Annotated in this window: 47 protein-coding genes and 1 tRNA gene; 35 read left to right on the top strand and 13 right to left on the bottom strand. The window is 71.9% G+C overall.

Features of this window, described 5'->3' with window-relative positions; genetic code table 11:
* Window positions 1–81: 81 nt before the first annotated feature.
* Window positions 82–921 (top strand): SDR family NAD(P)-dependent oxidoreductase, encoded by an 840-nt coding sequence (locus NS354_RS02385; protein WP_058593011.1) that lies wholly within the window; start codon window positions 82–84, stop codon window positions 919–921.
* Between the two features lie 197 nt (window positions 922–1,118).
* Here the strand turns inward: NS354_RS02385 and NS354_RS02380 are convergent, their stop codons facing one another.
* The gene (locus tag NS354_RS02380) at window positions 1,119–2,204 is read right to left on the bottom strand and encodes an NADH:flavin oxidoreductase/NADH oxidase (protein WP_058593010.1); all 1,086 of its coding nucleotides are present in this window, start codon (window positions 2,202–2,204) and stop codon (window positions 1,119–1,121) included.
* 257 nt (window positions 2,205–2,461) lie between these two features.
* On the opposite strand from NS354_RS02380, the gene NS354_RS02375 reads away from it, so the two are divergent.
* The 3 genes from NS354_RS02375 to NS354_RS02365 all read left to right on the top strand — a co-directional run bounded on the left by NS354_RS02375 (window position 2,462) and on the right by NS354_RS02365 (window position 8,551).
* The gene (locus NS354_RS02375; RefSeq protein WP_058593009.1) at window positions 2,462–4,369 is read left to right on the top strand and encodes an ABC transporter ATP-binding protein; all 1,908 of its coding nucleotides are present in this window, start codon (window positions 2,462–2,464) and stop codon (window positions 4,367–4,369) included.
* Between the two features lie 148 nt (window positions 4,370–4,517).
* Complete coding sequence (locus NS354_RS02370) at window positions 4,518–5,963, top strand: DUF2130 domain-containing protein (RefSeq protein ID WP_058593019.1); 1,446 nt, start codon at window positions 4,518–4,520, stop codon at window positions 5,961–5,963.
* Window positions 5,960–8,551, top strand: coding sequence for a DEAD/DEAH box helicase (locus NS354_RS02365; RefSeq protein WP_058593008.1), 2,592 nt, complete (start codon window positions 5,960–5,962; stop codon window positions 8,549–8,551). The genes NS354_RS02370 and NS354_RS02365 overlap by 4 nt, the downstream gene beginning before the upstream one ends.
* A 122-nt stretch (window positions 8,552–8,673) precedes the next feature.
* Here NS354_RS02365 and NS354_RS02360 read toward each other — a convergent pair whose 3' ends face one another.
* Window positions 8,674–10,350 carry a chitinase gene (locus NS354_RS02360; RefSeq protein WP_058593007.1) on the bottom strand — a complete coding sequence of 559 codons (1,677 nt, stop codon included), beginning with the start codon at window positions 10,348–10,350 and terminating at the stop codon, window positions 8,674–8,676.
* Window positions 10,351–10,645: 295 nt separating this feature from the next.
* On the opposite strand from NS354_RS02360, the gene NS354_RS02355 reads away from it, so the two are divergent.
* Entirely contained in the window at window positions 10,646–13,015 is a 2,370-nt protein-coding gene (locus tag NS354_RS02355) for a glycosyltransferase family 2 protein (RefSeq protein WP_345994171.1), read from the top strand.
* Window positions 13,016–13,111: 96 nt separating this feature from the next.
* Here the strand turns inward: NS354_RS02355 and NS354_RS13775 are convergent, their stop codons facing one another.
* On the bottom strand, window positions 13,112–13,495 hold the full coding sequence (locus NS354_RS13775; RefSeq protein ID WP_058593005.1) for a GntR family transcriptional regulator: 384 nt from the start codon (window positions 13,493–13,495) through the stop codon (window positions 13,112–13,114).
* A 127-nt stretch (window positions 13,496–13,622) separates the two neighbouring features.
* Between NS354_RS13775 and NS354_RS02345 the strand changes: the two genes are divergently transcribed.
* The 7 genes from NS354_RS02345 to NS354_RS02315 all read left to right on the top strand — a co-directional run bounded on the left by NS354_RS02345 (window position 13,623) and on the right by NS354_RS02315 (window position 21,918).
* The gene (locus NS354_RS02345) at window positions 13,623–15,110 is read left to right on the top strand and encodes a glycosyltransferase family 2 protein (RefSeq protein WP_241490306.1); all 1,488 of its coding nucleotides are present in this window, start codon (window positions 13,623–13,625) and stop codon (window positions 15,108–15,110) included.
* Entirely contained in the window at window positions 15,110–15,316 is a 207-nt protein-coding gene (locus NS354_RS02340; protein ID WP_082677855.1) for a hypothetical protein, read from the top strand. The genes NS354_RS02345 and NS354_RS02340 overlap by 1 nt, the downstream gene beginning before the upstream one ends.
* 22 nt (window positions 15,317–15,338) lie before the next feature.
* A complete protein-coding gene (locus NS354_RS02335) occupies window positions 15,339–16,310 on the top strand; it encodes a Ppx/GppA phosphatase family protein (protein ID WP_058593004.1) in 972 nt (323 codons plus the stop codon).
* Between the two features lie 59 nt (window positions 16,311–16,369).
* Window positions 16,370–17,005, top strand: coding sequence for an ABC transporter ATP-binding protein (locus NS354_RS02330; protein ID WP_058593003.1), 636 nt, complete (start codon window positions 16,370–16,372; stop codon window positions 17,003–17,005).
* Window positions 17,002–18,624, top strand: coding sequence for a hypothetical protein (locus NS354_RS02325; RefSeq protein ID WP_153002087.1), 1,623 nt, complete (start codon window positions 17,002–17,004; stop codon window positions 18,622–18,624). The genes NS354_RS02330 and NS354_RS02325 overlap by 4 nt, the downstream gene beginning before the upstream one ends.
* A 236-nt stretch (window positions 18,625–18,860) precedes the next feature.
* A complete protein-coding gene (locus NS354_RS02320; protein ID WP_058593001.1) occupies window positions 18,861–19,943 on the top strand; it encodes a TerC family protein in 1,083 nt (360 codons plus the stop codon).
* A 244-nt stretch (window positions 19,944–20,187) separates the two neighbouring features.
* A complete protein-coding gene (locus NS354_RS02315) occupies window positions 20,188–21,918 on the top strand; it encodes an alkaline phosphatase (protein ID WP_058593000.1) in 1,731 nt (576 codons plus the stop codon).
* 41 nt (window positions 21,919–21,959) lie between these two features.
* Here the strand turns inward: NS354_RS02315 and NS354_RS02310 are convergent, their stop codons facing one another.
* On the bottom strand, window positions 21,960–22,892 hold the full coding sequence (locus NS354_RS02310) for a LysR family transcriptional regulator (RefSeq protein WP_058592999.1): 933 nt from the start codon (window positions 22,890–22,892) through the stop codon (window positions 21,960–21,962).
* A gap of 121 nt (window positions 22,893–23,013) precedes the next feature.
* Between NS354_RS02310 and NS354_RS02305 the strand changes: the two genes are divergently transcribed.
* From NS354_RS02305 to NS354_RS02285, 6 genes are all read left to right on the top strand, one after another.
* Window positions 23,014–24,564 carry an aminotransferase class I/II-fold pyridoxal phosphate-dependent enzyme gene (locus NS354_RS02305; RefSeq protein WP_058592998.1) on the top strand — a complete coding sequence of 517 codons (1,551 nt, stop codon included), beginning with the start codon at window positions 23,014–23,016 and terminating at the stop codon, window positions 24,562–24,564.
* A 165-nt stretch (window positions 24,565–24,729) separates the two neighbouring features.
* On the top strand, window positions 24,730–26,250 hold the full coding sequence (locus NS354_RS02300; protein WP_058592997.1) for an APC family permease: 1,521 nt from the start codon (window positions 24,730–24,732) through the stop codon (window positions 26,248–26,250).
* Between the two features lie 98 nt (window positions 26,251–26,348).
* A complete protein-coding gene (locus NS354_RS02295; RefSeq protein WP_153002086.1) occupies window positions 26,349–26,828 on the top strand; it encodes a hypothetical protein in 480 nt (159 codons plus the stop codon).
* Window positions 26,825–27,004 (top strand): hypothetical protein, encoded by a 180-nt coding sequence (locus tag NS354_RS13290; protein ID WP_153002085.1) that lies wholly within the window; start codon window positions 26,825–26,827, stop codon window positions 27,002–27,004. Before NS354_RS02295 ends, NS354_RS13290 begins: the two co-directional genes overlap by 4 nt.
* A gap of 84 nt (window positions 27,005–27,088) precedes the next feature.
* Entirely contained in the window at window positions 27,089–28,456 is a 1,368-nt protein-coding gene (gene lysA, locus NS354_RS02290; RefSeq protein WP_082677854.1) for a diaminopimelate decarboxylase, read from the top strand.
* Window positions 28,457–28,595: 139 nt separating this feature from the next.
* Window positions 28,596–28,670: transfer RNA gene (locus tag NS354_RS02285), tRNA-Gln, on the top strand.
* Between the two features lie 111 nt (window positions 28,671–28,781).
* Here the strand turns inward: NS354_RS02285 and NS354_RS02280 are convergent.
* Window positions 28,782–29,768, bottom strand: coding sequence for a DUF4031 domain-containing protein (locus NS354_RS02280; RefSeq protein ID WP_058592995.1), 987 nt, complete (start codon window positions 29,766–29,768; stop codon window positions 28,782–28,784).
* 80 nt (window positions 29,769–29,848) lie between these two features.
* A complete protein-coding gene (locus NS354_RS02275; protein WP_058592994.1) occupies window positions 29,849–30,718 on the bottom strand; it encodes a M23 family metallopeptidase in 870 nt (289 codons plus the stop codon).
* 127 nt (window positions 30,719–30,845) lie between these two features.
* Between NS354_RS02275 and NS354_RS02270 the strand changes: the two genes are divergently transcribed.
* The 8 genes from NS354_RS02270 to NS354_RS02235 all read left to right on the top strand — a co-directional run bounded on the left by NS354_RS02270 (window position 30,846) and on the right by NS354_RS02235 (window position 38,230).
* On the top strand, window positions 30,846–32,216 hold the full coding sequence (locus NS354_RS02270; RefSeq protein ID WP_058592993.1) for a cytochrome P450: 1,371 nt from the start codon (window positions 30,846–30,848) through the stop codon (window positions 32,214–32,216).
* A gap of 51 nt (window positions 32,217–32,267) precedes the next feature.
* Complete coding sequence (locus NS354_RS02265; RefSeq protein WP_058592992.1) at window positions 32,268–33,065, top strand: glycerophosphodiester phosphodiesterase family protein; 798 nt, start codon at window positions 32,268–32,270, stop codon at window positions 33,063–33,065.
* A gap of 43 nt (window positions 33,066–33,108) precedes the next feature.
* Window positions 33,109–33,783: a hypothetical protein gene (locus NS354_RS02260; RefSeq protein WP_058592991.1), complete on the top strand. Its 675-nt coding sequence runs from the start codon at window positions 33,109–33,111 to the stop codon at window positions 33,781–33,783.
* Window positions 33,784–33,866: 83 nt separating this feature from the next.
* Entirely contained in the window at window positions 33,867–34,574 is a 708-nt protein-coding gene (locus NS354_RS02255; RefSeq protein WP_153002084.1) for an HAD family hydrolase, read from the top strand.
* 8 nt (window positions 34,575–34,582) lie between these two features.
* Entirely contained in the window at window positions 34,583–35,596 is a 1,014-nt protein-coding gene (phnD, locus tag NS354_RS02250; RefSeq protein WP_058592989.1) for a phosphate/phosphite/phosphonate ABC transporter substrate-binding protein, read from the top strand.
* A 14-nt stretch (window positions 35,597–35,610) separates the two neighbouring features.
* Window positions 35,611–36,447: a phosphonate ABC transporter ATP-binding protein gene (gene phnC, locus NS354_RS02245; RefSeq protein ID WP_058592988.1), complete on the top strand. Its 837-nt coding sequence runs from the start codon at window positions 35,611–35,613 to the stop codon at window positions 36,445–36,447.
* The gene (phnE, locus tag NS354_RS02240; RefSeq protein ID WP_058592987.1) at window positions 36,444–37,268 is read left to right on the top strand and encodes a phosphonate ABC transporter, permease protein PhnE; all 825 of its coding nucleotides are present in this window, start codon (window positions 36,444–36,446) and stop codon (window positions 37,266–37,268) included. Before phnC ends, phnE begins: the two co-directional genes overlap by 4 nt.
* Complete coding sequence (locus NS354_RS02235; protein ID WP_058592986.1) at window positions 37,265–38,230, top strand: MurR/RpiR family transcriptional regulator; 966 nt, start codon at window positions 37,265–37,267, stop codon at window positions 38,228–38,230. The genes phnE and NS354_RS02235 overlap by 4 nt, the downstream gene beginning before the upstream one ends.
* A 256-nt stretch (window positions 38,231–38,486) precedes the next feature.
* On the opposite strand, the gene NS354_RS02230 is transcribed toward NS354_RS02235, so the two are convergent.
* Together NS354_RS02230 and NS354_RS02225 are read right to left on the bottom strand one after the other, a co-directional pair.
* Window positions 38,487–39,803 (bottom strand): NtaA/DmoA family FMN-dependent monooxygenase, encoded by a 1,317-nt coding sequence (locus NS354_RS02230; protein WP_153002083.1) that lies wholly within the window; start codon window positions 39,801–39,803, stop codon window positions 38,487–38,489.
* Complete coding sequence (locus tag NS354_RS02225) at window positions 39,800–40,600, bottom strand: Ykof family thiamine-binding protein (RefSeq protein WP_241490304.1); 801 nt, start codon at window positions 40,598–40,600, stop codon at window positions 39,800–39,802. The genes NS354_RS02230 and NS354_RS02225 overlap by 4 nt, the downstream gene beginning before the upstream one ends.
* A gap of 199 nt (window positions 40,601–40,799) precedes the next feature.
* Between NS354_RS02225 and NS354_RS02220 the strand changes: the two genes are divergently transcribed.
* Genes NS354_RS02220 through NS354_RS02210 form a run of 3 tightly spaced genes read left to right on the top strand, consistent with a single transcriptional unit; the run spans window position 40,800 to window position 43,446 of the window.
* Complete coding sequence (locus tag NS354_RS02220; protein ID WP_058592985.1) at window positions 40,800–41,849, top strand: ABC transporter substrate-binding protein; 1,050 nt, start codon at window positions 40,800–40,802, stop codon at window positions 41,847–41,849.
* Window positions 41,846–42,694 carry an ABC transporter permease gene (locus NS354_RS02215; RefSeq protein WP_058592984.1) on the top strand — a complete coding sequence of 283 codons (849 nt, stop codon included), beginning with the start codon at window positions 41,846–41,848 and terminating at the stop codon, window positions 42,692–42,694. The genes NS354_RS02220 and NS354_RS02215 overlap by 4 nt, the downstream gene beginning before the upstream one ends.
* Window positions 42,691–43,446, top strand: a complete 756-nt coding sequence (locus NS354_RS02210) for an ABC transporter ATP-binding protein (protein WP_058592983.1) — start codon at window positions 42,691–42,693, stop codon at window positions 43,444–43,446. Before NS354_RS02215 ends, NS354_RS02210 begins: the two co-directional genes overlap by 4 nt.
* A 30-nt stretch (window positions 43,447–43,476) precedes the next feature.
* Here the strand turns inward: NS354_RS02210 and NS354_RS02205 are convergent, their stop codons facing one another.
* The 3 genes from NS354_RS02205 to NS354_RS02195 are packed head-to-tail and all read right to left on the bottom strand — an operon-like array spanning window position 43,477 to window position 46,704.
* Entirely contained in the window at window positions 43,477–44,697 is a 1,221-nt protein-coding gene (locus NS354_RS02205; RefSeq protein WP_058592982.1) for an FAD-dependent oxidoreductase, read from the bottom strand.
* Window positions 44,694–45,479: a methyltransferase domain-containing protein gene (locus NS354_RS02200; RefSeq protein WP_082677853.1), complete on the bottom strand. Its 786-nt coding sequence runs from the start codon at window positions 45,477–45,479 to the stop codon at window positions 44,694–44,696. The genes NS354_RS02205 and NS354_RS02200 overlap by 4 nt, the downstream gene beginning before the upstream one ends.
* Entirely contained in the window at window positions 45,469–46,704 is a 1,236-nt protein-coding gene (locus NS354_RS02195) for a type III polyketide synthase (RefSeq protein ID WP_058592981.1), read from the bottom strand. The genes NS354_RS02200 and NS354_RS02195 overlap by 11 nt, the downstream gene beginning before the upstream one ends.
* 213 nt (window positions 46,705–46,917) lie before the next feature.
* Between NS354_RS02195 and NS354_RS02190 the strand changes: the two genes are divergently transcribed.
* From NS354_RS02190 to NS354_RS02165, 6 genes are all read left to right on the top strand, one after another.
* The gene (locus NS354_RS02190; RefSeq protein WP_058592980.1) at window positions 46,918–47,334 is read left to right on the top strand and encodes a DUF4383 domain-containing protein; all 417 of its coding nucleotides are present in this window, start codon (window positions 46,918–46,920) and stop codon (window positions 47,332–47,334) included.
* Window positions 47,335–47,349: 15 nt separating this feature from the next.
* Window positions 47,350–47,889 (top strand): hypothetical protein, encoded by a 540-nt coding sequence (locus NS354_RS02185; RefSeq protein WP_153002082.1) that lies wholly within the window; start codon window positions 47,350–47,352, stop codon window positions 47,887–47,889.
* Window positions 47,890–48,022: 133 nt separating this feature from the next.
* Window positions 48,023–48,370, top strand: a complete 348-nt coding sequence (locus NS354_RS02180) for a hypothetical protein (protein ID WP_058592978.1) — start codon at window positions 48,023–48,025, stop codon at window positions 48,368–48,370.
* Between the two features lie 4 nt (window positions 48,371–48,374).
* Complete coding sequence (locus NS354_RS02175; RefSeq protein ID WP_058592977.1) at window positions 48,375–48,887, top strand: mycothiol transferase; 513 nt, start codon at window positions 48,375–48,377, stop codon at window positions 48,885–48,887.
* 76 nt (window positions 48,888–48,963) lie between these two features.
* Window positions 48,964–50,052 (top strand): YihY/virulence factor BrkB family protein, encoded by a 1,089-nt coding sequence (locus tag NS354_RS02170; RefSeq protein WP_193750687.1) that lies wholly within the window; start codon window positions 48,964–48,966, stop codon window positions 50,050–50,052.
* Between the two features lie 64 nt (window positions 50,053–50,116).
* Window positions 50,117–51,523 (top strand): dipeptidase, encoded by a 1,407-nt coding sequence (locus NS354_RS02165; RefSeq protein WP_058593012.1) that lies wholly within the window; start codon window positions 50,117–50,119, stop codon window positions 51,521–51,523.
* Window positions 51,524–51,592: 69 nt separating this feature from the next.
* Here the strand turns inward: NS354_RS02165 and mscL are convergent, their stop codons facing one another.
* Together mscL and NS354_RS02155 are read right to left on the bottom strand one after the other, a co-directional pair.
* Entirely contained in the window at window positions 51,593–52,090 is a 498-nt protein-coding gene (gene mscL / locus NS354_RS02160; RefSeq protein ID WP_058592976.1) for a large conductance mechanosensitive channel protein MscL, read from the bottom strand.
* A gap of 107 nt (window positions 52,091–52,197) precedes the next feature.
* On the bottom strand, window positions 52,198–52,878 hold a 681-nt coding region (locus tag NS354_RS02155), incomplete at its 5' end, for a DUF4190 domain-containing protein (RefSeq protein WP_206542589.1).

Raw genomic sequence — 52,878 nt, 5'->3', positions numbered from 1 at the left:
GCCCCGCCCGGCTCCGCTCCGCCCCGCCCGGCCGACGAATCGCGGCCGGGCGGGGCGGGCGCGCATCGCTACCCTGGACCCATGCACGCGAACGGCAGAACCATCGTCATCACCGGAGCCAGCGACGGCATCGGAGCCGCAGCCGCGCGGCGACTGCACCGCGACGGGCACCGAGTCGTGCTCGTCGGACGCTCGCCTGACAAGACGCGCGCCATCGCCGCGGAACTCGGAGCGCCGTTCCACCTCGCCGACTTCGCCGACCTCTCGCAGGTGCGCGCGCTCGCCGCAGCGCTCCTCGCCGAGCACGACCGCATCGACGTGCTCGCGAACAACGCCGGCGGCATCATGGGAGACCGCACCGTCACCGTCGACGGGCACGAACTCACCTTCCAGGTCAACCACCTCGCCCCGTTCCTCCTCACCCGTCTGCTGATGCCCGCGCTCGTCGCGGGCCGGGCGACGGTCGTGCAGACGGCGAGCCTCGCCGCGCGCGCGTTCAGCCGGTTCGACATCGCCGACCTGCAGAATGCGCGGCGGTACGCGCCGCAGCGCGCCTACGGCAACGCCAAGCTCGCCAACATCCTCTTCACCGCCGAGCTGCAGCGCCGGCACGGCGCGGAGGGCATCTCGGCCGTCGCCTTCCATCCGGGGGTCGTTGCGAGCAGCTTCGCGAGCGACACGACCCACCTCATGCGGCTCGTCTACCACACCCCGCTCAAGCGCCTCTTCACAATCAGCGCCGACGCCGGAGCCGATCAGCTGGTCTGGCTCGCCGAGGGCACGCCGGGGTCGACGTTCACGCCGGGCGCCTACTACGAATCGCGGGCCATCGCCGTGAAGGTGAGCCCCGAGGTGCACGATCCCGAACTCGCGCGCGAGCTCTGGGAGCAGTCGCTCGCCCTCGTGGGCGAGACTCCCTGAGACGCTCGAGCACCGCATCCCTGCGCTCCCGGGCCGAAGCTTCGGTGAGCGTTTCGGCTCCGGTGAGACCGCAGGCGCGGGTTCCTGCTCACCGACGCCGAATGGCTCACCGAGCAGCGCGTCGGGCGCGGTCTCGGCGCGACCCGACCGCCGGAGGCCGTCTCTGCCCGACCTCCGGGCCGTGGCAGCGCGACCTGCTAGAACCGCGCGCGGGCGTACTGCGGCGGCACGAGCGCTTCGGCCGCCGGTGCGCGCAGTTCGTGCGCCCAGCTGATCGGCAGGTGCGGGTTCGCGAGCAGCGGGCGGCCGAGCGACACGACGTCGGCCTGCCCCGTGGCGAGGATGCCCTCGGCCTGCTGCGCGCTCGTGATGAGTCCGACCGCGCCCACGGGGAGCGCCCCCGTGCGGCGCAGCTCGTCGGCCAGCGGCACCTGGTAGGAGGGGCCCACCGGAATCGGCGCGCCCGGGGTGTTGCCCGCCGTCGACGCGTCGACGAGGTCGGCGCCGTCCTCCGCCAGCCACTCCGTGACGCGGGCCGCCTCGGCGCCGTCGAAGCCGCCGTCGATCCACTCGGTGGCCGAGAGGCGCACCACGATCGGCAGGCTCGGGTGCTCGGCTCGCACCGCGCGCACGATCTCGCGCAGCAGTCGGGCCCGCCCGGCGAGGTCGCCGCCGTACTCGTCCGTGCGCTCGTTCGAGAACGGCGAGAGGAACTCGTGGACGAGGTAGCCGTGGGCGGCATGGATCTCGACGGCGTCGAATCCGACGCTCACGGCGCGGCTCGCAGCGTCGACGAAGGCCTGCACCAGATCGGCGATCTCGGCGGTCTCCAGGGCGCGGGGCGTCGCGTAGTCGCCGAACGGGACGGCCGACGGCGCGACGGTCTCCCAGCCGCCCTCCGCCGCGGGCACCGATCCCTCGGGGAAGCCGGGCAGCGACGGGTGGGTCGATCCCTTGCGCCCGGCGTGCGCGAGCTGCACGCCGATCTTCGCGCCGTGCGCGTGCGCCGCCTCCACGATGCGCCGGAGCGGGGGCAGCTGAGCATCGTCCCAGATGCCGGGGCAGCGCGGGCTGATGCGGCCCTCGGGGGTCACCGCGGTCGCCTCCATGAAGACGAGCCCGGCGCCCCCGCGGGCGAAGCCGCCGAGGTGCTGCAGGTGCCAGTCGCCGACGACCCCGTCCTCGGTGTCGACCGAGTACTGGCACATCGGCGCCACCCACAGTCGGTTGCGGATCTCGAGATCGCGGAGCGTGAAGGGACGGAAGAGGAGCGGATCAGCCATAGCCAGTGAGCCTACTCCCGCCGCCTGGGATCACCGCGTCCGACCCCCTCGCTCCCTCTCCCTCTCTCGCTCCCGCTCCCGGGAGCGGGAGCGGGGTCACTTCGCGTGCGTGTCGGATGCCCGACACGCACGGAAACCGACCCCGCTCGTGGAACGCGGCAGCGGCGGCGGCGCGGACCGCCGAGGAGCCGTGCGGGAAGAAGTGCGGGAAGTGGTACGTTGCACCTTCCGACACCATCGATGGAGGCCCGCCCGACGTGACCGTGCTGATCCGCATCCTGAAATTCACGCGCACGCTCGCGCCGTACTACGCGGGCATCATGCTCGCCGCGGTCGTCGTGACGGCGGCCGGCCTCGCCGTGCCGTTCATCACGGGTCGGGCGACCGACGTCATCTCGTCCGCGGTGGGTGCGGCGAGCGCGGCGGGCGGCGCAGCGAGTGGTGCCGACTCCGCTTCGGGCGGAGTGCAGACGACGATCGCATCGGTGATCCTGCTCGCCGTCGCGCTGCTCGCGGTCAGCCTGATCGAGGCCGGCGTGGGCAACATCGGCGGGTACTGGGGCGACGTGATGAGTGCCAAGATGCGCACCATCCTGTCGACCCGCTACTTCGAGCAGCTGCTCGCGCTGCCGCAGCGCTACTACGACAACGAGCTCACCGGCACCATCGTGGCGCGGCTCAACCGATCGATCTCCGAGATCACGAACTTCATGAAGTCGTTCTCGAACATGTTCGTGACCCTGATCCTCACCACCATCGCCGTGCTCGCGATCAGCGCGTGGTACTACTGGCCGCTCGCCGTGCTGCTCGCGATCGCCTACCCCGTGTACCTCTGGCTGACGGCGCTGACGAGCCGCAGGTGGCAGCGCCTCGAGGGCGACAAGAACGTGCACGTCGACGTCGCCTCCGGCCGCTTCGCCGAGGTGGTGGGGCAGATGCGGGTGGTGAAGTCGTTCGTGAGCGAGCGGCGCGAGCTCGACGCCTTCGACAGCCGCTTCCGGGCGACTGAGTCGCTCACCGCCGAGCAGTCGAGGCACTGGCACCGCATGGACGCGCTGCGGCAGGGCGTGCTCCACGCGATCTTCTTCGGGCTGTACGCGATCATCTTCGTGCGCACCGTGCTCGGGTTCTTCTCGCTGGGCGAGATGGTGATGCTCGTGCAGCTCATGGCGATGGCGCGCCAGCCGGTGACGAGCCTGAGCTGGGTCGTCGACACCGCGCAGCGGGCCATCGCCGGCTCGAAGTCGTACTTCGAGGTGATGGACCTCGACCCGGCTGCAGTCGACGGGGGCGGATCGCGGCCGACGGAAGCGGACGCGCCCTCCGGCGCACCCGGCGCACCCCGCGCACCCCGCGCCTCTGCTGCTGCCGCCTCCGCCGCCGCCGATGCCGGTGCGGCGCCGCCCGCGATCTCGTTCCAGGGCGTGCACTTCGGGTACGACGACGACGCCGATGTGCTCTCCGACGTCTCGTTCGACATCGCGCCGGGGGAGCGGGTCGCGTTCGTGGGGGAGTCGGGCGGCGGCAAGACGACGCTCACGAATCTGCTGATGGGGCTCTACGGCGTGCGATCGGGAGCCATCCGGGTCGCCGGGGCGGGGGCGGATCTCGACGCGCTGCGCCACAGGATCGGCGTCGTCTTCCAGGAGCCCGCGCTGTTCTCGGGCACCGTGGCGGAGAACATCGCGTACGGGAGGCCGGATGCGACGCGGGAGGAGATCGAGGAAGCGGCCCGGCGTGCGGCGGTCGACGGGTTCGTGCAGAAGTTCGAACGCGGCTACGACACGCTGATCGGCGAACGCGGGGTCAAGCTCTCGGGCGGGCAGAAGCAGCGCATCGCGGTGGCGCGCGCCATGCTGAAGGACGCCCCGATCCTCGTGCTCGACGAGGCGACGTCGGCGCTCGACACGAAGTCGGAGCGCCTGGTGCAGGCCGGCCTCGAGGCGCTGATGGCCGGGCGCACGACGCTCATCATCGCGCACCGCCTGTCGACGATCGCGGAGGTCGACCGCATCGTCACGCTGCGCGACGGCCGCATCGATGAGATCGGCACGCCGGCCGAGCTCGCGGTGTCGGGCGGCATCTACGCGGAGCTGCTCGCGCTGCAGGCGTCGCCGGCGGCGTCCCGGCGCAAGCTGATGCGGGAGTTCGACGTCATCGGGTGAGGGCTCCCCGCTCCCGCCGCCGTCGATGTCGGCGGTCTGTGCCAGTCTTGACGTGTGCCGCCGTCGCCGATCGAACGCTCGACGGCCGCCCGGCAGCGCTCCCGGTGCTCGCCAGGAGACCGCTCGTGAGTTCGTGAAGGAGGCTCCCGTGCACGAGATCATGTGCCCGCACTGCCAGAGGGCGTTCACCGTCGACGAGGCGGGCTACGCCGACATCGTGAAACAGGTGCGCGACAGCGAGTTCGAGGCGCAGCTGCACGAGCGCCTGGTGCTCGCGGAGCAGGACAAGCGCCAAGCACTGCAGCTCGCCGAGGCCGACTCCGCCGCACGTCTGCAGCGGGCCGCAGCGGAGAAGGACGCCGAGATTCAGCAGCTGCAGGCGCGCGTGGAGGCGAGCGCGACCGCGCAGAAGCTCGCGGTCGCCGAAGCGCTGAGCGCGGTCGAGAAGGATCGCGATGCGCTCGCGGGGCAGCTCGAGCAGGCCCGTCGCGAGCAGGAGGCGGCGATCGCGCTCGCCGAGGCGAAGCTCGAGGCTGCAGCACGGCAGGAGGCGGTCGCTCGGGAGACCGAGCTGCAGGAGCTCCGCGCGAGGATCGCCTCGATGGAGCTCGCCCAGAAGCTCGAGCTCTCAGAAGCCGTGAGCGCCGTCGCGCGGGAGCGCGACGAGCTCAAGAACGAACTGGAGCGCGCCGCCCTCGAGAAGCAGCTCGCGGAGCGCTCGCTCAAGGAGCACCACGCGCTGCAGCTGAAGGACCGCGACGGGGAGATCGAGCGGCTCAAAGACTTCAAGGCGCGCCTGTCGACGAAGATGGTCGGCGAGACGCTCGAGCAGCACTGCGAGGTGACCTTCAACCAGATCCGGGCCACCGCGTTCCCGAACGCCTACTTCGAGAAGGACAATGACGCCCGCACGGGGAGCAAGGGCGACTTCATCTTCAGAGATCGCGACGTCAGCGGCATCGAGATCGTGTCGATCATGTTCGAGATGAAGAACGAGGCCGACGGCACGGCGTCGAAGCACCGCAATGAGGACTTCCTGAAAGAGCTCGACAAGGACCGCCGTGAGAAGGGCTGCGAGTACGCCGTGCTCGTGTCGCTGCTCGAGCCCGAGAGCGAGCTCTACAACGGCGGCATCGTGGATGTCTCGCACCGGTACCCGAAGATGTACGTGATCCGGCCGCAGTTCTTCATCCCGCTCATCACGCTCCTGCGCAATGCGGCCCTCAACTCGGCGCAGGTCAAGGCCGAGCTCGAGCAGGTGAAGTCGCAGAACATCGACATCACGCACTTCGAGAGCGAGCTCGACGGCTTCAAAGACGCATTCGGCCGAAACTACGATCTCGCCTCCCGCCAGTTCCAGGAGGCGATCAAGCGCATCGACACGTCCATCGCCGAGATGCAGAAGGTCAAGGACAACCTGCTGAAATCGGAGAACAACCTGCGACTCGCGAACGACAAGGCGCAGGGCGTCACCATCAAGAAGCTGACGCGCGGCAACCCGACGATGCAGCGCAAGTTCGCCGAACTCGCACGCGGAGACGCGGACGCGGACGCGGCTGCGGGCGCCGAGCAGAGCGGGAGCGCACGCGCATGAGCCTGGGAACCGTACTCGACGGCACGCACTTCGACGAATCGGACGAGGCGTTCGCGGCCTTCGAGGAGTGGGCGTGGGAGCAGCGCGCGCTCCGCCTCTACCCCGCGCAGGAGGAGGCGGTGCTCGGCATCGCGCTCGGCAGCAACGTGATCCTCGCGACTCCGACCGGAACCGGGAAGTCGCTCGTCGCCATCGGAGCGCACTTCATCGCCCTCGCCGAAGGGCGGCGCACCGTATACACGGCACCCATCAAGGCGCTCGTGAGCGAGAAGTTCTTCGATCTCGTCGACGTGTTCGGCGCGGACCGGGTCGGCATGGTCACGGGCGACACATCGATCAACCCCGACGCGCCGATCCTCTGCTGCACCGCCGAGATCCTCGCCAATCTCGCCATTCGCGACCGCTCGGCCGGCGGCATCACGCAGGTGGTGATGGACGAGTTCCACTTCTACGCCGAGCCCGATCGCGGGTGGGCGTGGCAGGTGCCGCTGCTGCTCATGCACGACGCCCAGTTCCTGCTGATGTCGGCCACGCTCGGCGACGTCTCCGAGCTCGCCGACGACCTCTCCCGGCGCACCGGTCGCGACACCGCGCTCGTCACCGGCGTCGAACGACCGGTGCCGTTGACGTTCTCGTACGAGGTCGCCCCGGCCCACGAGGTGGTGGAGCAGCTCATCGAAGACCGGCAGACGCCCGCCTACCTCGTGCACTTCAACCAGTCGCACGCCGTCGAGCAGGCGCAGGCGCTCTCGAGCATCCGCATCGTCGATCGCGCCGGACGCGACGAGATCGCGTCGGCCATCGGCGACTTCCGCTTCTCCACCGGCTTCGGCTCGACCCTGTCGCGCCTCGTGCGCTCCGGCATCGGCGTGCACCACGCGGGCATGCTCCCGCGCTACCGGCGCCTCGTGGAGCAGCTCGCGCAGCGCGGTCTGCTCCGCGTGATCTGCGGCACCGACACGCTCGGCGTGGGCATCAACGTCCCGATCCGCACCGTCGTCATCACCGCGCTCACCAAGTTCGACGGCGAGAAGATGCGGCGGCTCTCCGCCCGCGAGTTCCATCAGATCGCGGGCCGAGCCGGGCGGGCCGGGTTCGACACGGAGGGCGACGTCGTCGCGCTCGCGCCCGAGCACGAGGTCGAGAACGCGAAGGCAGCCGCGAAAGCCGCCGCGAAGGCGACCGGGGGCAAGAAGGCGAAGCCGGCGAAGAAGAAGTCGCCGCCCCAGGGATTCGTCGCGTGGAGCGAGGGCACGCTGGAGAAGCTCGTCGGCTCGCAGCCCGAACCCCTCGTCAGCCGCATGCGCGTCACCCACGCGATGGTGCTGGGCGTCATCGGGCGCGGTGAGACGCGCGAGGGGGAGGCGCTGGAGACGATGCGCACCCTGGTGTTCGACAGCCACGAGCCGCGGCCCGCGCAGTTCGCGCACGCTCGCACGGCGCTCGCCATCTTCCGCACCCTGCGGCAGGGCGGCATCGTCGAGGTGCACGTCGACGAGCGCGGCCAGCGCCTGCTGCGCCTCACCGTCGAACTGCAGGCGAACTTCGCCCTGAATCAGCCGCTGTCGCCGTTCGCGCTCGCGGCGATCGAGCTGCTCGACCCCGATGCGGAGACGTACGCGCTCGACGTGATCTCGATCATCGAGGCCACTCTCGAGAACCCGCGCGCGATCCTCCGCGCCCAGGAGCACCGGGCACGCGGCGAAGCCGTCGCGGCGATGAAGGCCGAGGGCATCGAGTACGACGAGCGCATGGAGCTGCTCGAAGCGGTCACCTACCCGCAGCCGCTCAAGGAGTTGCTGGACGAGGCGTTCGCGGCGTACGTCGCCGAAGTGCCGTGGGCCCGCGATTTCGCACTCCAGCCGAAGTCGGTGGTGCGCGACATGGTGGAGCGCGCGTTCGGCTTCCGCGACCTCGTCTCGTTCTATCAGCTCGGCCGCTCGGAGGGCGGCGTGCTGCGATATCTCAGCGACGCGTTCCGGGCGATCGAGCGCACGGTGCCCGAGCGTGCGAAGAGCCCCGAGCTCGAGGAGCTCATCGACTGGCTCGGAGAGCTCGTGCGGCAGGTGGATTCCAGTCTGATCGACGAGTGGGAGGAGCTGTCGAACCCCGATCCCGAGGCGCTCAGGCGAGCGCGCGCCCTGCTCGGCCTCGAAGCCGACGGTGCCGAGACCGCTGCAGCGCTCGCACCGCCCACGCGCTCCGTACTCACGAATCAGCGCGCCTTCCTCGTGATGCTGCGCAACACGCTCTTCCGGCGCGTGCAGGCCGCCGCATTCGAGCGCTACGGCGAGCTCGCGGAACTCGACGCGGCACGCGGCTTCGGCGAGCAGAAGTGGCGCGACGCCCTGGCCCGCTACTTCGACGAGTACGACGACATCCGCATCGACGCCGACGCGCGCGCCGCGTCCCTGCTCGAACTCGACCGCAGCAGTGCGCCCGAGGGGTTCTGGCGCTTCCGGCAGGTGCTGCTCGACCCGCGCGGCGACCACGACTGGGCGATCGAGGGGTCCGTCGACCTCGCGGAATCCGAAGCCGAGGGCGAACCCGTCGTGCGCGTGGAGCGCGTCGGTCCGTTCGCGGAGTGAACGACGCAGCGGGCCCGGAGCCGCGAGCCCCGGACCCGCTGCGCGATCCTCACCGGCCCGGATGCGCCGGAACCGCCGCCCGGCGCCTCCGACCCGTCGGCGACCGACCCCCGGCCCGGCGCCTACGACCCGTCGGCGCCCGAGCCGCCGTCGGCGTCCGACCCGTCGGCGCCCGAGCCGCCGTCGTTCGCTCCGCCGCCGGCACTGTCGCTCGACGCGTCGGCCCGCACCGCGGCGCCCGATCCGTTCGCTCCCGTCGACGCCTCGTTCGACGACCCGATCACCTCGGCGATCTCGGCATCGGTGAGTGCGCGCCACGGCGAATCCTGCGGTTGCACGAGCGCCGCGTCGGGGCTGTCGCCGCGCGAGTACCACTTCGCCTCGAACCCGTCGCCGTCGAACAGCACCCGCTCACCCCGGCGGTACTCCTGCGACGCATCCCAGGCGGGGTAGGCGCCGGCGGGCAGCTCGGGCCGTTCGATCGGCTTCTCGCCGGGCAGCACGGGGCCGAGCAGGCGCCAGGGCTGCGATCCGTTCTCCGCGGCGAGGTCGGGCTGATCGCCCTCCGTCCACCACTTCGCCTCGTACACGTTGCGGTGCCAGACCACCTTCGTCTCGGCGGGATACGCGGTGGTCTCGGTCCAGATGGGGTACGGGCTCGTCTCAGGGTCGTCCTCGACGAGCTCGACCGGCCCGTCGCTCTCCACGGCTTCCGCAACCTGCGAGATCGCTCCGGAGCGGTGCTCGCGCAGGATCTTCGAGAAGTCGCCCCGCTCCTGCACGACGCCGCTGCACGAATCGGAGACCTGCTTCGGGTCGGGCCAGTTCGCCGAGCACTGCTGATCGCGGTTGAGCGACCACATCGACATGCGCGCCATGCCCTGCTCGTCGGCGAACGCCGAGAGCCGCTCCGCGTCGGCCAGGGTGAAGACGTCCTTGCGGGTGTCGTTCTGCCCGATCATGGGCGTCGCCGCGACCCGGCTCCACGCGGTCGCGTCGCCGATGGGGGCGTCGATCTCCTGGTACAGCGAGCGCAGCTGCGACTGCGTCGCGCGCAGACTGCTCTCCACGGCGGGGGAGAAGTCCCGCTCCGACTCCGAGTTGAAGTTCATCGTCATGACGTTCACGCCCGCCAGGTCGACGCCCGCCTTGAGGTAGGCGCGAATGGCCTGCAGCCCCTCGAACGTCAGGCCGTCGGGGGCGACCGGCAGCGTCAGCCACACGTCGAGCCCGTCCTCGCGGGCGTCCTGCACCGTGCGGATCGCCTCGGCCTGCCGCGCGATGCCGTCCTCGTCGGCCAGGAACGCGCCCTCGATGTCCATGTCGATGCTCGCCAGGTCGTAGCGATCGACCACGCTGGTGTAGCCCTCCACGAGCCGGTCCGCGTCCTCGCACTCGTACGCGATGTCGTGGTTGGCCTGCCCGCCGAACGAGACCATCGCCGAGCCGCCCAGGTTGCGCAGCCGCTGCAGCTTGCGGTCGAGGTCGAGCGCGCTCTCCGCCGCGTCGAGACCGTAGTACCCGCCCCAGGAGGGCGTGCACGCGTCGTCGGGATCGGCGACGATGAACGACAGCACCACGTTCTTCTGCCCGTCCTCGCCCGGCGACTCGAAGGGGAAGGCGGGGGTGGCGGTGACGTCCACGTAGGCGTCGAACCAGGGGGTGCGCTCGGACGCGACCTGCACGTCCTGCACCCGCGACCAGGCGTACACGCCTCCGCCGATGAGACCCCCGATCACGACCAGCACGATGCTGAGCCGCGTCAGAGACAGCTTCCTGCCCGGATACCACTTCGCCATGACAGCCCCTCGCCCGCGCCCACGCCCTCGCCCGACGGGTCTGGGATACCACCTGTAGCGGATTCCGCCATCAGTTATGCTATACGAGCGCCAACGCGCTGTCCCATGGCGAACTCGATTCGACTCGTCTGGGAGGATTCACCCGCGAAGCGACCCCCGAGTGCAGCACACGTCCGTGGGTGGATCGGGCTGCGGGCACAGGTGGCAAACGGGGGTACGGGTGGCTGAAGCAGCAGTGGCGTCGTCGCGGCGCCGGCAATGGGGAGCGGAGCGCCGCTCCGAACCGCTCGCGATCATGCATTCGCGACCGAGCGGCGGCGCTGTCGTCTGGGCGCGCGCCGCCATCGTCATCACGGTGCTCGCCTGGTTCTTCTACATGATCACGACGATCGTGCGCATGGTCATCGAGGGGCCGACCGAGTCGTTCGTCTTCCACGTGCAGACGTGGATCTACGGTCTCACCGTCACCGCGCTGACCTTCTCGGCGCTCATGTACCTCACCGCCCGCTACGGAGCCCTCGTGCGCTTCCGCGAGCACCGGCGCGTCGAGCGCGCGCTGATCGACGAGCACTTCGCCGAGTCCGACTCGGATGTCACCGTGCTGATCCCGAGCTACGACGAGGAGCCGGAGGTGGTGCGCTACACGCTCTGGTCGGCGGCGCTCCAGGAGTTCCCCTCGGTGCGCGTCGTGCTGCTCATCGACGACCGCGAGGCCGGGCTGACGGGAGAGGCGCTCGACCGACTCAACCGCACCCGCGGGCTGCTCGGAGAGATCGCGGTGGCGCTGGAGGCGCCCCTGCAGCAGGCGCGCGAGGCGATGCGCGTCTTCGCGGAGACGGCACCCGAGGTGCCGGGACCGGACGACGCGAAGCGGGCTGCCGACGCGTACGCCGCAGCCGCGCAGTGGCTCGACGAGTTCGCCGCGTCGGAGCGGATCGAAGACCACATGGCCGAGTTCTTCGCCGAGCAGGTGCTGCTCGGGCTGTCGAACGATCTGCGCCTCACCCGGCTCGCGCTGAACGCCGCGTACGAGCAGGGCGGATCCCCGGATCGGGAGCGGCTCGAGCAGCTGTACCGCCGCCTCGTGTGGATCTTCAGCGCCGACATGAGCTTCTTCGAGCGCAAGAAGTACGCGTCGCTCTCGCAGGAGCCGAACAAGGCGATGAACCTGAACTCGTACATCTCGCTCATGGGGGGCCGCTACCGGGTCTCCGACGAGACCGGTGTGCGACTGCTGGAAGCGCTGCGCGACCGCGACGGGGCGGAGCCGGATCTGGTCATCCCCGACAGCCGGTATCTGCTCACGCTCGACGCCGACTCCCAGCTGCTGCGCGACTACTGCGTGCGCCTCGTGTACCTGCTCGAGCAGCCCGAGAACGAGCGCGTCGCTGTGACGCAGACGCCGTACTCCTCGTTCCGCGGCGCGCCCACGCGCATCGAGCGCATCGCCGGTGCGACCACGGACCTGCAGCACATCCAGCACCAGGGCCTCACGTACTTCAACGCCACCTTCTGGGTGGGGGCCAACGCGGTGATCCGGAAGGCTGCGCTCGCCGACATCGCGGTCACCGAGACGGTCGGCGGGTTCGAGATCACCACCTACGTGCAGGACCGCACCGTGATCGAGGACACGGAGTCGAGCATCGACCTCGGAGCGCACGGATGGTCGCTCGAGAACTACCCGGAGCGGCTCAGCTACAGTGCGACGCCGCCCGACTTCGGCTCCCTCATCGTGCAGCGCCGGCGGTGGGCGAACGGCGGCCTGCTCATCATGCCGAAGATGTTCGAGATGATCCGCATCCGCAAGGGCACCCCGGCTCGCGTGCGCCTCACTGAGAAGCTGCTCCGCACGAACTACATGTCGTCGCTCGCCTGGGCGAGCTTCGGGCTGCTCTTCCTGCTCTTCTTCCCGTTCGACTCGCGCCTGCTGAGCCCGCTCGTCGTGGCCGCCGCGCTGCCCTACTTCATCTCGCAGGCGCTCGACCTGCGGGCGAGCGGGCACCGCCTCAGCGACATCTTCCGCATCTACGGGTTCAACCTGGTGCTGCTCCCCGTGAACCTCGCCGGCGTGCTGAAGTCGATGCAGCAGGGCGTCACGGGGGAGAAGATCCCCTTCGCCCGGACCCCGAAGGTGACCGGCCGCACGGCGTCGCCCGCGATCTACGTGATCCTCCCGTTCGTCATCATCGCCTTCTCGGTGCTCACCGCCTACCGCGATTTCACGCTCGGCAACTGGGGCAACTTCGTATTCGCGGCGTTCAACGCGATCATGGCGACCTGGGCGGCGGTCTCCTACATCGGTCTGCGGGCCGCGATCGTGGACGCCGTGCTCGGCATCGTCGGGTGGTTGTACGTCGTGCCGAAGCCGCCGAAGGCGCAGCGGAAGAGCCCGGTCGACCCCGACGCCGAGGTGAACTGGCAGGCGATCCTGTACCACGGCGACCGGCGCCTGCGCCGCGATCTCGCCCGATCCAGCGATCGCCGCCGACGTCTGGGCGGGGTGCGCAAGGAGGTGACCGCGGTCGCCGAGCTGAGCAGCGGCGGCGGATCGCGGGCGGCGGTCGACGAGGTCACGCTCGCCGCGCCGAGCACGACGACCGACGTCACCGCCGTGATCGCTCCGGCAGCCGAGGAGGGCACGCCGCCGAAGCGCGCCCGCACGTAGGCGCCCCCGGGGCTCGTGCGCCGGGGGCCGCGGGTGCCCGGGAGCGCAAGGATCCGCGAGCGCACGGAGCGCTCGGAGCGCGCGAGCCCGGGAGAATCACCCCGCGTCGGCGCCCCGCACGGCCTCGGTGAGCAGCCGCTCGGCGCGGGCGCCCGTCACGCCGAGCGATCGCAGCCGTTCGGCCGCCTCGAGGGCGATGCCCCGGGCGGCCGCGTCGAGGGGATCCTCGCCGAGCGACACGAAGGTGCCCGAGCGCCCGCGCCCCTCGATCACGCCGTCCGCCTCGAGCGCGCGATACGCCGAAGCGACCGTGTTCGCCGCGATTCCGAGGTGCGCTGCGAGCCCCCGCACGGTCGGCAGCTTCGCGCCCGGGGAGAGGCGCCCGTCCGCGACGGCCCGCACGGCGGCATCGTGCAGTTGACGATACGGCGGCTCCGACGAGGCGGCATCGATCGTGAAGAGTTCGGTTGCGTCGCTCACACCCTCAGGGTAACCGTGCCGCGGCGCGGTACGGCTGATCCGACATCCCCTGAGCCCGGGGCCACGCGCGCCGCCCCTGCGCTCTGCCCTAGACTGGTGCGACAACTGGAGACGCGATGCGGCGGCTGTGGGGTACGGCCGCCGCGCAGAGGCGGAGGGGGTCGTCGTGCGGGAGTTCTTCCAGCGGTTCGTGGGATTGCTCGTGATTCTGGTCGTGTTGGCCGCGGTGGCAGTGCTCGTGTGGGGGGTCGATCTGTCCCACCCCGAGTCCATCTGGCAGCCCGAGCGGCTGACGCTGGCGGGTGCCTGGACGGTGATGTACAACGCCGAGCTGCCGCCCCCGAGAGTGCTGGGGATCGCGCTCGCGACGGCGATCGCCTTCGTGCTGATCGTCGTGATCACCGAGCGCACCGTGTCGCGGCGCTATCGGCGCACCCCGCTCGAGGTGGTGAAGCGCTCGCTCGCGCCGAAGGCGATCATGGCGCGTTCGCGCGGCGTCTTCGCGGGAGAGATCACGGTGACCGTGCTGATCCCCGCCCACAACGAGGAGGCGTCGCTCCCGGCGACACTCGCCTCGCTGCGTCTGCAGGAGCGGGTGCCGGATCGGGTGATCGTCGTGGCAGACAACTGCACCGACGACACGGTCGGCGTCGCGCGGCGCTCCGGTGCGGAGGTGTTCGAGACGCAGGGGAACACCCACAAGAAGGGCGGCGCGCTCAACCAGGTGCTCGCGCGGGAGCTGCCGCACATGGGCGACAACGACACGGTCCTGGTCATGGACGCGGACACGCAGCTGAGCCCCGGGTTCCTCGCGACGGCGGTGCAGCGCTTCACCGCCGACCGGGCGCTCATGGCGGTGGGCGGCCTCTTCCGGGGCGAGGCCGGGCACGGGGTGCTCGGTCAGTTCCAGCGCAACGAGTACTTCCGCTATCAGCGGGAGATCGAGCGGCGCGAGGGGCGAGTGTTCGTGCTCACCGGCACGGGCACGGTGTTCCGGTCGGTCGCGCTGCGGGAGGTCGCGAACGCTCGCGGGTCGTCGATCCCCGGCAATCTGGGCGAGGTGTACGACACGTTCGCGCTCACCGAGGACAACGAGCTGACGATCGCCATCAAGTCGCTCGGCGGCCTCATGGTGTCGCCGCGGGAGTGCCAGGTGACGACGGAGCTCATGCCGACCTGGCGCATGCTCTGGGCGCAGCGTCTGCGGTGGCAGCGCGGCGCGCTCGAGAACCTCGGCGCGTACGGGGTGACGCCGCAGACCGTCCGGTACTGGGCGCAGCAGATCGCGATCGGGTACGGAGTGTTCGCGCTGTTCGCGTACTTCGCCCTGATGTTCCTGATGATCGCCGCGATGGACACCTGGGTGTGGTTCCCGTTCTGGTTGGGAATCGGACTGGTCTTCGCCGTGGAGCGCGTCGTCACGGTGTGGCGGGGCGGGTGGCGGGCGCGAGCGCTCGCGGTGCTCGTCTTCCCCGAGCTCGTGTACGACTGCTTCCTGAACCTCGCGTTCCTGAAGGGCGTCTTCGAGATCTCGCTCGGGCGCGTGCCGACCTGGAAGCACGTGGAGCATCGTTCGGAGCGCTCGACGAGCGCCATTGAGCAGGAGGCGCGCTGATGCATCGCACGGGGCTGTTGTTTCCGGAGGAGATCCTCTCGTCGGAGTGGTTCGGCGTCTTCGCGACGGTGGTCGCGATCAATACGCTCATCTACGTGGTGCTCGGCGTCTCGAAGCTCGTTCCGGTCATCAGGTTCGGCCGCAAGGGCAGCGGGCGCAATCGGAGAACGGAGACGCGCAGCATCTACCCCGAGGCGAGCGACTGAGGATCCCCAGTAGACTCGGCCCATGCGTCTTGGAGTGATCGACGTCGGATCAAACACCGTTCACCTGCTCGTCGTCGATGCGCACCCGGGCGCGAGCCCGGTGCCGTTCCACTCGCAGCGGTCGGTGCTGCGGCTCATGCGGTATCTCGACGACGACGGCGCGATCGTCGAGGAGGGCGTGGCCCGCATCGTGGAGGCGATCCGGGAGTGCGCGGAGACCGCCCGCGAGATCGGCGTCGACGACCTGATCTCGACGGCGACGAGCGCGATCCGCGAAGCGGCGAACGGCGAGGCGGTGCTGGAGCGCGTGACGCGCGAGACGGGCATCGTGCTGCAGGTGCTGTCGGGTGAGGACGAGGCGAGGATCACGATGCTCGCCGTGCGGCGCTGGCTGGGCTGGTCGGCGGGGGAGATCCTGCTCTTCGACATCGGGGGCGGCTCGTTCGAGATCGCTCAGGGCGCTGATGAGTACCCCGATGTGCAGGTGTCGCTGCCCCTGGGGGCCGGGAGGTCGACGATCAACTACCTGGCTGAGGATCCGCCGTCGCGCGAAGCGGTATCGCGCCTGCGCGCTCACGCTCGCGCCGAGTTCTCGCGTGTGCGCTCGGAGCTGTTCGCCGACCGGCCCCGCCCGAAGCGCGTGGTGGGAACGTCGAAGACGATCCGCTCGCTGGCGCGCCTCGTGGGCGGACCGTCGGATCCCGTGACGGGCGACCTCGCGCAGCTCCACTACGTGGGCCTGCGCGAGTGGGAGCCGTCGCTGCGCGAGATGCCCGGCGCGGTGCGCGAGTACCTGCCCGGCATCACGCCGGAGCGCGGGTACCAGATTATGGCGGGCGCGGTCGTGCTGCGCACCGCGATGAAGGTGTTCGAGGTCGACACGCTGACGATCTCCCCGTGGGCGCTCCGCGAAGGGATCGTGCTGCGCTACATCGACGCGCTCGATGGCCGCGGTGCGGAGCCGGTGCGCGACTTCTCCGCAGCGGGGGCGTAGCGGCGGGCTCGCGCGCCCGCCGGGCGCCGCGCGGCGGGCGACTCTGCGAGGATGGGAGCATGATCGTCGTTGCGGATGCCGAGGTGCGCGAGCACGACGCGACACTGCTCCCGACCACCTCGTTCGAGGTGCGCGCCGGCGAAGCGGTGGTGGTGCGCGGCGCGAACGGAGCGGGCAAGTCGACGCTGCTGCGCGTGCTCGCCGGCATGCGGGTGCCGTCGGGCGGCCGGGTCAGCATCGGTGGGCTCGCGCCGCATGCGCGCGATCGGCGCGTGCGGCGTCTCGTGGCGGCGATGATCGGGCTCCCGCCGATGGCCGCCGACCTCACCGTGCGCGACCATGTGCGGCTCGTCGCGGTGACGTGGTCGTCGGCGCGGGGCGAGTCGGGGTCCGAGCGGATCGCGGACGAGGTGCTCGACGAGTTGGGGCTCGCAGCGCTCGCCGCGCGCTTCCCCCACGAGCTCTCGTCGGGGCAGACGCAGCTCTTCGGCCTCGCACTGCTGCTCGCACGCCCCTGCGAGGTGCTGCTGCTCGACGAGCCCGAGCAGCGTCTGGACGCGGACCGCATCGGGACGGTGATCGACGCGGTGGAACGTCGCCGAGCGGCCGGAGCGGCGGTGGTCGTCACGACGCACAGCGACGCGCTGGAAGCTGGGATCGGGGGCCGCACGCTGTGGCTGCGGGGCGCGGCGTGAGGCGCGGAGCCGCCGCGGAGGCTCTCGCGCTGTGGCGCGGTCGGCGTGCGGCGGCTGGCGGAGGCGCGGATCGCCGTTACGCGACCTACCTCGGCGCCATGCTGATGCTCGTCTGCGTCGCACCCGCGGCGCGGGCGCTGTGGCTGGCAGGATCGGACCCCGAGGTGGTGCAGGCGCTGACCGGTGCAGCGGCACCGAGGATCGCGGGCATCTGCGCTGCGGCGGTCTGGATCGGCGCTCTCCTCGTGGGCCGGGTGCGCGGGCCGGCGCTGCGCCCTCCCACGCTCGCGTCGGTGCTCGCGCGGAGCGCCCACTCGCGCGCGGCCGCGTTCGGAGGGGCCGTCGTGCGATCGGGGTGGTCGCTCGTCGCGGTGACGGCCGCGGCGGGAGCGTGCTTCGGGGCGCTGCTCGTGCGCCATGCGGTGCCCGGGACGGGGCTGGCCGGGCTCGATTCGATGGGCGCGGAGCTGCTCGCGGCGCTCACCGGAGCGGCCGGCGGCGCAGGCGTCGGCGCGTGCGCGGGGGCGATCGCGGCGATCGCGTGGCTCGCGGGTCAGGCAGCGCCGCGGGCGGCGGGTCCGATCGCCGCCGGCATCGCGATCCTCGTCGGCGTGACGGAGGCGCTGCCCGAGATCGCCCGTGTCACCCCGTGGGGGTGGATCGCGGATGCCTGGGCCGCTGCAGCGCGGCTCGCGACGGCGCCGGATGCGGGACCCGGGTGGACGACGCCCGGCGCCGCCCTCGCCGCGTTCGCGCTCGCGCTCCTCCCGGCCGCGCCGGCGCTGCTCGCCCGCCTGGAGACGGCGGTGCTCGAGGGGCAGGCGGCGCGCTGGGAGTCGTCGGCGGTGCACGCCTTCGGCATGGATTTCAGCAGTGCGCTGGCCGGCTACGTGCCGCGTCCCTCGGCGCTGCGGCGCGTGCGTGCGGTGCGCGACCGCGCGGGCGGCGCAGCTGCCGCGGGCCTGGTGCGCGTGTTCCTCGTGCGCGACGCGGTGGGCGCGGCCCGTGCGCCCGCGCGCCTCGTCGGCGGCGCGATCGGCGTTGCGGTCGCGGGCCCGCTGGTGGCGCTCGCGAGCGTCGCCCCGGCACCGGGAGCGGCGATCGGCGTGCTCGGGGCCGGCGGGGCGGTGCTCGCGTTCGCCGCGCTCGGCCCGTTCACCGACGGCCTGCGGCACGCCGCCGCAATCGCCGCAGATCTGCCGCTCTACGGGGTCGACGACGCGCATCTGCTGCTGCTGCACAGCGCGTTCCCGCTGTCGGCGGTGCTCGTGCTCATGGGCGCCGCCGCGCTGACGTTCTCGGTCGTGGCCGGGGTCGGGCCGCTCGCGCCCGTGCTCGGCGCTGCGGCGATCGGAGTCGCGGCGCTGATCGCGCGGGCGAATGCGGCGCTCAAGGGCCCGATGCCGCTCCGGCTGCTCGCTTCCATCCCGACCCCGGCGGGCGACCTGAGCGGAGCGGTGCGGCTGCTCTGGGCGGTCGACGGCGTGCTGCTCGTGGCGCTCGCGGGAGCGATCGCGCCGCTCGCACTGCACGCACCGGCGTGGGGCTTCGTCGCGGTCGCGCCGATCGGGCTGCTCGTCGCGATCGGCATCGGTCGGTGGCGCGGTCGCCGCGCCTGAGCGCGCTGCTCGCAGCGACGACGGCTCGGAACGTGCAGCGGGCCGCGGCGATTCTCGGTGCATTCTCGCCGTGCATTCGGTAAGGTGATCGCTGCAGGGGGAGTATTCCCGTTCGCAGTAGTCCCGTCAATACGAGTGCATCGATGTACTTCGGGCTATTGGCCTCGATCGCGGCATCCGTGTCTCGATCGAGGTGGAAGAGACCTTGGTGTCTTCCAACGACCCTAGGAGCCCCCATGCAGATCACGCCGCTGGTCTGGATCATCACGATCCTCGTCACGATCGCGTTCTTCGTCTACGAGTTCTTCGCCCACGTGCGCAAACCGCACGAGCCCACCATCGGGGAGTCGGCCCGCTGGTCGGCGTTCTACATCGGGCTGGCGCTGCTGTTCGGCGTCGGCATCGGCTTCACGTCGGGCTGGAACTTCGGCGGCGAGTACTTCGCGGGCTACCTGACGGAGAAGGCGCTGTCGATCGACAACCTCTTCGTCTTCCTGCTGGTGATGAGCGCCTTCGCCGTGCCGAAGAAGTACCAGCAGAAGGTGCTGATGATCGGCATCATCATCGCCCTGATCCTGCGCGGCGCATTCATCGCGATCGGCGCCGCCCTCATCGAGAATCTGAGCTGGGCCTTCTACGGGTTCGGCGCGCTCCTCCTCTTCCTCGCCTACCGCCAGGCATTCGCGAACCACGATGCCGATCCCGCGAACGGCCGGTTCATGCAGTTCGTGCGCCGCGTGATCCCCGTGACCGACGACTACCACGAGGACAAGCTCACCGCGAAGCTCGACGGCAAGCGCTTCTTCACGCCGATGTTCCTGACGATCGTGGCGATCGGCTTCATCGACCTCATCTTCGCCGTCGACTCGATCCCCGCGATCTACGGTCTCACGAACGAGGCGTACATCGTCTTCACCGCGAACGCGTTCGCCCTCATGGGGCTCCGCCAGCTCTTCTTCCTGATCGGCGGCCTGCTCGAGCGTCTCGTCTACCTCTCGCAGGGCCTCGCGGTGATCCTCGCGTTCATCGGCGTGAAGCTCGTCTTCCACGCACTGCACGTCAACGAACTCCCGTTCATCAACGGCGGCGAGCCGCTCCTCTGGGTGCCCGAGATTCCGATCTGGTTCTCGCTGACGTTCATCGGCGCCACGATCGCCGTCGCGACGGTGCTGAGCCTCCGCAAGACGCGCGGCGACCGCAAGGCGGCCGAGCGGCTCGAGGAGCGCCGGGATCGTGCGGCGGAGCCCGGCGAGGACATCGCCGACGCCCGCTCGGCGGACGCGCCGTCGGCGGAGCCGCGCGCCTCCGACGAGCGGTAGCGGGTCGGCAGCGGCGATCCGACGAGCGGTAGCGGGTCGGCAGCGATCCGCAGGCGAGCGGCGCCGCACCGCCCCGATCCGGCGACCCGACGATCCGCCGACGCATGGTCACCGCCGGTTCGCGAGCGGGCCGTGCCGCATTCACGGCCCGTTCACTCCCGGCCACTCGCGAGAAACCTCGCCCCCATACGCTCCCAGAGGCGGCCGATCTGCGGCCGCGGTTTCATTCCGAACAAGGGGACACATGGTGCATCTGGGGAAGTTCGCGCGGCCGGTCGTCGTCGGCGGCGTGGCATTGGGGATCATCGCGACGGGTGCCGCATTCGGCTCGCCGGCGATGGCGGCGGAGACCGAGGCAGGGGTCTCTCCGAAGAACGTGATCGTGCTCATCGGCGACGGCATGGGGTACAACCACATCGATTTCATGAACGCCGAGACGACCGGTGAGACGCACTGGCAGGTCGAGCGCGGCGGCGACCGCAAGGTGATCCCGTCGGGTCAGAACACGACGCCGACGGAGGGGTGGCAGTCGTGGAACCACCTCGGCATGTCGACGCACTGGGTCGACGGCCCGGTGTACGACCCGGCGGCCTCGTGGTCGGACTTCGCGTGGAACACGGTCAGCCCCACCGATTCGGCGGCGGCGGGAACCGCCATGGCGACCGGTGTGAAGACGTACAACGCCGGCCTCGGGGTCGACGAGAACGGGACGCCCGTGGAGAACGTCGCCGAGCGCGCGAAGGCGCTCGGCAAGAGCGCGGGCGTGGTGTCGTCGGTGCCGTTCTCGCACGCGACGCCGGCCGCCTACTCGAGCCACAACGAGAGCCGCAACAACTACCACCAGATCGCGAGCGAGCAGATCGCGGGCGATCTCGAGGTCGTGATCGGCGCGGGGCACCCGTTCTACACCGACGATCATCAGCGCACGGAGACCGGGAGCTTCGGCTACATCGCCGAGGACGACTGGAACGCCGTCTCGACGGGGCAGACGGATCGCGCCTTCATCGAGACGAAGGCCGATTTCGAGGCGCTCGCCGTCGGCGAGACGCCGGAGCGCGTGTTCGGCGTGGCGCAGGTCGGCTCGACGCTGCAGCAGTCGCGCGCCGACGGCGCGCCGATGAACGATGTGCCCGACCTGGCGACGCTCTCCCAGGGGGCGCTGAACGTGCTCGACGACAATGAGAACGGCTTCTTCCTCATGGTCGAGGGCGGCGCGATCGACTGGGCGGGCCACGGCAACGAGAGCGAGCGCGATCTCGAGGAGGTCGCGGACTTCGACGGCGCCGTCGCCTCGGTGATCGACTGGGTCGAGACGCACTCCAGTTGGGAGGACACGCTGGTCGTGGTGACCGCCGATCACGAGACGGGCTACCTGTACGGCGAGACGCCGGGGGACTTCAGCCCGATCGTGCCCGCGGGGGTCGAGGATCCGGAGGCGCTCGCGGCGCACTCGTGGAACAGCGGGGATCACACCAATATGCTGGTGCCCTTCTTCTTCAAGGGCGCGGGCACCGATCAGCTCGCGGCGCTGGGCACGAAGCTGGATCTCGTGCGCGGGCACTACTTCGACAACACCGATATGGCGAACTGGATGCTCGATACGGCGTGGGTCGCGCCCGAGGCTCCGGTGGATCCGCCGGTCGAGGATGCGACCGGTGCTGCCGATGGCGGCGGCTCGGCGGGATCCGGGGCGGACGCGGGCGGTGCCGCTGGCGCCGGAGCCGATGGTGCTGCGCCCGGCGCGGACGCTGCCGCCGCAGGAGCGGGCGGAGCGGGGGCCGACGGCGCCGCGCCGGTTGCCGAGGCTCCGGCCGCAGCGGCGAGCCCCGGCGGCTCGGCCGGCGGGCAGGGCTCGCTCGCCGCGACGGGAGCGCCCGGAGGCGTGCTGCCCCTCGTCGTCGGTGCGGGCGCCGTCGCCCTCGCCGGGTCCGCGGTGATCGTTCTGCGCGCGCGCCGCACGACTCGGGCCGACTGATGACGCGGGGGCGCCGTGCGAGCGGCGCCCCCGCTGCGGAGTCAGCCGGCCGCCGGGTGCTCGCTCCGCGCAACCGCGTTCCGGATCGCGGCGGCGAGCTGCCGCGCCGCCGTCGACGGCCCGTCGCCGCCTTCGATCGGCGCGGCGAGCAGTACCGAACGCGCGAACGCGGGGTCGTCGATGGGCCGCAGCACGACGCCCGGGTGCGTGGGCCCCGCTGCGAGCTTCGCGACCAGGCCGATGACCATGCCCGCGGCGATCATGCCGAGCATCACCTGGAAGTCATCGGTGCGGATGGCCACTTCGAGCTGCTGCCCCGCCTCGGCGAACGCGTCGACGAGCACCGAGTCCATCGGGTCCTGGCGGCTCGTGCCGAGCAGCCAGCGCTCGCCGTGCAGCGACAGGAGCGCTGCGCGGTCGATGGACGCGCGGCCGGCGAGGGGGTGACCCTCGGGGAGTGCGAGCAGCAGCGGATCGCGCAGCACCTCGGTCGTCGCGATGTCGGGCCGCAGCGGCACCTCGTAGCCGGGCACCGAGTAGAGCAGCGCGGCGTCGAGCGTGCGGTTGTTGAGGTGCGCGATGAGGGGGCCCACCTCTTCGAGCTCGGCGTCGATCTCGATGCCGAGGTCGGAGACCTGCGACACGATCGAGGGGAGCAGTTTGGCTGCGGCGGTGGGGAAGGTGCCGAACCGGAGCCTCGCCCGCCCCATCTGGGCGAGGTCTCTCGCATCCCGCAGCGCGCGGTCGCTCAGGGTGAGGATCTCCTCGCCTCGGTCGAGCACGAGCACCCCGACCGGCGTCGGCGTCGAGCCGCGAGTCGAGCGCTCGAGCACGGGGGACCCGATGAGGCGTTCGAGGTTGCGCAGGTGGTAGTCGACGGTGGGCTGGCTCCAGCCGAGGGCGCGGCCGGCGCGCGTGACGGATCCCTCGCGCTGCACGGCGCGGAGCGCGATCAGCTGCCGCAGGTCGATCATGTGGCCCTCCCGTCATCGAGCGCGTGTGGTGCCCGGGTCTGGTGACCGACGGCATCCACATACATCGTATGTGACGCCACAGGCGAGTCGGGGATTCCCCGTGACGCGGCGCCGGAGCATGATGGCACTCATGCTGCACTCCTCCGCCCTGACCGCTCCGCGCTTCCGCCTCGACCACAGCACGGCGCCCTACGCCGATGCGCTGGAGGCCTACGCCGACCGCGGGTCGGTGCAGCTCATGGTGCCCGGTCACGGCGGCACCGAGCGGGATCTCAGCGGCCGGCTCGCGGGCTTCCTCGGGGAGCGCGCGCTGCGCCTCGACATCCCGATGCTCATGGACGGCGTGGACCTGCTCGCCCGCGGGCAGGAGCAGACGCCCCTCGATCGCGCGCTCGAGCTCGCCGCCGACGCGTGGGGCGCGAAGCGCACGTGGTTCCTGACCAACGGCGCGTCGCAGGCCAACCGCACGATCGCGCTCGCCGCACGCGGGCTGGGAGACCGCATCCTCGCCCAGCGCAGCGCGCACTCGAGCTTCAGCGACGGCATTCTGCTCGCCGGCATCACCCCGAGCTATGTCATGCCGAGCGTCGACGACGAGCACGGCATGGCGCACGGCGTCTCGCCCGCCGCCCTCGACGAGGCCCTCGCCGCCGCTGCAGCGGCCGGCAACCCGGTGCACGCCGTCTACGTCATCTCGCCGAGCTACTTCGGCTCCGTCTCCGACGTCGCGGGTCTCGCTCGCGTCGCCCACGCGCACGGCGCACCGCTCATCGTCGACGGCGCCTGGGGGCCGCACTTCGGCTTCCACCCCGAGCTGCCCGAGTCGCCCGCGCGCCTCGGCGCCGACGTCGTCATCTCGAGCACCCACAAGCTCGCGGGGTCGCTGACCCAGTCGGCCATGCTGCACCTGGGAGACGGCCCGTTCGCGGATCGCCTCGAGCCGCTCATCGAGCGCGCCTTCAGCATGACCGCGTCGACCTCCACGAGCGCGCTCCTGCGCGGATCCCTCGACATCGCCCGGCACGCGCTCGCGACCGGCGAGGAGGCGATCGGCCGCTCCGTCGCGGGTGCCCGCCGCTTCCGCGAGATCCTGCGCGACGATCCTCGCTTCGCAGTCGTGAGCGACACGTTCGACCGCTTCGCCGACATCGTCGACACCGACCTGCTGCGCGTGCCCATCGATGTGAGCGGCGCCGGGGTCGGCGGGCACTGGCTGCGCCAGCACCTGATCGAGCACCACGACATGTACTTCGAGATGTCGACCGCCACCACCATCGTGGCCGTGATCGGCGCGGGCAAGTCCTTCGACTTCGACGCCGTCTACGCCGCGCTGGTCGCGAGCGTGGAGTCGGCGGAGGCCGGGCACGAGCGCCGCATCACGGGCGACGTGCACGACTTCCCGCCCCTGCCCGCCCCGGGCGCGTACCGCGTGAGCCCGCGCGACGGCTTCTTCGGTGCGACCGAGGTGGTGAGCGCCGCAGACGCCGTCGGGCGCGTCTCCGCCGACACCCTCGCGGCCTACCCGCCGGGCATCCCGAACGTCATGCCCGGCGAGGAGATCACCGAAGACGCGGTAGCCTTTCTGCAGGCGGTCGCGGCTTCTCCGACCGGCTACGTGCGCGGCGCGATCGACCCGGGGGTGGATCGCTTCCGGGTTCTGGCCGGCGGCTGACCCGCGGCGCCTGCGACGGCGCCGCTTCGACTTCGCGGCCCACCGCCGCGGATTGCTCGAGATCCGAGCATCTCCTGGAAGACCAGGAACCCTCGCTGCGCGAGCGCCGAGGGACGAATGACCGGGCCTTCGGCCCTGCGACAACGAAGTCTGGAGAAGACACGTATGGCAAGCTCTCTGCGGCAGCAGCTCTTCCGAGTACAGCCCGTTCCACGCGACGGGGGTGAACGCGGCAGTCAGCTCAAGCGCAGCATCGGGCTCTTCCCGCTCATGATGATCGGCGTCGGCGGCACGATCGGCACGGGCATCTTCTTCATCCTCTCCGAGGCGGTGCCGATCGCCGGCCCCGCGGTCATCTGGTCGTTCATCATCGCCGGGCTCGTCGCCGGCCTCTCCGTGCTGTGCTACGCCGAGCTGGCGAGCTCGGTGCCGGTCTCCGGATCCTCGTACTCGTACGCCTACAGCACGCTCGGCGAGCTGCCCGCGATGGGCGTCGCCGCGTGTCTGCTGCTCGAGTACGGCGTGTCGACCGCCGCGGTCGCGGTCGGCTGGTCGCAGTACGTCAACCAGCTCGTGAAGAACCTCTTCGGGTTCGAGTTCCCGCACGAACTGCTGGACGCGCCGGAGAACGGCGGCATCATCAACCTGCCCGCGGTGATCCTCATCGGGCTCTGCTGCCTGCTGCTCATCCGCGGCACCTCGCATTCCGTCGTCACGAACACCGTGATGGTCGTCATCAAGATCGCCGTGCTGCTCTTCTTCGTGGCCGTCGGCATCACCGGCTGGAACGTCGACCACTTCGCGAACTTCGCACCGTTCGGCCTCGGCGGCATCATGACGGGCGCCGGCATCATCTTCTTCTCCTTCGTCGGGCTCGACGCCGTCGCCACCGCGGGCGACGAGGCGAAGAACCCGCGCCGCAACCTGCCGATCGCGCTGATGGGCGCCCTGGTCGTCGTGACCACCGTGTACGTGCTCGTCGCGGTGACCGGCCTCGGCGCGCAGGCTCCGGAGGAGTTCGAGGGCCAGAGCGCCGGCCTCTCCGCCATTCTCGAGAACATCGTGGGCGCCTCCTGGCCCGGCACCATCGTCGCCGCGGGCGCAGTGATCTCGATCTTCAGCGTGACGCTCGTCGTGCTCTACGGCCAGACGCGCATCCTCTTCACCATGTCGCGCGACGGCATGGCCCCGAAGATCTTCAGCCGGGTGAACCCGCGCACGGGCACGCCGATCGCCAACACCATCATCGTCTCGATCATCGTCGCGATCCTGGCCGGCGTGCTGCCCATCAACTTCCTGGCCGAGATGACGTCGATCGGCACGCTCGCCGCGTTCACCGTCGTCTCGGTGGCGGTCATGGTGCTGCGCCACCGCGAGCCCGATCTGGAGCGGAAGTTCAGGGTGCCGCTCTACCCGGTGATCCCGATCCTCTCGATCATCGGCTGCCTCTGGATCATCAAGGATCTGCGTCCCATCACCATCATCGTCTTCGCGCTCTGGACCGTGCTCGTGCTCGTCTGGTACTTCTTCACCGGCCGCAGGAACTCGGTGCTCGGGCATCGCATCGATACGGGCATGATCGTGCTCGTGGGTCCGGGCCGCTACCGGGTCGGCTCATCGGAGGGAGAGCTGTACGACGGCGGCGACCTCGATGAGGCCGAGGATCGCGAGACCACTCGCAGGTAATCGCTCACAGCCCGTGTCGGACCGGCGGCCGCGAGATCTTTCCACAGAAAGCCGTTCGCGCCCGCCGGCCCGACGCCGTGCAGCGCAAGCTGAGTTGCATGACACGACTCGAACCGAACCTCATGCCCGCCTCCGACATCGACCCCGCGCGGCCCCTCGATACCGATGACGCGCTCGCCGACCAGCTGACCCGGGTGTTCTCCCACGCCGAACTGAGACAGGTGTGGCTCCTGTTCCTCGACCACGGGCATCGCCTCACCGACCCGATCATGCCCATGGACGACCATCCGCTCGCGCCCGACGACGTCCTCGACACCGACGACCTCGGCCCCGTGACCTTCGTGCGGGCGATGGCCGAGCGCGCGCGCATGGCGTGCGACCTCGTCGGTGCCCACGAGTTCTTGTTCATGTGGGAGCGGCGGGGGAGCGCGGGCCTCGACGCCGAGGACCTGCGCTGGGCGCGCGGCCTCGACGGGGCGGTCCGGGAGATGGGCGCCGACAGCAGCTCCCCGCTGCGCGCGCAGCTGCTGCTGCACGACGGCGGCGTGCGCGTGATCGACGCTGCGGAGCTGCAATGACGCCCGTCGACGGCGCACGCGCGCCGCGCGGCGGCGGGTGGCGGGCTCGGTTGACCCGGTGCGGGGCGCCCACCAAGATGGATCGTATGGAGGGGGAGCGGATGCGCATCGCGAAGCGCGGACACGCGGCGTCGCCCCCGGTCGATCGGGTGCGGGCCTGGACGGGGTACGTGTAGCGCCCTCAGCGCGTCGCCCATCACACCCTTCCGAGGCGCCCCGGCGCCCCATCGGTCGCATCGCGACCAGAATTTGGAGTACCCATGCCCGCAGCACCCGCACACTCGTCCCAGACCCACGCAGCCCCGAACGGCCGCGCCGCAGGGCGCCCCGAGCTCTCCCAGCCGAGCCCGGCCCGCAGCCGGCTCGGCGAGCTCTGGTCGATCCTGCCCGAGGAGTCGGCGGTCGATGACGCCGGTGTGCTGCACCTGGGCGGCGTACCGGTGACCGAACTCGCCGAGCAGTACGGCACCCCGCTCTACGTGTACGACGAGGCGGGGCTCCGCCGCCAGATCCGCCGATTCATCGACGGTCTCAGCGCGCGCTGGCCCGCATCGGAGGTGCTCTTCGCCTCGAAGTCGTTCCCGGCCGTGGGCATGTACCGCATCGCGGCCGAGGAGGGGCTCTCGGTCGACATCGCGGGCGGCGGCGAGCTGCAGCTCGCCCTCGCCGCGGGGGTGTCGCCCGAGAAGCTCCACTTCCACGGCAACGCGAAGACCGATGCCGAGCTCCGCATGGCGATCGAGGCGGGCGTCGACACGATCATCGTCGACAACACCGACGAGCTCGACCGTCTGGAGCGGCTGCTCACGCAGCCGCAGAAGCTCCTCCTGCGCGTGATCCCCGGCGTCGAGGCGAAGACGCACGCGTCGCAGGCCACCGGCGGCAGCGACTCGAAGTTCGGGCTCCCCATGGATCAGGCCATCGCCGCGATCGAGCGCATGCGCGCCCACCCCCTGCTCGAGTTCGAGGGCGTGCACCTGCACATCGGCTCGCAGATCCTCGACGTCGCGCAGTTCGGCGAGGCGGTGTCGAAGATCTCGACCGCGGGTGAGTTCGACGTCTACGACGTGGGCGGGGGCCTCGGCGTCAAGTACACCTACGATGAGGTCGCCCCGAGTGTCGACGAGTACCTCGACACGATTGTCGCGGCCGCGCGGGAGCATCTGCCCGCCGGTGCGCGCATCATGATCGAACCCGGGCGCGCCATCGTCGCGCGGGCCGGCGTGACGCTCTACCGCGTCACCACGGTGAAGCGCACGGGGCGCACGTTCGTGGCGGTCGACGGCGGGCTCGCCGACCAGATGGACGCCGCGCTCACCGGCCAGCGGTTCGAGGCCCTGCTCGGCAATCGTGCACTCGATCCGTGGACGGAGACCGCTCAGCTCGTCGGGCGCCAGTGCGAGTCGGGCGACCTGCTCGTCGATCGCGCGCCCCTGCCCGAGGCGCGCGTGGGCGACCTCGCGGTGGTCGCCACGACCGGCGCCTACGGGTACACGCTCGCGAACAACTACAACGGTGCGCTGAAGCCGGCGATCGTCTTCGTGCGCGACGGCGAGGCGCGGCTGGTGGCCCGGCGCGAGACCTACGAGGAGCTGCTGGCACTGCACGCGCCCGCGCTCGAGCGGTAGCGCGCGGAGCGCACGCGCTCGGATCGAGGCGGCGACGCGCGCGGGCTGCCCGCGTCGCCGCCTCGTTTTGAGTTCGGGGCGAATCCGGGGTAGAGTGATCTCTCGGTGCCGCGCTCCTCGGAGCAGCGGATTTCCGCTTTGGGATATGGTGTAATTGGCAACACTACGGTTTCTGGTACCGTCATTCTAGGTTCGAGTCCTGGTATCCCAGCCACTGAAACCCCCGGCATTCGCCCGGGGGTTTTCTCGTGCCCGGCTCGCACGCATCGGGCGAGAGCGGACGAGCGAGACCGCGGTGTCGGGCCGCACGTCTCGATACCCCTGGCTACCTCGGCGCGTCTCGAGCCCACTCCCGCAGCCGCTCGATCTCGGCCGAGACGTTGGCGCGCGCCCGCCGCTCCCAGAGATGCCGGGCCGCCTCGGTGACGTAGAGCGCCGGGCGATCGAGATACCCCGCGAGAATGCCCGTGCGCGCAGCGGCGAAGTCCGCAGCGGGCACGTGCGCGTACTCCCGCCGCACCGCCGCCGCGTACTCCGCGTAACGCGACGGGCTCGACGCGAAGATCCAGAGGTCCGCGTCGAGCAGGTGCGCGAGCGCCGGGCCGGGGTCCGCCGGCGCGAGCCCCGGCGTCGTCGCGATGATGCTCGCCTCCACCGCGTCGATCAGCTCGCGATCGCACCCCAGGCGGATGAGCGCGGCGACCGCGAGGGCCGCCGAGGCCCGTTCGTCATCTCCGGCCGACCCCGCGTAGACCGCATCGTGGAACCAGGCCGCGAGCAGCGTCGGGGGAGCGATGCGCTCACCGCGCGACTCCAGGTGATCGAGCGCGAGCAGCACGTCTTCGAGGTGCCGCTCGTCGTGGTAGCTGCGGTGCGGCTCGTTCCAGCGCGCGATCAGCTCGTCGCCCAGCTCGCGCCAGGCCCGCCCGCGAGCGGCGTCGGTGCCTTCGGGAGGGGTGCTGCCAGCTCCCGTTCCGACCCCGAGCGAAACGCCGAGCGCCGTCCACTGCTCGGCGAGGTACTGCCGTCGCCGCAGGGGAGTGACCCGCTCGCGATCCACCTGGCGCACGCGCAGCCCGGCCAGCTGCAGCCGGCGCACCACCTCGCGGCCGGCGACGGGCTGGGCGCCGAGTGCGACGGCGCGATCGTAGTTCGCGGCCGAGACGTCGTAGTGGTCGAGATCGAAGCTGCGCCGCGGAAATCCCATCAGCCGGGCGAAGGCGTGCAGCTCATCGGCGCTCGTGTCGGAGACGAGGTGGCTCCACAGCGTGCCGTGCGCGGGCCAGGCCGGCGGGTCGATGAGGATCGCCATGGGTTCAGCGTACTGCGCGCGGCCGGGGCCGGCGCCCCGGCCGGGCCGAACCGCGGCGCCGCACGGGCGGCGCACGCTGATCAGGCGCGTCGAACCGGCACCGTCATGCGGTGATCGTTCTTCGGCAGCAGATCGGCGGGCTCCTCCGCCTCGTCGAGGAGGACGCCGGCGAACCGCATGGGAACGCCGATCGCGAACGCGGGCGAGGCGCGGTCCATGAGCTGGGCGTGCACGTGCGGCTCGCTGCTGTTGCCCGAGTTGCCGCATCGCCCGATCATCTCCCCGGCGCGCACTGTGTCGCCCACGTCGACGACGACCGAGCCGCGCTGCAGGTGGGCGACGAGTGCGCACACGCCGTTCGCGTCGCGGATGACGACGTGGTTGCCGACGACGGGACCGGGCCCGCCGAGCAAGCGCAGCTCGCCCTCGATCATCAGGTAGGCGAGCGCGGCGCGGGTCGAGCGGGCCCGGTGATCGCGTCGCCAGTCGGAAGCGCGCACGACCGTGCCCGACAGCATGGCCCGCACGGGCGCGCCGAAGGCGGGGTAATCGGCGTTCGGGCGCATGGCCGCCCCGCTGCCGAACTCGGGCCGCACGCCCTGCTCCGGGTCGGCGGGCTCAGCGACGAGGTCGATGGCATGCGATTGGCCGAAGATGCGCACGCCGTGACTCGGCACCCGAGACGCCGGGCTGTTCAGTGCGCGCCACCGGCCGGTGACCGGAGATGTCACCGTCACCGGCGCGCGACGCGGAATGAAGCGCGGGCCGAGCACGACGAGCAGATAGCCGATGAGGAGCAGCGGCGGCGCCGCGATGGCCGCGCGGGCGGCGACCGCACCCAGCGGATCCGGGAGCGCCCACCCGAGCAGCGGTCGGAGGGCGATGCAGGCGACGATGTACACGATCCGGGCCCGGTAGCACGCGAACGCGAACCTCCGCAGCGCGCCCATACCGCGACGCTACGGCACCGGGCGCGCACACGCAACGATGCACGCGGCGCCGAACCCCGCCTAGCACACCGGCTCCCGGGCCGCCGCCCCCTGGTCTCCCAGCGGGAGCGCTGCGACAGTGGAGGGCATGGCGACTGCATTCTCCGTTCTCACCGACACGCTCTCACGCTCGGCGCGCACGTCGCGCATCGGGGTCGCGAAGCTGCTGCACGACGACGCGCCGACGCTCATGACCCGCGGCTACGGCTTCGGCGCAGCGATCTGGGATCGCGCGCGGACCGGTGCCCGCGCGGTGCCCATGCGCCTGCTCGGGCGGCAGGCCCTCCTCGTGCGCGGCGCGGAGGGCGTGGCGACCTTCTACGACAACGATCGGATCGCGCGGCACGGGGCGATGCCCGCCTTCATCCAGGAGACACTCTTCGGCCACGGCTCGGTGCACAGCCTCGACGGCGCCGAGCACCGGCATCGCAAGGCGACGTTCGTCGACGTGGCCTACGAGGATGCGGCCGTCGAAGCGCTGAAGCCGCTCCTCGAGCGCGAGTGGCGCGCGGAGCTCGACGAGTGGATCGCGGGCGGCAGACGATCCGCCTACGACGCGGCGGCCGGAGCGCTCGGCCGCGCGATCATGCACTGGGCGGGGCTGCCCGGCACGGACGACGCGCTGACGCGGTGGTCGGCGCGCATGGCTCAGATCGTGGACGGGTTCGGGGCGCCGTACTCGCCGAGCTTTCCGCTCGCGGCCGCGAACCGCGCCTGGTCCGATCGTCACGCCCGCAAGCTCATCGAGGCCGTGCGGGCCGGCGAGCTCGACGCGCCCGAGGGATCGGCGCTGCGCGCCTGGGCGTGGCACCGCGACGAGGGCGACGAACTGCTCCCCGCGAACCTGGCGGGGATCGAGCTGCAGAACTGCATCCGCCCCATGGTCGCCGTCGCGCGCTTCGTAGCGTTCGCCGCGAAGGAGCTCCACGACCGGCCCGAGTGGCGCGACCGCATCTCGGCGTCGGTGGAGGAGCGGGGCGGCGTGCTCGTCGACGATCCCGTCGCGGTCGCCTTCGCGCAGGAGATCCGGCGCACCGCGCCCTTCGTCCCCGTGCTGCCCGGGTGGGCTACCGAAGACATCGAGGTGGACGGGGCGACGGTGCCGCAGGGCGGACGGGTGGTGCTCGACATTCTCGGCACGAACACCGACGACCGGTCGTGGGAGCGCGCGGGCGAGTTCGACCCCTCCCGGTTCCTCGGCGTCGACGACTACGAGGCGATCGAGACGTTCATCCCCCACGGCGGGGCTCGGGTGGAGACCGGCCACCGGTGCCCCGGCGAGAAGCTCGCGATCGCAGGGCTCTCGGCAGCCGCTGCCGCGCTCAGCGACCCGCGGGTGCGCATCCTCGGCACGGGGCTCGAGGTGAACCGGCGCCGCCTGCCGACGAAGCCCGCCTCGGGGGGCGTAGTGCGCCCCGCGGCGGCGGGTGCGGCCCCGGCGAAGTGCCCGTTCCACTGAGCGATGCGCGGCATCGGGGTGCGGGAGCCGTGCGAGCGATAACGTGATCGCATGACCCCGCACCCGCGCGATCCGCACCCCTACCTCGCAGACGCGTCACGGCCGCGCGTCATCGCGCACCGGGGCTTCGTCTCCGACGAACTCGCCCAGCGCGGCGTCGCGGAGAACACCCGGGCGGCGTTCACGGCGGCGCTCGCCGCAGGCGCCGACATCCTCGAGACCGACTGCCACCTGACGCGCGACGGCGCGGTGGTGCTCGCGCACGACGCCGACCTCTCGCGGGTGACGGGCGACCCCCGCGAGATCGGCGCGGTGGATCGCGTGGAGCTCGCGCGGATCTTCGCCGAGCGCGGCGGGCTGCTGACCCTCGAGGAGGCCCTCGCGGAGTATCCGCGGGCGCGCTGGAACATCGACGTCAAATCGCGCGCCGTCGCCGCCCCGCTCGGGCGCATCGTGGCGCGGCACGGGGCGCGGGTGCTCGTGACGAGCTTCTCCGACTCCCTCCGGCGCACAGCCTTCGCTGCGGCGGCGGGGGAGCGGCCCGCGATCCTGCCCGCGACCTCGCCGGGCCGGGGCGCGCTGGTGCGGGTGCTGCTCGCATCGGCCACCGGATCGCGGCGCGCGGTTCGACGCGCGCTCGCCGGTCTCGATGCACTGCAGATTCCGGAGCGGCAGGGGCGCATCCGGGTGCTCACCCCGAGGCTCGTCGCCGCGGCGCACGCGAACGGGGTCGAAGTGCACGTCTGGACGGTCAACGACGCCGACCGCATGCGCGAGCTGACCGCGATGGGCGTCGACGGCGTCGTCACCGACCGCACCGATCTCGCGCTCGCGACGCTGCGGCCCTAGCCCGGTGCCGGGCCGGGGGCGGCCCCCGTGGCATCATCGACGGGTGAACGATGCACTGGGGAGCCCCGACTTCGACTTCGTGCTCGGCTGCGCCCGAGAAGACGCGGCAGCGGGGTGGCTCGCGCTCTGGGGCGCATCGACCGTGATCGACGAGCACACCCGCGTTCCCTCGTTCGACGCGCGGATCTTCGACGCGCTGCACGCGGCGGCCGGAGTCGCGGCCGAGTTCCCGGTCGGCAACGCGGGCCTGATCCACGTGTACGGGTACTGGTTCTCGGAGGTGCCGACGCCGTTCGGGTTCAAGCGCGATCGCTGGCAGCAGGGCGATCTGGCGCGCGCGCTCGGCCGCCCGGCCGACGCGTTCCACCTCGCCCGCGGTGCGGACGCCGAGGGCCCCGGCTCCACGCCGCTGCAGCGCGTCACCGACGCCGCCCTCCCGCACCTGCGACGCCCGCCGCAGGAGGCTCGGGTGGGGGAGGCCGAGCTGCGCGGAAGCGGCGCGGACGCGGTGCGGTGCAGCCGGGTCGTGCTCGTGCAGTGCGGAGATCGCGATGCCGCACCGGCGCTGGTGTACGGCATCGCTCCAGCTGAGCGGGCGGAGACCACGGCGCCTCTGCAGCTCGTCACGGCGTTCCCCTTCGCGGGCGATGCCGATGCGCTGCTCGCCGATTTCGAGGCGCAGCCCGCGCCGCGTTGGAATGCTGTCGTCGACCCGTAACCGGGTGTTCACCCTGCGATAGACGTTTCGTCCATTTCGCGCCCTAGCTTTGGATGCATCGTCCACAACCGCGGGGAGCGCACATGGCACCGAGCATCGTCTTCGACTTCGACGGCACCCTGGCCATCGGCCACGGCCCCGTCCGCGCCTACGCCGCATGCGTCGCGGAGGCCGCGCCGGTGGGATCCGACTTCGTCGCACGCGTCGACGCCGAGCTCGCGCGGTACGACTCCGGCGAGAGCGCGTACCGCGACGGCTACGACATCGTCGGATCGCTCGGCGAAGCCGCAGGTGCGAGCGCCGACGCCCTCCGCACGGCCTACGCGCGCAGCCGCGCCCGGCTCGGCACCGACCTCGCGGTCGTGCACACCATCGACGGCCTCGACGCCGCGCTCGAAGCGCTCGGCCGATCCGCCCGCCTCGTGCTCGCCACCAACGCTCCCGAGACCGGCGTCGACGCCGTGCTCGACGCGTGGGGCGTGCGGGCGCGCTTCGACGAGCTCCACTTCACCGTCGGCAAGCCGGCAGGACTCGAACCCCTCATCGACCGCCTCATCGCGGACGGCCCCGTGCTCGCGATCGGCGACATCTACGCGTTCGATCTCGCACCGGCCGCAGCGCGCGGCGCCGACACGGCGCTCGTCGGCGCGACCGCCGCGGCCTCCCCGGCTCCGGTGACGATGCGCGGGCGCTCGCTCGCCGACCTCGTCCCGGGCATCCAGACCTGGGCCGCGACCGCGGCATCCAGCACCTCCGCGCCGCTCGGCGCGGGATCCGGCATCGAAAGGTAACCACACCCATGCGTTCATCCGCTCTCGCAGTAGGCGCCCTCACCGTCGCCGCGCTCGGTCTCGCCGGCTGCAGCGCCACCGACTCGTCGGCGACCTCCGCCGACGATGCGCAGGCCTGGCCCGACTCCATCACCCTCTCCCTCGTCCCCTCGGTCGAGGGCGAAGACCTCGCCGAGGCGCTCGATCCGCTCACCGCCTACCTCTCCGAGGGCCTCGGCATCGAGGTCGAGGGCGTCGTCGCGAGCGACTACGCCGCGACCGTCGAAGCGCTCGGCGCCGACCAGGCCCAGGTCGTCATCACCGACGCCGGCTCGCTCTACAACGCGATCGAGCAGTACGACGCCGAGCTCGTGCTGCGCGACGTGCGCTTCGGCGCCACCTCGTACGCGGCGGTCGCCTACACGAACAACCCCGACAAGTACTGCGCCGACGAACCGGTCATGGCGACGTACGCCGCGAGCGACATCGAGCTGTCGTACTGCAACGGCATCGAGGAGGCGGGCGCCGAGGCGACCGGATCCGGCCCCGCGGGCATCGACGCGCTCGAGAAGATCGACGCGGGCACGAAGGTCGCGCTGCAGGCGGCCACCTCGCCCGCCGGCTACCAGTACCCCGTGGTCGCCATGCGCGACGCCGGCATCGACACCGACGCCGACATCGAGCAGGTGCCGGTCGAGGGCAACAACAACGCGGTGCTCGCGGTCGCGAACGGCGACGCCGAGGTGAGCTTCGGGTACTGGGACGCGCGCACCACCGTCACCGCAGAGGCGCCCGACGTCGCCGAGAAGGTCACGGCGTTCGCCTACACCGAGATGATCCCGAACGGCGGCGTCGCCGTCGCCCCGACGCTGCCCGACGATCTCGTCGCACAGCTCACCGAGCTCATGGCCGACTACGCCGGCTCCTCGGACGAGGCCGCGACCGTGATGTTCGACCTCGTCGGGCTCTCGGGCTGGACCGCCGAGACGGCCGACGAGGAGATCGCGCGCTACGGCGAGATCCTGGGCGAGTTCTCCCACTGATCCGCGCGGAAACCATGTCACTCTCACACGACGGGCGCCACGAGGCGAGCGAGCGGCACGCGCCGCACGCCGCCTCGTGGGGCATCGCCCTCGACCGCGTCTCGGTCACCTACCCCAACGGCACCCGCGCCCTGCACGAGGTCACGCTACAGATCGAACCGGGCGAGATGGTCTCGATCGTGGGACTCTCCGGATCGGGCAAGTCGACCCTCATCCGCACCATCAACGGCCTCGTCGCCGTGACCGGGGGCAGCGCGACCGTCGGCCCGTATCGCGTCTCCGGCCTGCGCGGCGGCGCCCTGCGCGAGGCGCGCGGCCACATCGGCATGATCTTCCAGGCCTTCAACCTCGCCGAGCGCGCGAGTGTCTACCGCAACACCCTGGTCGGCCGGTTCGCGCACTCCCCGGCCTTCCGCACCCTGCTCGGTCTGCCGAGCGCCGAGGACCGCGAGATCGCACTCCGGGCGCTCGACTCCGTCGGCATCCTCGACAAGGTGTGGCACCGCGCGGGCGCGCTCTCAGGCGGCCAGAAGCAGCGCGTCGCCATCGCCCGGGCCCTGTCGCAGGAGCCCAGCGTCATGCTCGCCGACGAGCCCGTCGCGAGTCTCGACCCGCCCACCGCCCACGCCGTGATGGCCGACCTCGAGCGCATCAACGCGGAGCACGGGCTGACGGTGCTCGTGAACATCCACCTGATGGACCTCGCGCGCCAGTACACGCGCCGCATGATCGGCTTGCGCGACGGGCGCGTGGTGTACGACGGACCGGCGGCGGCCGCCACCGACGCCGACTTCGAGCAGATCTACGGGCGTCCCATCCAGCCGCGCGACCGCCTCGGAGCCGGAGCATGAGCGCCGCGATCCCGACCCGGCTCGACGTGCCGCCGAAGCCGCGCAACACGCTGCGCACGGTGCTGGTCTCGGCAGCGGTCGCCGCGTTCACCGTCGCGACGTGCCTCCCGTCGATCGGCGGGATCGAACTCGACCTCGCCGCCATCGTGCAGCACTGGCGCAACGGTGTAACGAAGCTCGTGCAGCTCGCCCAGCCGAACCTCGCGTTCCTGCCCCGCACCTGGGCTCCGCTGCTCGAGACCCTGCAGATGGCGCTGGTCGGCGCCGTCGCGGCGGCGCTCTGCTCGATTCCGCTCACCCTCTGGGCGGCAGCGCCCACCAACCCGAATCGTCTCACGCGCGCACTCGTGCGCACCGTCAACAACATCAACCGCGCGGTGCCCGACCTGGTGTTCGCCACCGTGCTCGTCGCAATGGTGGGGGTGGGCGCCCTGCCCGGCGTGGTCACCCTCTTCCTCTTCAACATCGGCGTCGTGGTGAAGCTCGTCTCCGAGGCGATCGACGCCGCCGACCATCGCTACATGGAGGCGGGCCGAGCCGCCGGCGGCACCCAATTCCAGATCAACCGCGCCACGGCGCTCCCGCAGGCGTGGCCGCTGTTCGCGAACCAGTGGCTGTACGCGCTCGAGCTCAACGTGCGCATCTCGGCCATCCTCGGCATCGTGGGCGCGGGCGGCATCGGAAGTATGCTGTCGAACTACACCAACTATCGGCAGTGGGACACCGTCGGCATGCTGCTCATCGTGGTCATCGCCGCGACGATGCTGATGGATGCGATCTCGGGGGCGATCCGTCGCCGCATCACGAACGGAGCCGGATGACCACGACCTGGCAGGGACACCCCGACGCACGGCCCAGCGTGCGCATCGCCTCGCTGGCGCCGGCGCTGCAGCGCACCGAGCGGCGCGTCGTCGAGGCCATCGCCGCCGATCGCGACGGAGCGGTCGCATGCACGGCTCAAGCTCTCGCCGAACGGGTGGGGGTGGGGCGCACCACGGTCATCCGGGCGGCGCAGTCGCTCGGGTACGACGGGTATCCGCAGCTGCGGGTCGCGCTCGTGCAGGAGCTCGCGCTCGAGAGCGCCGCAGCGGGTGGCGGTGGTGCGGGTGCTGGTGGTGCCGGTGGTGGTGGCGCGGGTGGTGGTGGTGCTGAGGGCGCCGCGAACGGCGGCGGTGGTGCTGCGGCCGGGGAGCTCGGCGATGCCACGATCCTGGGCACGCTCCGGGGGCGGATCGCGCGACTCGCCGCCCGCCTCGACGACACGCTGGCGGCGCTCACGCCCGAGGCGGTCGAGGCCTTCGTACGGGCGCTCGACTCGGCCGAGCGGCTCCTCGTCGTGGCGAACGGGCTGTCGAGCCCGCTCGGCCTCGACTTCGCGATGCGGCTCGCCTCTGCGGGCCGACCGGTGGAGCAGTTCGCCGACGCCATGGCGCAGCAGATCGCCGCCCGTCAGCTCGGCGAGGGGTCGGTGTGCGTGGTCTTCTCCGGATCCGGCGCGAACCGTGCGACGCTCGAGGCGATGAGTGCGGCTCGAGCGAGCGGGGCGCGGGTGCTCGCGATCACGTCGTTCGCGCGGTCGGCGGTCGAGCAGCAGTCGGATGTCGCCCTCGTCGTGCCGCCCGTCGGCGGCAGGTTCCACGACGAGCTCATCCACACCTCCCGCGCGGTGCTGATGCTGCTCACCGAGCACCTCGTCGACGCGCTCGTCGAGATGCGCGGCGACCGCGGGCGCGAGGCCCGCGCCGCGGTGCTCACCGTGCTCGCGGGCGCGCTGGAGGAGTGAGCGGCGCCGCGCCCGCTCGGGGCGCCGCGCCGCCTCGGCACCCCGCCGCCACGTCCGGGCGCCCGATGCGGTCGGCCCGCCCGCTCCGCCGGTGCAGGCGCCCGCTCGCGCCGCGCCCGCTCCGCCGGTGCACCACTGTTTCGCCGACGCACAGGCGTTTGAGGGGTGCATCGGCGACAAACATGTGCGCCGGCGGGCCCGGTCCCGCCAGGGGAGGGGAAGCGGGGCGGCGCCCCGCCCTCGATCCGGCATGCGCCTACTCGGCGAGGTGCTCGCGCAGCGTCGCGCCCCGGTACGCGCGGCGGAAGATCCCGCGGCGCTGCAGCTCGGGCACGACGCCGTTCACGAAGTCCTCGAATGACGAATGGTAGAGCGCCGGCATGACGATGAACCCGTCGGCGGCCTCACTCTCGAAGAGGTGCTGCATCTCGTCGGCGATCGTCTCTGGCGACCCCACGAGCTGCGGGTGCAGCTGGTTGAGCGCCTGCTCGATGGCGAGGTCGCCGACGGTGAAGGAGCGCCGCGCGCTCACCGCCGCGAGCATGTCCTCGAAGCCGACGCTGCCCGTGGCGCCGCGGTGCGCGGCGAGCACCTCCGCGGCGGGCGCTGCGGCGTCGAGCGCCTCGGCGTGCAGCAGCCGCGCGAGCTTCTCGAGCGCGCTCGGCAGGTCGATCTGCGCGACGAGCGCGGCGAGTTTCGCATCGGCCTCGGCGTCGGTCCAGCCCACGATCGGCTGCACGCCCTGCAGCACGCGGATCGCGTCGGGGTCTCGGCCGTGGTCGATGCGGGCGCGGTCCCGGATCTCCTGACGCAGCTCGCGCATGGCGTCGGGGGAGTCGCCGATCGCGAAGACCACCTCCGCCCAGCGAGCGGCGAAGGCTCGGCCGCGAGGCGATGAGCCCGCCTGCATGAGCACGGGGCGCCCCTGGGGGCTCTGCGGCAGGGTGAGCGGCCCGCGCGAGAGGCTCCCGTCGACGCGGTGCACGCGAGCGGCGTCGGCGAAGACGGCCCGCCCCCGATCGTGGACGAGCGCATCGGGCTCCCACGACCGCCACAGCGCATCGACGGTGCGCACGACCTCGTCGGCGCGGTCATAGCGCTCGGCGGGTGACGCGATGCCCGCCTGCCCGAGGTTGCGCGCCTCGGCGTCGGTCGTCGAGGTGACGATGTTCCACGCGGCCCGTCCGCCCGACAGGTGGTCGACTGAGAGCAGCTGCCGCGCGATCGCGTAGGCGGGCACGAAGCTCGTCGAGACGGTCGCGCCGATGCCGATGCGCGAGGTCGCTCCCGCGACGAGGGCCGCCTTCGCGATCGGATCGAGATAGATGGCGCCCTTCCCGGCGGTGCGCAGCGTGGTGGCGTAGTCGCCCGCCCCGTCCTCGGGTACGGCGAGCGCGTCGGCGAAGAAGATCATGTCGAAGCAGCCGCGCTCGAGGGTCCGGGCGAGGTCGGCGTGGAACGCGCCGCTCAGCCAGTCGGCTCGGCTCAGCGGGTTGCGCCAGTTCTCCGCGTACTGGCTCGTCGGCGGGTTGACCATGCCGACGAGGTGGATGCTGCGCTGCGCCGCGGTCACTCGGGGGAACCCGGCTCGGCGTGCTCGGCGTGCTCGGCGCCCGTGGCGTCCGAGGCTTCCGCGGCGCCCGTGGCGCCCGCGAGGGAGGGGCTGTTGATCGACACGGTGAGGTGCGTGACGACGTGCTGGATCACTGCACCCACACCGATCCACGCGTTCGCGGCGGTCGTCAGCACTGCGGCGAGGTCGCCGTCGAGGCGGGTCGCGTAGTGGTCGGATCCGGAGTAGACGCCCGCAGCCTTCGCCTGCTCGATGGCCGCGTAGATCGGCGTCATGTGGTCGGCGGGGCGCGCCTCCCCGGCGCCTGGGGCGGCGGAAGCGGCGGCGGAGCCGGGAGACGATGCCGTTCGCGCGTCGAGCAGGGGGTAGAGCGACCAGTGCGCGCGCGCTCGCACCCCGCTCCGGGGGAGCCGGATCGGCTCGGCCCCGACGGCGTCCACGCCGGGCGGCAGCGCGCACTGCAGCTCGCCGGGGCAGCCCCGGGAGAGCAGGATCGCGGCGGAGAGGTGCGCTCCGCTGCGCGCGGCGCCCGCGATCACCTGCTCCAGGTATTCGAGCACCCGCTGCTCCGCGCCGGTGATGCAGGTGGAGATGTCGTTCGTCTCGACGGCGAGACCGGTGGCGTCGGCCGCGTCGAGCGCCTGCAGGATGATGCGGACGTAGTCGGAGTCGTACACCGAGAGGGTGAAGCGCGCGCCGACGCCGTACTGCTCGGGCGTCGGGACCGCTGGCGCCCCGGGCGCCCCGGGTGCTCCGGGAGTGTCGGGCAGCGGCGTCTGGTGCGTATCGGTGGTCACGCCCCCACCCTAGGCGACCGGTCGCGGCCCGTGTCGCGGGTGAACGATTGTTGCTAGGGTGAAGCCCACACGGGAGTCCGGTAGGCCGGGCTGAGAGGAAAGTCCACAGCTTTCGACCGTCATACCTGATCTGGATCATGCCAGCGCAGGGAGACACTCTACGAACCCGTGCCCGATCGCAACGGAAGGGCACGCATTCATGCGCCATCACGATTTCCATACCCGAACGACCCGCGCGGTGACGGCGGCGGCGCTGACAGGGGCGGCGCTCGCGCTCGGCGGCTGCGCGGGCGGCGCCGCGGAGAGCGCAGGGAGCGGGGATGCGACGCCGGTCGCGTTCGCACTCGACTGGGCGCCGAACACGAACCACATCGGCGTGTTCGTCGCCGAGGAACTGGGGTACTTCGACGAGGCCGGCCTCGACGTCGAGATCCTCCCGTACGGCTCCACCCCGGCGACGCAGCTCGTCTCGGCGGGCGAGGCCGATTTCGGCATCGGCGGGCAGTCGAACGTGCAGGTGGCGCGCACCGCCGGCCTCGACCTCGTGTCGGTGTATCGCGTCACCCAGCGCGATTCGGGCCGACTCGTGACGCTGGCGGATCGCGCGGACGTCGAGCGCCCGTCCGATCTCGACGGCGCCACCTTCGGCGGGTTCGGGTCGCCGCTCTACACCGCGCTCGCCCAGGCGACGATCGCGGGCGACGGGGGCGAGGGCGAGTTCGAGGAGGTCGTGCTCGACACGGGGGCGTACGAGGCCCTGTCGCAGGGGCGCATCGACTTCACGCTGTCGGTGGCGACCTGGGAGAACCTGCAGGCGGAGCTCGACGGGCACCCCTACCGCGAGTTCCGCTACCAGGATTTCGGCGTGCCCGAGCAGCAGTCGACGGGCATCGTGTCGAGCGAGGCGTACCTCGACGCCCACCCCGAGGAGGCGCGGGCGTTCGTGCAGGCGGTCGCCCGCGGCTACGCGTATGCGGCCGAGCAGCCCGAGGCGGCGGCCGACCTGCTCATCGAGGCCAATCCCGATACGCTCGGCGCGGCCGAGGACCTCGTGCACCGCAGCGCGGAGCTGCTCGCGAGCGAGTACTTCGTCTCGCCGGATCGCGAGATCGGCGCCGCCGACCCCGAGGCGTGGGACGCGTTCGGCGGCTTTCTCCACGCGGGCGGCTTCCTCACCGACGCGGCGGGCGAGCCGCTCGCGGAAGAGCCCGATTGGAGCGCGTACTACACCGACGAGTACCTCGAGTGACCCCATCCGCCGAGCTCCGCCCCCGCCTCGTCGCGGCGCCGCGGAGACGCAACCGGGCGGCGCTCGTCGGCGCCGTCGCAGCGCCGGCGAGCGCCCTCCTCGTGCTCCTCGGGCTGTGGCAGGCGGTCGCCGTGTCGGGTGCGGTGCCCGCCGATGTGCTTCCCTCACCGGTCCGTGTCGTCGGCGCCGGGGCGGGCGAGCACGAGGCTCTGCTGCGCCACGCGGTGCCGACGCTCGTCGCGACGATCACCGGGTTCGCCCTGTCGGTCGCATTCGCGTTCGCCACGGCGACCCTGCTCGACTTCTCGAGGATCCTGCGCACCGCCCTGCTGCCGCTGCTCATCGTGAGTCAGACGCTGCCGCTCATCGCCCTCGCGCCGCTCGTGGTGCTCTGGTTCGGCTTCGGTCTGCTGCCGAAGATCCTGCTCGTCGCGTTCGTCACGTACTTCCCGATGGTGGTCGGTCTGCTGCGCGGCTTCGCCGAGGCCGATCCCGAGGCCGAGCGCCTGCTCGCCTCGATGGGGGCGTCGCGCGCGGCCGTCTTCCGCCTCGTCCGGCTCCCCGCGGCGACCGCGTCGTTCTTCTCGTCGCTGCGCATCTCGATCACGTACGCCGTGGTGGGGGCGATCTTCGCCGAGTACGCGGGGGCGGTGGCGGGTCTCGGGGTGTACATGCAGTCGGCGAAGAACGTCTTCCGCACCGATCTGGTGCTCGCCGCGGTGGGGGTGAGCACGGTGCTCACGCTGTGCCTGTTCGGAGCGGTCGTGCTCATCGAGCGCTGGGCTGCGCCGTGGCTGCGCATCGAGCAGGGGCGCGTCGACTCGGTCGGGGGAGGATCGGCGTGAGCCTGCTCGAACTGCGCGGCATCGGCAAGCGCCTCGGCGACCGGGCGGTGCTCGAGGCCGTCTCGTTCGACGTCGCAGCGGGCGAGGTCGTCGCGATCATCGGCGCGAGCGGGAGCGGCAAGTCGACGCTCCTCTCCCTGCTCACCGGTGCGCTGCGCCCCGACGCCGGCGAGGTCGTGTTCTCGGGGGCGCCCGTGCCGCAGCGCGATCGGCCCTTCGCCTACATGCCGCAGCGCGACGCGCTCCTGCCGTGGCGCACCGTCGTCGGGAACGCGGCGATCGGGTTGGAGGTGCAGGGGGTGCCCCGCCGGGAGGCGCGTCGGCGCGCCGCGGCGCTGCTCGAGCCGTTCGGGCTGGCGGGCGCGGAGCGGCGATACCCCCGGCAGCTGTCGGGAGGCATGCGGCAGCGGGTGTCGTTTCTGCGCGCGGTGGTGCAGGATCGGCCGATCCTGCTGCTCGACGAGCCGTTCGGGGCGCTCGACGCGATCACCCGCGACGAGCTGCAGCGGTGGCTGCTCGACATGTGGGCGAGTGCGGGGTGGACGATCGTGTGCGTCACGCACGACATCCGCGAGGCGGTGCGGCTGGCCGACCGCGTGCTCGTGCTGCCGTCGGCGGCGGGCGGCCAGATTCGGGAGGTCGCGGTGCCGCGCGACATTCCGCGCGGGGACGGCATCCTCACCGATCCGCGGGTGCCGCGGCTCGAAGCGCGTCTGCACGAGCTGCTGCGCGCCGCTTCCGCGCCGAGCTGAGCGCGGGCGGCCGTTCGAGCAGCTGCGGGGTCACGCCCGCCGGTCGAGACCCATCGAGTACGCGCGCTCGGGCAGCCGGGCGAGCGGAGTGCGCAGCGCCGCGCCGAGCAGTGCGCCGGCCGGAGACGCGGTGGTGCGCGGCCAGGGCCGACCCAGCATCGTGTTGAGACCCGCGATGCGGGCGGAGGTGCGCGCGGATGCGAGCCGGTCGCGCTCCCACCGGGAGAGCGCCTCCCGGTGCTCGGAAGACGGGCGCGCCCCGTGGGCGGCCCCTGCACTCCGCAAACGGCCCTGGCGTGCCCGCGCGAGCACCGGCGCCAGTGTCGCGGCGTCGAGCAGGCCGAGATTCATGCCCTGGCCTCCGATCGGACTCACCTCGTGCGCCGCATCGCCGATGGCGATGATCGACCCCGCGATCACCATGCGATCGAGCAGCGCGCGGCGGATGCCGAACGGGTGCGCCTCGCGCACCATCGCCGCGAGTTCGGGCGCTCGCATGCGGGTCTCGACGGCCTCCGCCAGCCGCTGCGCATCCGACCCGCCGCTCGCGCTCGCTCCCTTTGCTCCCTCCGGCGCCTCGCGCGCCACGAGGCGACGCCCGCCTCCGGGCAGCGGGAACGACTCGGCGACGCCGTGCGCGCCCAGGGTGATCACCGCGGTGCCGCTCGGCTGGCCGGGCGCCGCGGCGAGGTCGCACATGAGGTAGCGGTCGGGGTAGGCGCGGGAGCGGCCGGAGACGAGCCCGCTCACGAGACGCCGCCCCGACGCCCCGGTGGCGACCACGACGGTGCCCGCCAGCCACTCGCGCGGCGAGCCGTCGACCGACTCCGCGCGCACCCGAACCCCGTCGGGAGCGGGTTCCACCGCGACGACGCGCACGCCGCGCACCGGGTCGGGCCCGCCGAACGAGACGGCCGCCTCGGTCACCGCCTGAGGCACGGATGCGACGAACGGGAACCGCAGCGGCAGGCGGTCGAAGCGCACTTGGCCCACGGCGCGCCCCTCCACCACGGCGATGCCCCGAGGAATCCGGGCGGCCTCCGCGAGAATGCGCTCCGTCGCGCCGCCGGCCTCGAGCGCGGCGAGCACGGGCGGATGGAGTCCGATGGCGCGGGAGCCCGGGGAGGGGTCCATGCGCTGCTCGACCACGACGGCCTCGACGCCGAGACGCTCCAGCTCCGCAGCCAGGAGCGCGCCGCTCGGGCCCGCGCCGACGACGAGCACGTCGCACGCGCTCACGGTGCCGCTCATCGAATCCTCGCCGCGTCGCGGGGCGGGGTGCTCCGACGCTGCACGGCGAGGAGCCGGAAGGGGCCGACGCGCTCCGCCCGCCACCCCGCGGGGAGGGCGGCCGCGAGCTCGTCGGGCGTGTAACTGCGCCGGATGCTGCGCAGGCCGTCGACGCGGAGCAGCGTGCCGGGGCTCACCGGCACCGCGCCGATCGCGAAGGCGGCGTAGGCCAGGCGGCTCCGCGCGATGTCGGAGTGGACTGCGAGGCGGGTCGCGAGCGCTTCGGAGTCTGCGAGCAGACCGCTCAGCTCGTCGGCTGCGAGGTGGTGCAGCAGATGGTTCGAGAGCACGACGTCGAAGCGCTCGCCGTGGGCGACGAGGGCGGAGGAGTAGCACTGCCGATACACGACACCGGGCACCCGCGGCGCCCCGGTCGCGACGGCGATCGCGCGCGGGTCGGGATCGATCCCCACCCCCTCCACGGCGATCCCGTCTCGGGCCGCCGACGCCACGATCCGGCGCAGCACGTCGCCGCCGCCGCACCCCACGTCGAGCACCCGCACGGCACCCCGACGCCCGCTCTCGACGCTCGCCGCGGCGAGCACCGGCCGCAGATGCGTGCGGTACACCCGGCCCCACGACGCGACCGCGCGATTCACCAGACCGAAGCCCTGCAGGGTGCGACGCAGGCGGTCGGGGTCGCAGTCCGGGTCGTCCATGATCTCGGTCAACCGCTCGTCGCGGCGGGCCAGCGATACGAACCGCGTGCGGGCGCGCGCCGCCCCCGGCGACTCAGGCGACACCGTGCGACAGCGAGTTCGTGGCCGGAGCGCTCGCCGCAGCCGCGACGGGAACGCCGGCCGCGCGGGCGGCGTCGCTCTCCTCGGGCGCGGCGAGTGCTGCGCCGGCGGTGACGCGGGTGAACCGGGCGGTCTCGACGGTGAGGCCGGGGCCGAAGCACAGACCGGCCACGGCCGCGCCGTCGGGCAGGGATGCGTCGTCGAGGATGCGCTGGAGAATGAAGAGAATGGTCGCGCTCGACATGTTGCCGTACTCGCGGAGCACGTCGCGCGACTCCCGCATCGCGCGCTCGGGGAGGTCGAGCCCCGATTCGACCCGGTCGAGCACGCTGCGCCCGCCCGGGTGCACCGCCCACGCGTCGATGTCGGCGACACCGGCGCCGTCGCGCTCGAGCATCGGCGCGACGACCGACGCGATCTCGCGCCCGATGATGCGGGGCACGTTCGCGGTGAGCCGCATCTCGAACCCGCGATCGCCGATCGTCCAGTCCATGTCCTCCTCGCCCTCCGAGGTCAGCGCGGTCGAGAACTCGCCGACCTCGAGCGCCGGGGCGGCGGCGCGCGCCGGCATCGGGTCCGAGGCCACCACGGCGGCGGCCGATCCGTCGCCGAACACCGCGGACGCCACGATCTGCTCGGGATCGTTGGACGAGCGGATGTGCAGCGAGCAGAGTTCGGTGCAGACGACGAGCACCACGGACCCGGGCTGAGCCGCTCCGATGCGCGCCGCTGCCCGAAGCGCGGGGAACGCCGCCGCGCACCCCATGAAGCCGATATGGGTGCGCTCGGCCGAGGTCGGGATGCCGAGCTCTCGCACGAGCAGGTAGTCGGGCCCGGGCGCGAAGAAGCCGGTGCACGACGCCGTGATCACGTGGGTGACGTCGGCCGCCGCGACCCCGGCGCGTTGCAGTGCGTCGCGCGCGGCCGCTGCGGAGAGCGGCGGAGCTTCGCGCCGGTAGACCAGGTTGCGGTCACCGGTGCTCGGGGTCAGCAGCCGTTCGCCGTCCTCCGTGAAGACGTCGGAGGCGACGGCGGCACCCGCCTGAGAGTCGAGACCGCCGATCACGGAGTAGCGCGTGTCGATCGCCGACTGGTCGAAGGCGGCGGAGATCAGCCGCGCGCTGAGCCGGTCGACCCCGGGCTGGGCGGCGAAGAAGTCGCGGGTGCGCGTCTGCGCCAGGCGTGCGGGGGGAACTGCTGTGCCGATGCCGAGGATCTGGGTGACCATGACGCAAACCTATCTGCGTCGCGCGGCTGCGCGGCGGGGGTTGACACGCTCCGGTCCGCTTCCCGGCGCCCTCGAAGCTGGGAACTTACTGCATAGGACCTGTGAAGCGCAACCGTCTGGTCCGGCGGCTCCGAAGACCTCACACTGAATACACCCCGGTGGCATGCGCTGTGCCGACATCGTCACCTCCAATCGATATATAAGGAGAACGTCGTGAAGAACTCACCTAATCGCATTCTCGGAGTAATCTTCGGCGCGGTCTACGTCTTGGTCGGTCTGCTCGGTTTCGCAGTCACCGGAGGAGTCGGGTTCGTGGCGACCGAGGGCGGACTGCTGCTCGGCATCTTCGAGGTGAACCCGCTGCACAACATCGCGCACCTGCTGATCGGCGCCGCACTGCTGCTCGCGGGCCTCGCCAACGTGCGCGCCGCCAAGGGCGTCAACGGCACCGTCGGCGCCGTCTACCTGCTGCTCGGCATCGTCGGATTCTTCATCGCCGATACGGCCGCGAACATCCTGGCGCTGAACACCGCTGACCACATCCTCCACCTCGGCAGCGCGCTGGTGCTGCTGGTGGTCGCCATCGCTGCGGACAAGCAGGTCGCACCCGCGACTCGCCCCGCCGTCTGACATGGGCGTTCTCTGATGATGATCAGAGCACTCTGGCCGGCCCTGGCCTCGCTCGGGGCCGGCCTCGTGCTGTTCGCGACCGCCGCGGGCGCCGCGCCGGTGATCGCGGTGCCCGTCGGCCTCGCGGGCGCCGTCGAGCTCGTGTGGGCGCTCGCCGTGCTGCGCGCGGGCCGACTCGTCGCGCCGCGCGCCGCCATCGCCGGGGGCGCCGTCGGCATTGCCGGGTCGGGGTTCCTCCTGCTCACCGGCCCGCTCGCGCTGATCCCCTTCCTCGCCCTGTTCGTGTTCCACTGGTCGATCGCGATCGCCGCCGTGCTCGAGGTGCGCCGCCTCCGCGCCGACTCCGCGGTTGCACCCGGTGAGACCCCCGACGCGCGCGCGGTCGCCTCCGCGGGCGGCCCCGTCAGTTCGCCGATCCGCCGCCGCGCCGGGGGTTTCACGATCGCGCTCGTGATCGAGGCGATGCTGGTCGCGGCCATCGCCACACCGGCACTCGCCGCGAGCGAGGCGGGGGAGTTCGCCGTGCCGCACGGCACGCTGCACTCGGGTCACTGAGGCGCCGGGGTCCGCAACGCGCGGCGGGGCGGGCTCCGAGGTCGACCGCCGGTTCGCAGCGCCGATGTGCGCAGCGAACCCCTAATCTGGAAGTGAGGGGCCTCGTGCGCCGCGGGGCCGGAAGGAGAATCTGATGCTGCATTCCCCAGACGAGCTGGCCAGCACGGGCGGACAGAGCCTGCTGCCGTGGATCATCGGAGCGGCGGTCGTCATCGTGCTCGCCGTCGCCCTGATGATCTTCGCGGCCATGCGCAAGCGCCGCAACGCGGCGGCAGCGGAGACTTCGGCCGCGGGCGGCGGTGAGGCGCTCGGATCGGGAGGGGTCGCGGCGTCCAATCCGGGCGGCCCGGCCAATCTCGCCGGCCCCTCCGAGCCGCTGCACGGTGGCACCCCGGCCGATCCGGCCGCCTCCGACGCCTCTGGCACCCCCGACGACCCGAGCACCCTGGGCCGCCCCGGCGAACCGACCGATGGCCGATAGACGCGTGCGTGCGACGGAAGCGCTCTCAGACCTCGCCCGGCGTCCCCTGGACGCCGCCGAGGCGCTCAGGCCGAAGCTCGTCCCCGAACTGCTGAACGCCCACCCCCACCACGACAACTCGATCGCCTGGCTGCTCTGGCACGCGGCGCGCGAGATCGACGCGCAGATCGCCGATCTCTCGGGCGGGGAGCCCGTGTGGACGGCGCAGGGCTTCGCGGGGAGGTTCGACTTCGACCGACCCGCGTCGAGCATCGGGTACGGCGACGGCCCCGACGAGGCGCGCGGCGTGGTCTGCGACGACGCCGATCTGCTGATCGAGCACCTGCGGGCTGCCGTCGACGCTCAGCTCGCCTACCTGGCGGGGCTCGACGACATGGCGCTCGACGAGGTGATCGACGAGTCGTGGGATCCGCCCGTGACGCGGGCCTCGAGACTCGTCAGCGTCTCCGCCGACGCCGTGGCGCACGTGGGCCAGGCCGCCTACGTGGCCGGGCTGGGCGCGGACGCGTTCGAATAGGCACGACAACTCGGCCGGGCAGCGCCGCTTCCCGGCACCGACAGGACGCACCGAGCGGGGCGTCGAAGGGAGCTTGATGAGCGCGCACACCGAGAACGTCTCGGAATCGGAAGGACCGACGGGCGGGGCTGCTGCTGCGAGCGGAGACCCCGTGCCGGGCGCGGGCGGGCATCGCGGAATCGTGCCGCGCGCGATCGCGTGGGCGCTGCGCCTGCGCGTGGTGCGCGCCTACCTGCGCTACAGCGAGCATCGCGGCCCGATGCTCGCCGACAGCCTCACCTACCGCGCGCTGTTCAGCGTGTTCGCCGGCATTCTGCTCGGGTTCTCCCTCGCCGCGCTCTGGCTCGGCTCGAACCCGGAGGCGATGGGCACGCTCACGCGCACGCTCGACCAGGTGATCCCGGGGATCGGCGAGATCGTCGATCCGAGCGCACTCGATCAGCCGACCGGCTTCACGGTGGTGGGAGCCATCTCGCTCCTCGGCCTCGTCGGAGCGGCGATCAGCGCGATCGGCAGTCTGCGGATCGCGCTGCGCACGCTGGCCGACGAGGTGCACGACGACGTGTTCATCGTCTGGGTGATCCTGCGGAACCTGCTGGTGGCCGTGGTGTTCGGGGGGCTGCTCGCCGTCGCGGCGATCGCGAGTGTCGTGGGCTCCGTCGGCATCTCGTCGCTGCTCGGGTGGCTGGGCATCGGCGAGGGGCCGGTGACGGAGTGGGCCACGCGCGTCTTCGGCATCGTGATCGTCTTCATCATCGACGCGGTCGCCATCGCGCTCGTGTTCCGCGTGCTCTCCGGCGTGCGCGCTCCCGCGAAGGCCCTCTGGAGCGGTGCGCTGCTCGGCGGCGTCGGCCTGGTCGTGCTGCAGGAGCTCTCCGGGCTGTTCGTGCGGGGCGCGACCTCGAATCCGCTGCTCGCCTCCTTCGCGACGCTGATCGCCCTGCTGCTGTGGATCAACCTGTCGTCGCAGGTGATCCTCATCGCGAGCAGCTTCATCATCACGGCGACGGCGGAGTCCCGCGACCGGCTCCGCGAGAAGTTCGGCGCCGAGACGCTCGTGCAGCACCGCCGCCTGCGCGCCGAGGAGCTCGTGCACGCGGCGACGCGGGAACTGCGAGCGGCTCAGCAGGCGGAGCAGGAGGAGCGCGAGAAGTCCGACGGATAGGGTGGTCGGATCGGCTGCTTCGGCGGACCGAGAGACCGTTCGCATTCAGGGAAGGCAGGCGCACGTGACCGACGAGCAGCAGACATTCGAGGCGGCGCTCCGCGACGCCGCGCAGAACGGGCACGAGCGCACGCTCGACGACCTGCAACGTCTCGTGCGCATCCCGTCGGTGTCATGGCCGGCGTTCGACCCGGCGCACGTCGCTGCGAGCGCCGACGCCGTCGCGGAGCTGCTGCGCGGTATCGGCATCTTCGACGTCGTCGAGGTGCGCCGCGCCCCGATCGAGGGCGGAGACGAGCTGGGCCATCCCGCCGTCGTCGCCCGGCGGGAGGCGCGCGCGGGCCGTCCCACCGTGCTGCTGTACGCGCACCACGACGTGCAGCCGCCTGGCAATGACGACGACTGGGAGTCCGCGCCGTTCGAGCCGACGCTCCGGAACGGGCGCCTCTACGGCCGGGGCGCCGCAGACGACAAGGCCGGGATCATGGCGCACATCGGCGCCATCCGTGCGCTCGTCGCCGCCGCCGAGGCGCAGGGGCGCGAGCTCGACCTCGGCATCGCGCTCTTCATCGAGGGCGAGGAGGAGTGGGCGTCGCAGTCCTTCGGCAATTTCCTGCGCGAGAACCGGGAGGTGCTCGCCGCAGACGCGATCATCGTCGCCGACTCGAGCAACTGGGACGAGCAGACGCCGGCGCTGACCGTGGCGCTGCGGGGCGCGGTCGCGTGCAACGTGCGCGTGCAGACGCTCGATCGGGCCTCGCACTCCGGCATGTTCGGGGGCGCGGTGCCCGACGCGATGCTCGCCGCCGTGCGGCTGCTCGACACGCTCTGGGACGCGAACGGCGCCGTGGCGGTCGAGGGCTTCGGGTCGGCCGAGATGGAGGTTCCCGAGTACGACGAGGAGCGCCTCCGCGCTGAGACCGGGCTGCTCGACGGCGTGCGCTCGGTGGGGCGAGGCCCGATCCTCTCGCGCCTCTGGGCGCAGCCCGCGATCTCGATCACCGGTATCGACGCCCCTGACATCGCGAACGCGTCGAACACGCTCATCCCCGCCGTGCGGGTGCGTCTGAGCGCGCGCATCGCGCCCGGGCAGAATCCCGAGGCGGCGTACGCTGCGCTCGCGCAGCACCTGCAGGATCACGCGCCGTTCGGTGCGCGCGTCACCGTGGAGGAGCCGGGCCTCGGGCAGGCGTTCCAGGTCGACACGAGCGGGTGGGCGGTGGCCGAGGTGCGCGGCGCGATGGCCGATGCGTGGGAGCGGCAGCCGGTCGATATCGGGGTCGGGGGATCGATCCCGTTCATCGCCGATCTCGTCGACGAGTTCCCCGGGGCGCAGATCCTCGTCACGGGCGTCGAGGATCCCGACGGGCGCGCCCACAGCCCGAACGAATCGCTCCACCTGGAGTCGTTCCGCAAGGCGCTGCTCGCCGAGGCTCTGTTCCTCGCGCGACTCGATCGCCGGGCGGGCTGACGCACCGCTCCGCCCGACCTCGGCCCTCGTGGGCGCACGCGTCACCGCGCGCCCACGAGGGCGCTCCCGTCAGTGCTTGTGCGCGGGGGGCGGAGGCGTCGCGCCCGGGTCGCTCGACGCCGGATCGCCGGTCGTCGGAGCGGCGGGAGCCGCGGGCCCCTCGGGGGCGGTCGGCGATGCGCCGGGCTCCTGCGCGGCCTGCGCGCGGAGCAGGTCGCGGATCTCGCCGAGCAGATCGACATCGCTCGGCCCGGTCGGCGCCTCGGCCACCTTCGGCCGGAGCTTGTTCATCGGGAGCACGAAGACGAAGTACACGACGGCTGCGACGATGACGAAGTTGATGATCGCGCCGATCACCGCGCCGAACGCGATCTCTCCGCCGCGCGGCAGAGCGACGACCAGCGCCCCGTCGAGCGAGTCGGCGTCGAACGCCTGGCCGACGATCGGGTTGATGAGCGAATCGACGATGCGCTGCACCACGGCGTTGAACGCGGCGCCGATCACGACGGCGACCGCGAGCTCGATCACGTTCCCCCGCAGGATGAACGCCTTGAATCCACTCAGCATGTGTGCTCTCCCTCTTCGCGACTGAGCTTCCACGTTAGCAATTCCCGGAGACGAAACGGGGCCCTGCGCGAACTATGTCGCGCAGGGCCCCGTGATTCGACTGCGGGTCAGACGCAGGCCATCGCGTCGTCGCTCACGGCGTCGAAGTAGTCGCTGATCAGCGTGCTGCTGTCGTCGACGCTCAGCGGATCCTGCGCGTACTCGTAGAAGCGCTGGTACACGGACTGGTTCGGGCTCTCGATGTCGGCGAGCGACTTCAGCGAGGCGAGTACCTCATCGGTCAGCTCCGTCGACATGCCGCTGTTGGAGAAGGAGGTCAGCGCGGCGCAGAACTCCGCCGACCGCTCGCCGGTGCCGGCGGTGTCGTCGCCGCTCGCATCCGACGCGCCCTCGGAGGCGCCCGCGGAGGCGCCGTCGGACGCGCCCTCGGAGGAGAGTTCGGACGGGCTGTCGCTCGGGGCCGGGGAGGGCGTCGCCGTCTCGAGCTCCTCGGTCAGCTGGTCGAAGTCGCTCATCGCTCCGCCCGCCGCGTTCATCACGGAGCCCAGCACGAAGAGCGAGAAGATGAGCACGCCGATCGAGGCGAGCACGGCGACGCCGCCGGTGATGATGCCGGTGAGCGACATGCCCTTCGACTGACGCTTCCTCAGCGCGAGGATGCCGAGGATCACGGCGGCGATGCCGCCCAGCAGGCCGAGGATCCAGAACCAGAAGAAGACGAGGCTCGCGATGCCCACGATGAGCGCCGCGATCGCAAGGCCCTTCGGCTGCACGGGCGGATATCCGCC

It is taken from the genome of Leucobacter chromiiresistens, assembly GCF_001477055.1.
GTDB lineage: Bacteria > Actinomycetota > Actinomycetes > Actinomycetales > Microbacteriaceae > Leucobacter > Leucobacter chromiiresistens_A.
This window is presented reverse-complemented; position numbering and strand designations above follow the sequence as displayed.

Excerpts from the sequence above, each read along its gene's own strand:
- NS354_RS02385 (WP_058593011.1), top strand. The coding sequence starts at position 82 with ATGCACGCGAACGGCAGAACCATCGTCATCACCGGAGCCAGCGACGGC.
- NS354_RS02380 (WP_058593010.1), bottom strand. The coding sequence starts at position 2,204 with ATGGCTGATCCGCTCCTCTTCCGTCCCTTCACGCTCCGCGATCTCGAG.
- NS354_RS02365 (WP_058593008.1), top strand. The coding sequence starts at position 5,960 with ATGAGCCTGGGAACCGTACTCGACGGCACGCACTTCGACGAATCGGAC.
- NS354_RS02360 (WP_058593007.1), bottom strand. The coding sequence starts at position 10,350 with ATGGCGAAGTGGTATCCGGGCAGGAAGCTGTCTCTGACGCGGCTCAGC.
- NS354_RS02355 (WP_345994171.1), top strand. The coding sequence starts at position 10,646 with ATGCATTCGCGACCGAGCGGCGGCGCTGTCGTCTGGGCGCGCGCCGCC.
- NS354_RS02340 (WP_082677855.1), top strand. The coding sequence starts at position 15,110 with ATGCATCGCACGGGGCTGTTGTTTCCGGAGGAGATCCTCTCGTCGGAG.
- NS354_RS02335 (WP_058593004.1), top strand. The coding sequence starts at position 15,339 with ATGCGTCTTGGAGTGATCGACGTCGGATCAAACACCGTTCACCTGCTC.
- NS354_RS02330 (WP_058593003.1), top strand. The coding sequence starts at position 16,370 with ATGATCGTCGTTGCGGATGCCGAGGTGCGCGAGCACGACGCGACACTG.
- NS354_RS02320 (WP_058593001.1), top strand. The coding sequence starts at position 18,861 with ATGCAGATCACGCCGCTGGTCTGGATCATCACGATCCTCGTCACGATC.
- NS354_RS02315 (WP_058593000.1), top strand. The coding sequence starts at position 20,188 with ATGGTGCATCTGGGGAAGTTCGCGCGGCCGGTCGTCGTCGGCGGCGTG.
- NS354_RS02310 (WP_058592999.1), bottom strand. The coding sequence starts at position 22,892 with ATGATCGACCTGCGGCAGCTGATCGCGCTCCGCGCCGTGCAGCGCGAG.
- NS354_RS02305 (WP_058592998.1), top strand. The coding sequence starts at position 23,014 with ATGGCACTCATGCTGCACTCCTCCGCCCTGACCGCTCCGCGCTTCCGC.
- NS354_RS02300 (WP_058592997.1), top strand. The coding sequence starts at position 24,730 with ATGGCAAGCTCTCTGCGGCAGCAGCTCTTCCGAGTACAGCCCGTTCCA.
- NS354_RS02295 (WP_153002086.1), top strand. The coding sequence starts at position 26,349 with ATGACACGACTCGAACCGAACCTCATGCCCGCCTCCGACATCGACCCC.
- NS354_RS13290 (WP_153002085.1), top strand. The coding sequence starts at position 26,825 with ATGACGCCCGTCGACGGCGCACGCGCGCCGCGCGGCGGCGGGTGGCGG.
- lysA (WP_082677854.1), top strand. The coding sequence starts at position 27,089 with ATGCCCGCAGCACCCGCACACTCGTCCCAGACCCACGCAGCCCCGAAC.
- NS354_RS02280 (WP_058592995.1), bottom strand. The coding sequence starts at position 29,768 with ATGGCGATCCTCATCGACCCGCCGGCCTGGCCCGCGCACGGCACGCTG.
- NS354_RS02275 (WP_058592994.1), bottom strand. The coding sequence starts at position 30,718 with ATGGGCGCGCTGCGGAGGTTCGCGTTCGCGTGCTACCGGGCCCGGATC.
- NS354_RS02270 (WP_058592993.1), top strand. The coding sequence starts at position 30,846 with ATGGCGACTGCATTCTCCGTTCTCACCGACACGCTCTCACGCTCGGCG.
- NS354_RS02265 (WP_058592992.1), top strand. The coding sequence starts at position 32,268 with ATGACCCCGCACCCGCGCGATCCGCACCCCTACCTCGCAGACGCGTCA.
- NS354_RS02255 (WP_153002084.1), top strand. The coding sequence starts at position 33,867 with ATGGCACCGAGCATCGTCTTCGACTTCGACGGCACCCTGGCCATCGGC.
- phnD (WP_058592989.1), top strand. The coding sequence starts at position 34,583 with ATGCGTTCATCCGCTCTCGCAGTAGGCGCCCTCACCGTCGCCGCGCTC.
- phnC (WP_058592988.1), top strand. The coding sequence starts at position 35,611 with ATGTCACTCTCACACGACGGGCGCCACGAGGCGAGCGAGCGGCACGCG.
- phnE (WP_058592987.1), top strand. The coding sequence starts at position 36,444 with ATGAGCGCCGCGATCCCGACCCGGCTCGACGTGCCGCCGAAGCCGCGC.
- NS354_RS02235 (WP_058592986.1), top strand. The coding sequence starts at position 37,265 with ATGACCACGACCTGGCAGGGACACCCCGACGCACGGCCCAGCGTGCGC.
- NS354_RS02220 (WP_058592985.1), top strand. The coding sequence starts at position 40,800 with ATGCGCCATCACGATTTCCATACCCGAACGACCCGCGCGGTGACGGCG.
- NS354_RS02205 (WP_058592982.1), bottom strand. The coding sequence starts at position 44,697 with ATGAGCGGCACCGTGAGCGCGTGCGACGTGCTCGTCGTCGGCGCGGGC.
- NS354_RS02195 (WP_058592981.1), bottom strand. The coding sequence starts at position 46,704 with ATGGTCACCCAGATCCTCGGCATCGGCACAGCAGTTCCCCCCGCACGC.
- NS354_RS02185 (WP_153002082.1), top strand. The coding sequence starts at position 47,350 with ATGATGATCAGAGCACTCTGGCCGGCCCTGGCCTCGCTCGGGGCCGGC.
- NS354_RS02180 (WP_058592978.1), top strand. The coding sequence starts at position 48,023 with ATGCTGCATTCCCCAGACGAGCTGGCCAGCACGGGCGGACAGAGCCTG.
- NS354_RS02170 (WP_193750687.1), top strand. The coding sequence starts at position 48,964 with ATGAGCGCGCACACCGAGAACGTCTCGGAATCGGAAGGACCGACGGGC.
- mscL (WP_058592976.1), bottom strand. The coding sequence starts at position 52,090 with ATGCTGAGTGGATTCAAGGCGTTCATCCTGCGGGGGAACGTGATCGAG.